52 protein-coding genes, 5 tRNA genes, 2 pseudogenes, 3 riboswitches and 2 other annotated features are annotated in these 52,839 nt (G+C 39.4%); of the genes and pseudogenes, 40 read left to right on the top strand and 19 right to left on the bottom strand.

Annotated features, from left to right (window positions below; all coding sequences use genetic code 11):
- Positions 1-46: 46 nt before the first annotated feature.
- The 6 genes from EEJ45_RS14840 to EEJ45_RS14815 all read left to right on the top strand — a co-directional run bounded on the left by EEJ45_RS14840 (position 47) and on the right by EEJ45_RS14815 (position 1,799).
- Positions 47-119: transfer RNA gene (locus EEJ45_RS14840), tRNA-Thr, on the top strand.
- A 6-nt stretch (positions 120-125) separates the two neighbouring features.
- Positions 126-199: transfer RNA gene (locus tag EEJ45_RS14835), tRNA-Trp, on the top strand.
- Between the two features lie 6 nt (positions 200-205).
- A tRNA-Ile gene (locus EEJ45_RS14830) sits at positions 206-279 on the top strand.
- A gap of 9 nt (positions 280-288) precedes the next feature.
- Positions 289-363, top strand: a tRNA-Asn gene (locus tag EEJ45_RS14825).
- A 4-nt stretch (positions 364-367) separates the two neighbouring features.
- Positions 368-439, top strand: a tRNA-Glu gene (locus EEJ45_RS14820).
- Between the two features lie 238 nt (positions 440-677).
- Positions 678-1,799, top strand: coding sequence for a DUF3965 domain-containing protein (locus tag EEJ45_RS14815; RefSeq protein WP_124565585.1), 1,122 nt, complete (start codon positions 678-680; stop codon positions 1,797-1,799).
- 36 nt (positions 1,800-1,835) lie between these two features.
- Here EEJ45_RS14815 and EEJ45_RS14810 read toward each other — a convergent pair whose 3' ends face one another.
- Together EEJ45_RS14810 and EEJ45_RS14805 are read right to left on the bottom strand one after the other, a co-directional pair.
- The gene (locus tag EEJ45_RS14810) at positions 1,836-2,171 is read right to left on the bottom strand and encodes a hypothetical protein (protein WP_124565584.1); all 336 of its coding nucleotides are present in this window, start codon (positions 2,169-2,171) and stop codon (positions 1,836-1,838) included.
- An 18-nt stretch (positions 2,172-2,189) separates the two neighbouring features.
- Entirely contained in the window at positions 2,190-3,323 is a 1,134-nt protein-coding gene (locus tag EEJ45_RS14805; RefSeq protein ID WP_124565583.1) for an SH3 domain-containing protein, read from the bottom strand.
- A gap of 358 nt (positions 3,324-3,681) precedes the next feature.
- Positions 3,682-3,789, top strand: a riboswitch (TPP riboswitch).
- 50 nt (positions 3,790-3,839) lie between these two features.
- Positions 3,840-3,941, top strand: a riboswitch (TPP riboswitch).
- A gap of 61 nt (positions 3,942-4,002) precedes the next feature.
- Here EEJ45_RS14805 and tenA point away from each other — a divergent pair.
- The 10 genes from tenA to EEJ45_RS14755 all read left to right on the top strand — a co-directional run bounded on the left by tenA (position 4,003) and on the right by EEJ45_RS14755 (position 11,752).
- On the top strand, positions 4,003-4,689 hold the full coding sequence (tenA, locus tag EEJ45_RS14800; protein ID WP_124565582.1) for a thiaminase II: 687 nt from the start codon (positions 4,003-4,005) through the stop codon (positions 4,687-4,689).
- The gene (locus EEJ45_RS14795; protein ID WP_380018310.1) at positions 4,646-5,401 is read left to right on the top strand and encodes an ABC transporter ATP-binding protein; all 756 of its coding nucleotides are present in this window, start codon (positions 4,646-4,648) and stop codon (positions 5,399-5,401) included. Before tenA ends, EEJ45_RS14795 begins: the two co-directional genes overlap by 44 nt.
- On the top strand, positions 5,398-6,141 hold the full coding sequence (locus EEJ45_RS14790) for an ABC transporter permease (RefSeq protein WP_124565580.1): 744 nt from the start codon (positions 5,398-5,400) through the stop codon (positions 6,139-6,141). The genes EEJ45_RS14795 and EEJ45_RS14790 overlap by 4 nt, the downstream gene beginning before the upstream one ends.
- Positions 6,142-6,158: 17 nt before the next feature.
- Positions 6,159-7,118 carry an ABC transporter substrate-binding protein gene (locus tag EEJ45_RS14785; RefSeq protein ID WP_124565591.1) on the top strand — a complete coding sequence of 320 codons (960 nt, stop codon included), beginning with the start codon at positions 6,159-6,161 and terminating at the stop codon, positions 7,116-7,118.
- Between the two features lie 3 nt (positions 7,119-7,121).
- Positions 7,122-7,730, top strand: a complete 609-nt coding sequence (tenI, locus tag EEJ45_RS14780) for a thiazole tautomerase TenI (protein WP_124565579.1) — start codon at positions 7,122-7,124, stop codon at positions 7,728-7,730.
- Positions 7,727-8,812: a glycine oxidase ThiO gene (thiO, locus tag EEJ45_RS14775; protein ID WP_124565578.1), complete on the top strand. Its 1,086-nt coding sequence runs from the start codon at positions 7,727-7,729 to the stop codon at positions 8,810-8,812. The genes tenI and thiO overlap by 4 nt, the downstream gene beginning before the upstream one ends.
- Complete coding sequence (gene thiS, locus EEJ45_RS14770; RefSeq protein WP_124565577.1) at positions 8,803-9,006, top strand: sulfur carrier protein ThiS; 204 nt, start codon at positions 8,803-8,805, stop codon at positions 9,004-9,006. The genes thiO and thiS overlap by 10 nt, the downstream gene beginning before the upstream one ends.
- 2 nt (positions 9,007-9,008) lie before the next feature.
- Positions 9,009-9,779: a thiazole synthase gene (locus tag EEJ45_RS14765; protein ID WP_124565576.1), complete on the top strand. Its 771-nt coding sequence runs from the start codon at positions 9,009-9,011 to the stop codon at positions 9,777-9,779.
- Complete coding sequence (locus EEJ45_RS14760) at positions 9,772-10,776, top strand: ThiF family adenylyltransferase (RefSeq protein ID WP_124565575.1); 1,005 nt, start codon at positions 9,772-9,774, stop codon at positions 10,774-10,776. Before EEJ45_RS14765 ends, EEJ45_RS14760 begins: the two co-directional genes overlap by 8 nt.
- A gap of 121 nt (positions 10,777-10,897) precedes the next feature.
- Positions 10,898-11,752 carry a patatin-like phospholipase family protein gene (locus tag EEJ45_RS14755; RefSeq protein WP_124565574.1) on the top strand — a complete coding sequence of 285 codons (855 nt, stop codon included), beginning with the start codon at positions 10,898-10,900 and terminating at the stop codon, positions 11,750-11,752.
- Positions 11,753-11,913: 161 nt separating this feature from the next.
- On the opposite strand, the gene EEJ45_RS14750 is transcribed toward EEJ45_RS14755, so the two are convergent.
- The 4 genes from EEJ45_RS14750 to EEJ45_RS14735 all read right to left on the bottom strand — a co-directional run bounded on the left by EEJ45_RS14750 (position 11,914) and on the right by EEJ45_RS14735 (position 17,107).
- Complete coding sequence (locus tag EEJ45_RS14750) at positions 11,914-12,891, bottom strand: ABC transporter permease (protein ID WP_380018309.1); 978 nt, start codon at positions 12,889-12,891, stop codon at positions 11,914-11,916.
- Positions 12,872-14,338, bottom strand: coding sequence for an ATP-binding cassette domain-containing protein (locus EEJ45_RS14745; protein WP_124565589.1), 1,467 nt, complete (start codon positions 14,336-14,338; stop codon positions 12,872-12,874). Before EEJ45_RS14745 ends, EEJ45_RS14750 begins: the two co-directional genes overlap by 20 nt.
- Positions 14,335-15,444, bottom strand: a complete 1,110-nt coding sequence (locus tag EEJ45_RS14740) for a sugar ABC transporter substrate-binding protein (RefSeq protein WP_124565573.1) — start codon at positions 15,442-15,444, stop codon at positions 14,335-14,337. The genes EEJ45_RS14745 and EEJ45_RS14740 overlap by 4 nt, the downstream gene beginning before the upstream one ends.
- Positions 15,445-15,535: 91 nt before the next feature.
- A riboswitch (SAM riboswitch) is annotated at positions 15,536-15,642 on the bottom strand.
- Positions 15,643-15,805: 163 nt separating this feature from the next.
- The gene (locus tag EEJ45_RS14735) at positions 15,806-17,107 is read right to left on the bottom strand and encodes an NCS2 family permease (protein ID WP_124565572.1); all 1,302 of its coding nucleotides are present in this window, start codon (positions 17,105-17,107) and stop codon (positions 15,806-15,808) included.
- 283 nt (positions 17,108-17,390) lie between these two features.
- On the opposite strand from EEJ45_RS14735, the gene EEJ45_RS14730 reads away from it, so the two are divergent.
- Both EEJ45_RS14730 and EEJ45_RS14725 read left to right on the top strand, forming a co-directional pair.
- Positions 17,391-18,245: an SDR family oxidoreductase gene (locus tag EEJ45_RS14730; RefSeq protein ID WP_124565571.1), complete on the top strand. Its 855-nt coding sequence runs from the start codon at positions 17,391-17,393 to the stop codon at positions 18,243-18,245.
- Between the two features lie 7 nt (positions 18,246-18,252).
- A complete protein-coding gene (locus EEJ45_RS14725; RefSeq protein WP_124565588.1) occupies positions 18,253-19,023 on the top strand; it encodes a L,D-transpeptidase in 771 nt (256 codons plus the stop codon).
- A 41-nt stretch (positions 19,024-19,064) separates the two neighbouring features.
- Here EEJ45_RS14725 and EEJ45_RS14720 read toward each other — a convergent pair whose 3' ends face one another.
- Together EEJ45_RS14720 and EEJ45_RS14715 are read right to left on the bottom strand one after the other, a co-directional pair.
- Complete coding sequence (locus tag EEJ45_RS14720; protein ID WP_124565570.1) at positions 19,065-19,478, bottom strand: thioredoxin family protein; 414 nt, start codon at positions 19,476-19,478, stop codon at positions 19,065-19,067.
- On the bottom strand, positions 19,475-19,906 hold the full coding sequence (locus tag EEJ45_RS14715; protein WP_124565569.1) for a disulfide formation protein C: 432 nt from the start codon (positions 19,904-19,906) through the stop codon (positions 19,475-19,477). Before EEJ45_RS14715 ends, EEJ45_RS14720 begins: the two co-directional genes overlap by 4 nt.
- A 266-nt stretch (positions 19,907-20,172) precedes the next feature.
- Between EEJ45_RS14715 and EEJ45_RS14710 the strand changes: the two genes are divergently transcribed.
- Positions 20,173-21,897: a phospho-sugar mutase gene (locus EEJ45_RS14710; RefSeq protein ID WP_124565568.1), complete on the top strand. Its 1,725-nt coding sequence runs from the start codon at positions 20,173-20,175 to the stop codon at positions 21,895-21,897.
- Between the two features lie 26 nt (positions 21,898-21,923).
- Here the strand turns inward: EEJ45_RS14710 and EEJ45_RS14705 are convergent, their stop codons facing one another.
- Both EEJ45_RS14705 and EEJ45_RS14700 read right to left on the bottom strand, forming a co-directional pair.
- On the bottom strand, positions 21,924-22,847 hold the full coding sequence (locus tag EEJ45_RS14705) for an LCP family protein (RefSeq protein WP_245999946.1): 924 nt from the start codon (positions 22,845-22,847) through the stop codon (positions 21,924-21,926).
- A 90-nt stretch (positions 22,848-22,937) separates the two neighbouring features.
- Positions 22,938-23,204 (bottom strand): YhdB family protein, encoded by a 267-nt coding sequence (locus EEJ45_RS14700; RefSeq protein ID WP_124565567.1) that lies wholly within the window; start codon positions 23,202-23,204, stop codon positions 22,938-22,940.
- A 133-nt stretch (positions 23,205-23,337) separates the two neighbouring features.
- Between EEJ45_RS14700 and EEJ45_RS14695 the strand changes: the two genes are divergently transcribed.
- The 3 genes from EEJ45_RS14695 to EEJ45_RS14685 all read left to right on the top strand — a co-directional run bounded on the left by EEJ45_RS14695 (position 23,338) and on the right by EEJ45_RS14685 (position 26,834).
- Positions 23,338-23,835 carry a PH domain-containing protein gene (locus EEJ45_RS14695; protein WP_124565566.1) on the top strand — a complete coding sequence of 166 codons (498 nt, stop codon included), beginning with the start codon at positions 23,338-23,340 and terminating at the stop codon, positions 23,833-23,835.
- Complete coding sequence (locus EEJ45_RS14690) at positions 23,828-25,249, top strand: PH domain-containing protein (protein ID WP_124565565.1); 1,422 nt, start codon at positions 23,828-23,830, stop codon at positions 25,247-25,249. The genes EEJ45_RS14695 and EEJ45_RS14690 overlap by 8 nt, the downstream gene beginning before the upstream one ends.
- Before the next feature lie 169 nt (positions 25,250-25,418).
- Complete coding sequence (locus tag EEJ45_RS14685; RefSeq protein WP_124565564.1) at positions 25,419-26,834, top strand: SpoVR family protein; 1,416 nt, start codon at positions 25,419-25,421, stop codon at positions 26,832-26,834.
- A 59-nt stretch (positions 26,835-26,893) separates the two neighbouring features.
- Here EEJ45_RS14685 and EEJ45_RS14680 read toward each other — a convergent pair whose 3' ends face one another.
- The gene (locus EEJ45_RS14680) at positions 26,894-27,334 is read right to left on the bottom strand and encodes an NUDIX domain-containing protein (RefSeq protein WP_342769375.1); all 441 of its coding nucleotides are present in this window, start codon (positions 27,332-27,334) and stop codon (positions 26,894-26,896) included.
- Between the two features lie 136 nt (positions 27,335-27,470).
- Positions 27,471-28,295: an alpha/beta fold hydrolase gene (locus EEJ45_RS14675; protein ID WP_124565562.1), complete on the bottom strand. Its 825-nt coding sequence runs from the start codon at positions 28,293-28,295 to the stop codon at positions 27,471-27,473.
- 107 nt (positions 28,296-28,402) lie between these two features.
- On the opposite strand from EEJ45_RS14675, the pseudogene EEJ45_RS14670 reads away from it, so the two are divergent.
- A pseudogene (locus EEJ45_RS14670) lies at positions 28,403-29,053 on the top strand (SpoVR family protein); the annotation flags it as partial.
- 189 nt (positions 29,054-29,242) lie between these two features.
- Here the strand turns inward: EEJ45_RS14670 and EEJ45_RS14665 are convergent.
- The 4 genes from EEJ45_RS14665 to EEJ45_RS14650 all read right to left on the bottom strand — a co-directional run bounded on the left by EEJ45_RS14665 (position 29,243) and on the right by EEJ45_RS14650 (position 31,617).
- Positions 29,243-29,884 (bottom strand): glycosyltransferase, encoded by a 642-nt coding sequence (locus EEJ45_RS14665; protein ID WP_124565561.1) that lies wholly within the window; start codon positions 29,882-29,884, stop codon positions 29,243-29,245.
- A gap of 538 nt (positions 29,885-30,422) precedes the next feature.
- Positions 30,423-30,566, bottom strand: a complete 144-nt coding sequence (locus EEJ45_RS14660; protein WP_124565560.1) for a DUF2292 domain-containing protein — start codon at positions 30,564-30,566, stop codon at positions 30,423-30,425.
- Positions 30,567-30,604: 38 nt separating this feature from the next.
- Complete coding sequence (locus tag EEJ45_RS14655) at positions 30,605-30,781, bottom strand: Fur-regulated basic protein FbpA (RefSeq protein ID WP_380018307.1); 177 nt, start codon at positions 30,779-30,781, stop codon at positions 30,605-30,607.
- Between the two features lie 65 nt (positions 30,782-30,846).
- On the bottom strand, positions 30,847-31,617 hold the full coding sequence (locus EEJ45_RS14650) for an alpha/beta hydrolase (protein ID WP_124565559.1): 771 nt from the start codon (positions 31,615-31,617) through the stop codon (positions 30,847-30,849).
- Between the two features lie 428 nt (positions 31,618-32,045).
- Between EEJ45_RS14650 and EEJ45_RS14645 the strand changes: the two genes are divergently transcribed.
- The 6 genes from EEJ45_RS14645 (at position 32,046) to EEJ45_RS14620 (ending at position 37,019) form a co-directional block, all read left to right on the top strand.
- Positions 32,046-32,813 (top strand): ABC transporter ATP-binding protein, encoded by a 768-nt coding sequence (locus EEJ45_RS14645; protein ID WP_124565558.1) that lies wholly within the window; start codon positions 32,046-32,048, stop codon positions 32,811-32,813.
- A gap of 6 nt (positions 32,814-32,819) precedes the next feature.
- Positions 32,820-33,842 (top strand): aliphatic sulfonate ABC transporter substrate-binding protein, encoded by a 1,023-nt coding sequence (locus EEJ45_RS14640; protein WP_380018306.1) that lies wholly within the window; start codon positions 32,820-32,822, stop codon positions 33,840-33,842.
- An 11-nt stretch (positions 33,843-33,853) separates the two neighbouring features.
- Entirely contained in the window at positions 33,854-34,708 is an 855-nt protein-coding gene (locus tag EEJ45_RS14635; protein WP_124565556.1) for an ABC transporter permease, read from the top strand.
- A 32-nt stretch (positions 34,709-34,740) separates the two neighbouring features.
- Positions 34,741-35,862, top strand: a complete 1,122-nt coding sequence (ssuD, locus tag EEJ45_RS14630) for an FMNH2-dependent alkanesulfonate monooxygenase (RefSeq protein ID WP_124565555.1) — start codon at positions 34,741-34,743, stop codon at positions 35,860-35,862.
- A gap of 213 nt (positions 35,863-36,075) precedes the next feature.
- Positions 36,076-36,363: a DUF2325 domain-containing protein gene (locus EEJ45_RS14625; RefSeq protein ID WP_380018308.1), complete on the top strand. Its 288-nt coding sequence runs from the start codon at positions 36,076-36,078 to the stop codon at positions 36,361-36,363.
- Positions 36,364-36,395: 32 nt separating this feature from the next.
- Entirely contained in the window at positions 36,396-37,019 is a 624-nt protein-coding gene (locus tag EEJ45_RS14620) for a nitroreductase family protein (protein ID WP_124565553.1), read from the top strand.
- Between the two features lie 121 nt (positions 37,020-37,140).
- Here EEJ45_RS14620 and EEJ45_RS19095 read toward each other — a convergent pair whose 3' ends face one another.
- From EEJ45_RS19095 to EEJ45_RS14605, 3 genes are read right to left on the bottom strand one after another with little or no spacing between them, the layout of a single operon-like run.
- On the bottom strand, positions 37,141-37,275 hold the full coding sequence (locus EEJ45_RS19095) for a hypothetical protein (RefSeq protein WP_164464298.1): 135 nt from the start codon (positions 37,273-37,275) through the stop codon (positions 37,141-37,143).
- Entirely contained in the window at positions 37,263-37,427 is a 165-nt protein-coding gene (locus EEJ45_RS14610; protein WP_124565551.1) for a hypothetical protein, read from the bottom strand. Before EEJ45_RS14610 ends, EEJ45_RS19095 begins: the two co-directional genes overlap by 13 nt.
- Before the next feature lie 32 nt (positions 37,428-37,459).
- Positions 37,460-37,675, bottom strand: coding sequence for a sigma factor (locus EEJ45_RS14605; protein ID WP_124565550.1), 216 nt, complete (start codon positions 37,673-37,675; stop codon positions 37,460-37,462).
- 347 nt (positions 37,676-38,022) lie between these two features.
- Between EEJ45_RS14605 and EEJ45_RS14600 the strand changes: the two genes are divergently transcribed.
- From EEJ45_RS14600 to EEJ45_RS14550, 11 genes and pseudogenes are all read left to right on the top strand, one after another.
- Positions 38,023-38,907, top strand: a complete 885-nt coding sequence (locus tag EEJ45_RS14600) for a metal-dependent hydrolase (protein WP_124565549.1) — start codon at positions 38,023-38,025, stop codon at positions 38,905-38,907.
- 460 nt (positions 38,908-39,367) lie between these two features.
- Positions 39,368-39,591 (top strand) — a binding site (T-box leader).
- 49 nt (positions 39,592-39,640) lie between these two features.
- Positions 39,641-39,864 (top strand) — a binding site (T-box leader).
- A 186-nt stretch (positions 39,865-40,050) separates the two neighbouring features.
- Complete coding sequence (locus EEJ45_RS14595) at positions 40,051-41,415, top strand: amino acid permease (protein ID WP_124565548.1); 1,365 nt, start codon at positions 40,051-40,053, stop codon at positions 41,413-41,415.
- A 574-nt stretch (positions 41,416-41,989) separates the two neighbouring features.
- Positions 41,990-42,262, top strand: coding sequence for a YkvA family protein (locus EEJ45_RS14590; RefSeq protein WP_124565547.1), 273 nt, complete (start codon positions 41,990-41,992; stop codon positions 42,260-42,262).
- Positions 42,263-42,275: 13 nt separating this feature from the next.
- Positions 42,276-42,878: a DedA family protein gene (locus EEJ45_RS14585; protein ID WP_124565546.1), complete on the top strand. Its 603-nt coding sequence runs from the start codon at positions 42,276-42,278 to the stop codon at positions 42,876-42,878.
- Positions 42,879-42,967: 89 nt separating this feature from the next.
- Positions 42,968-43,669, top strand: coding sequence for a TerC family protein (locus EEJ45_RS14580; protein ID WP_124565545.1), 702 nt, complete (start codon positions 42,968-42,970; stop codon positions 43,667-43,669).
- A 333-nt stretch (positions 43,670-44,002) separates the two neighbouring features.
- Positions 44,003-44,860 (top strand): MurR/RpiR family transcriptional regulator, encoded by an 858-nt coding sequence (locus tag EEJ45_RS14575; RefSeq protein WP_124565544.1) that lies wholly within the window; start codon positions 44,003-44,005, stop codon positions 44,858-44,860.
- Positions 44,861-45,378: 518 nt separating this feature from the next.
- Positions 45,379-45,717, top strand: a pseudogene (murQ, locus tag EEJ45_RS14570) (N-acetylmuramic acid 6-phosphate etherase); the annotation flags it as partial.
- A 71-nt stretch (positions 45,718-45,788) separates the two neighbouring features.
- On the top strand, positions 45,789-47,129 hold the full coding sequence (locus EEJ45_RS14565) for a PTS transporter subunit EIIC (protein ID WP_124565543.1): 1,341 nt from the start codon (positions 45,789-45,791) through the stop codon (positions 47,127-47,129).
- A gap of 273 nt (positions 47,130-47,402) precedes the next feature.
- Positions 47,403-48,254: a DegV family protein gene (locus tag EEJ45_RS14560; protein ID WP_124565542.1), complete on the top strand. Its 852-nt coding sequence runs from the start codon at positions 47,403-47,405 to the stop codon at positions 48,252-48,254.
- Positions 48,255-48,701: 447 nt separating this feature from the next.
- Positions 48,702-50,459 (top strand): ABC transporter ATP-binding protein, encoded by a 1,758-nt coding sequence (locus EEJ45_RS14555; protein WP_124565541.1) that lies wholly within the window; start codon positions 48,702-48,704, stop codon positions 50,457-50,459.
- Complete coding sequence (locus EEJ45_RS14550) at positions 50,456-52,453, top strand: ABC transporter ATP-binding protein (RefSeq protein ID WP_124565540.1); 1,998 nt, start codon at positions 50,456-50,458, stop codon at positions 52,451-52,453. Before EEJ45_RS14555 ends, EEJ45_RS14550 begins: the two co-directional genes overlap by 4 nt.
- The last annotated feature ends 386 nt before the right edge of the window (positions 52,454-52,839 follow it).

The following is a 52,839-nucleotide window of genomic DNA, read 5'->3' as shown; positions in this document are numbered from 1 at the left end:
CGTCCCGAGCCACTTTTAAAAATGATAAATAAATGTCTTTTCATATGCCGGCTTAGCTCAATTGGCAGAGCAACTGACTTGTAATCAGTAGGTTGGGGGTTCAAGTCCTCTAGCCGGCATCGATTAGGGGTATAGTTTAAAGGTAGAACAGAGGTCTCCAAAACCTCCGGTGTGGGTTCGATTCCTACTACCCCTGCCAAAATGTGGGCCTATAGCTCAGCTGGTTAGAGCGCACGCCTGATAAGCGTGAGGTCGATGGTTCGAGTCCATTTAGGCCCATTTATATATTCCGCAATAGCTCAGCGGTAGAGCAATCGGCTGTTAACCGATAGGTCGTAGGTTCGAATCCTACTTGCGGAGCCATTAAGGCCCGTTGGTCAAGTGGTTAAGACACCGCCCTTTCACGGCGGTAACACGGGTTCGAATCCCGTACGGGTCATACCAAAAGCCAGTGCATTCGCACTGGCTTTTTTTCGTATACTTTTTATTTCCAATCTATCTTGTGTAAAGGAAAAGTTCAAGTGATACGAGATGGGTGTACCGTATATTAAAGCAAATAGTTTACAAGACTTATATATGGCTCAGGGATACATTGTTATAAGCTGTTTTGTGCTATTTTTTATTGTTTATATATATTCAATATATAAAGCTGTTATAATATAATTAAGGGGGGACATATGTTGCCAAATCGGAGTTTGATTAATGAACAACTTGCTCAGCCACAAAATTTTACAGAGCTGCTTTCTCTGCTCATACCACAAGAAGTAGATGAAAATGGAGAGAAAAGTAAAGTTATATTATGGAAGAGAAAAGAATTTTATAAACAAAATCATATAAGGTCATTAATTTTACATGCACTTCAAATGATAGAACGGCTACCAAGGTTTCATAAAGATGAAATTCCAGTGATATTGCGTATTGTATGCTTGTACCAGGAAATTCAAGAATATGAAGCAGGTTATGAGCTAATGAAGAATCAAGGATTAGAACGCTTTGTATATACGGCATTAACTCATAGTTCATGGGATATTATAACAGAATTAACAGCTTGGAATTATATCGTTTTAAAATCAAAAACAGTAGGTTTACAAGATCAGGATTATGATATATGGGAGCGTATAAAATATAAGTTTAATAGTTGGAAAAACTATGAAAGTTTCTTTTCTAGTAAAGAGGTTATTACGTTTGTGTTGCTGTTTGTACCTAAAGAAAAGAGTGCATTAAATGAGCATATTATGGAAGCTGTGCCTATTTGCAATTCTTATATAGATTATATTATTCACTATGACCTCTTGTCTTTTTATGAGACACGTATCGAACAGTGGCAAAGGTGTGGTGTAGATAATAGAGCTGTTATTTGTCACCGTATTATTCTTGCACAACTATCAGATATCTTTTCAATAGCTAACTACGATTCCCCATTTGATTTTATAAGCGAATGTCGTGAACTTATGTTATATGCAGACTATGAATTTTTATGTAGTTATCATGATATAGTGGCTGCTTTTTTATCTTATATTCCTTTCTTTAACTTAATTCAAGTTCCAAGACAAGTTACATACTTTGAACAATTACTTAAAATTTGCAAGGCGGATGAGAAGAAAGAAGAATTTATGAGACGCTTTGTATTTTCACAGTTTGGTCATAACTTTCTTTCGTTTATAGCACCATTCATCAGAAATAAATGTTATGGAACTATTCATGATATGTTGTTCTATTGGTGCACAGAGGAAGAGCGCTTGCGGTTGGAAAAAATTTATAATTTACAAAAGTTGTATGAGATGTATGCGTGTGGTTAATCGTAAAATAAAAAATGCCGAATAATTCGGCATTTTTTATTTTATGTATATTTCTTCCTGATTGTTGTCAAAGGTGTTCTTATACTTAGAGGTAACTACAATAGTCATCCAAAAGAATAAAGGTAAGAAAGAAATAAGTTGTAACCCACTTCCATATATACTTGTAAATAGAAAAGCAAGAAAGAACATAATGTGGTAGCAGATTACGACAGATTTTTTTAATGTTTGATTTGCTAATTCGAGCAATATTTCACATAGAGCGAAAGCAATAAGTGTACCTAAAAACCACATATTAGCATGAAGAACAAATACACAGCAAAGTAACCCAAATAAAGCAAGTGCTTCTGTGATGATAATAAGACTTCGATTCATGATACTATCTCCTGAAAGTTATCGTTGTATGTAAGGTAGAGGATCAATGGCATTCGTTTTAGAAATGTTCCATTCTCCTTTATGTAATTCAAAATGAAGGTGTTGCCCGAATGAATTTCCGGTATTACCCATATAACCTAATATCTGACCGGATTTTACAGTGTCTCCTTCTTTTACAGATCGACTTTTTAAGTGCGCATATACGGTAGTATACAACTGCCCATTAATTGTATGCTTTACAAACACTACATTTCCGTAACTGGAAGAATAATAGGATCGACTTACTTTTCCATCGGCAGCGGCAAAAATTTGTACATTGCCTGAGGCTGCTAAATCTATGCCGTAATGCATGCTGCCCCAACGCATACCAAATTTAGAAGATATATAGCCTGCTGATGCCGGGAAGATAAAAGCACTTGTTTGTGTTGGTGAAGAACCGGCAGGTTGCACATAATCTTTTGACACAAATCCAACCGCGCTGCCATAATTAACTTTATACCAACCATTTACTTCTCCGACAACAGTAATTTTCTCACCTTTTCCTAATACGCTTTGAATCGTATAGGATGTTCCTGGGCCGGTGCGAACTCTTAGTCCTGAAACTGTTACATAGTAAGGTGAAGGAGTAATGGCTTTTACTTGTCCTGGGTCAGTAATCCCTTTTACTTCTGAACCTGATACCAAAGATAGAAACTCTTTTTTGACATAAGCTGTTTGTGTGTTGTACGAGATTTTATACCAACCATTTTCTTCTGATAAAACGTCTACTAATTTTCCGTTTATGAGAGAACCAATAATAGAAGCGCCAGTGCTGGGACCAGTGCGAACATTTAAAGAGGTTGCATTCACTACATATTGATTTGATTTTGAAGGAACAGCTGTATTTTGTAAAGTAATATAAGATTTATGTACGAAGCCGGTTCTGTTTTTATGAATAATTTGATACCAATCACCTTGCTCCCCTGTAATAGAAACAGAACTATTACGAGGTAGTGAAGCTAGGATGGTGGAGCTTGCTGAAGGTTGACTTCTGACGTTTAAAGACGTTGCCTGAACAGTTCCTGTTTTTGTGGTGCTTGCTTCAGCTGAATCCGCAATAAAAGGGATACTTGCTAATGCTACAGCTGAAAAAGCTATTGTTTTTGCATTCATTTTTCTCTGCCCCCTATGTAAGTTCGCATAAACTAAATCATGTATTATATATTATTAAAGTGTAAACTTTGAATATTTTGTTATATAAAAATATGATAACGTATTATTACGTTTTTTCAAGATAAATATGGTAATTTTAAAGAAAAATACAAAAAACAAAATTTTTTTTAAAGAAATTCTCTTAAAAAAGGGTTTTTATATCAAAAAATAAATATTTTTCTTTATAAATAACTATGTGTTCAAATGAATATACAAAGCTATTTTGCTGTAGAGCAGACAATATTATGAAATGTTATATAGAAAGTTTTTAGTTTTATTTGCACATCTCTATAAGCAGTGTTATACTGTTGTTAATTTCATAAGATGCTAGGGGAGCTGGTGATGCCGGCTGAGAGTCCGACCGTAAGTCGATGACCCTTGACCTGATCTGGATAATACCAGCGTAGGAAAGCGAAGGACTTATTATTACAAGCCCAACCTTTGTGCGCGAAGGTTGGGCTTTTCTTATGAATTTATATGTATCACTAGGGGTGCAATTTTGCTGAGAGAGGTATTATACCTTAACCCTTATGACCTGATCCGGATAATGCTGGCGAAGGGAAGTGGCTTACAACGATAACATCGTGTCTTTTTGCCGCTTGTATTAAGCGGCTTTTATTTGTATAGAGGAGGAATAGAGATGAGCTTTTGTAAACATGTATTTCAGCAAGCAGAGGAGATTTGGGAGCAAAGTCATAATCATCCGTTTGTCAGAGGAATCGGTGACGGTACATTGCCGATTGAAACATTTCAATATTATTTAGTGCAAGACTATTTGTATTTATTAGACTATGCCAAAGTGTATGCGTTAGGTGTTGTAAAGGCACATAATCCTCGTATAATGGAACAGTTTGCAAAGCAAATGGATGGTATTTTAAATGGCGAAATGAGTTTACATAAGCAGTATGCAAAACGTTTAGGCGTTTCTATAGAAGAGATGGAGCGAGCTAAGCCTTCAGCTATGAATCTCGCTTATACCAATTATATGTTGTCAGTTTCACAGAGCGGAACCTTAGCTGAGTTAACAGCTTCTCTGTTGCCGTGTATGTGGAGTTATTGGGAGATTGGTAAACGTTTGAATACCATTCCAGGTGCGGCTGATCATGTGTTCTACGGTGAATGGATCCGTAGTTATAGCTCTGTCGAATACGGTGAGATGTGCATGTGGATGATGGAATTGCTAGATAAGCTGGCTGAAGGAAAATCGGATACAGAATTGGCGCGCTTAGAAGAGATCTTTTTAAATACAAGTCGCTTTGAATATCTATTTTGGGATATGGCGTATCGTAAGGAGATGTGGGAGATTGAACGAAGTATTGGTGTTTAATCGTGTTTCCTTTTCATATGAGGAAGATAAGCTCATTTTACAAGATTGTAGCTTTACGGTGAAGAAGGGGGAATTTGTTAGTATTATTGGTCCAAGTGGCTGTGGGAAAAGTACAATTTTTCGTTTGTTAACAGGTCTTGAAAAGCAGTATAGAGGAGCAATTCAGTTAATGGAAAAGGTCGGTTATATGCCACAGCGGGATTTGTTATTTCCTTGGAGGACAGTAGCAGAAAATGCTTCTCTTGCTTTGGAATGTACAGGGGTCAAACCAAAAAAAGCTAAGGAAAATGCGCTTCGGTACTTAGAGCTGTTTGGACTTGCAGATTACTGTAATAAGTATCCAAAGAATTTATCAGGAGGCATGCGGCAACGGGTATCCTTTGTTAGAACCTTTTTAACAGGTGCACCAGTCCTATTACTTGATGAACCGTTCAGCGCCTTAGACGCGATTACTAAGATCAAAATGCAGGAGTGGTTGTATACACAGTGTGTTAATTGGAAGAAAACTATTTTATTTATCACGCATGACGTCGAAGAAGCCTTATTTTTATCGGACAGGATTATGGTTATGACAGAACGAGGAACAGGAATTGCGCATGAGTTTATTGTACCATTGCCGAGGCAAAGAATGCGTGAGGATTTACAAAGGACAGAGGTACTGAGACTTAAATATGAGATATTACAAATGCTTTATCAGAGGGTGGCACTATGAAACAATATCTGCCTTCCATATGGACTGTTCTCTTGCTGTGTATATGTTGGGAAATGGGGGCGCGTGTTGTTGATGCGATGTATATTCTTCCTTCGCCCTCTGCGATTGCTTTTAAAATATGGGAGTTACGAGATATATTGTTTCAGGTTCATTTAATAGCTACCTTCCAAGTTGTTGTAATTGGTTTGGCTATTTCTCTTGCTCTCGGTATACTTACCGCTTCTCTTATGGCCATGTATCCAGTTATAGAGCGTGTGTTTTATCCGCTTTTAATTGCTTCCCAGACAATACCGATTACTGCATTGGCGCCTTTATTTGTGCTGTGGTTCGGTTACTCTATTTGGAGCAAGGTTGTTGTGACAGTATTAATTGCGTTTTTCCCGGTTGCTGTCAATACGTACGATGGATTTCGTGCGGTACAAACAGAATGGAAAGAACTATTGACTACCTTTGGGGCATCCAAACGTCATCTGTTTATAAAGCTATATATCCCGACGGCGCTTCCTTATTTGTTTTCCGGATTGAAGGTAGCCGCTCCGCTTAGTGTCATTGGTGCGGCTATCGGAGAATGGCTCGGAGCGGAAGCAGGACTGGGTTATTTTAGTAAACGAATGATGACGCAGCTAGATGGAGCTGGTGTGTTTGCACCAATTGTCTTGTTATCTATATTGGCAATTGTCATGGTGGTATGTATTGCAATCATTGAAAAGAAATTTGTTAGATGGGGGAAACACTCGTGAGAAAATTTTTGTTATTGATGCTTGGGATCATTTTAATCTTTGTATCAGTTGGGTGTAGCACAGAGAAGAAAAAGCATGTAACTATTATGCTAGATTGGTATCCAAATGCGGTGCACAGCTACTTATACGCAGCAATAGAAAAGGGGTATTTTGCAAAGGAAAACATTGAGGTAGATATTAAATATCCTTCCAATCCTACAGACCCGCTTACATTAGCGGCAGCAGGCAAGGTAACAATTGGACTATATTATCAGCCTGATGTTGTCATTGCAAAAGCAAACGAGGGTATACCAATCACATCAATTGGTGCAGTTGTGCGCTCTCCTCTTAACCATATTGTTTCCTTAGAAAAAGCAGGTATTCGTTCACCAAAAGACCTTGAAGGAAAAACAGTAGGATATTCCGGAACCCCCCTTAGTGAAGCGTATTTAAGAACTATGGTGAAGGAAGATGGCGGTAATCCGGATAAAGTAAAGCTTGTTGATGTCGGGTTTGATTTAGTACCCGCTTTAATTACAAACAAAACGGATGCAGTCACAGGAGCTTATATTAATCATGAAGTACCTGTATTGCGGCATGAAGGGTATAAGCCAACTTATTTAAGCCCCGCTGAATATGGTGTTCCCAATTACTACGAACTGGTAATGGTAACGGGTGATAAGACATTAAAAAAGGATCGTAAATTAGTAGAAGCATTTTTACGTGGTGCAGAGCGTGGCTATCAATTTATGCGAGAGAATCCAAACGAGGCTTTGCAAATTCTTTTGAAAAACCAAGAGAAAGAGAATTTTCCTTTAATTAAAGAAGTAGAGCAAGAAAGCATGCATATCCTACTTGGAAAGATGGAGGCTGAAGGAGAGCCGTTTTTATCGCAAACAGCAGCATCATGGCAGCAACAAAATGAATGGTTAAAAGAAAAAGGCCTGGCCAAGAAAGTATTACCAGCTGAAACGTTTTTTGAAAATGTATTGAAATAGGTTATGAGTATGAGAGAACTACATGTTATTTCAAACGGAATGTCAATGGAAAGGCTAGTCAAACATGCTATGGAGATGCAAGCGTATATTGATTATTTACATATACGAGAGCGTGATAAAGATGCACGGACAATTTATCAAGGTGTGGAGGCACTAAAAAAAGCTGGCTTTCCTGTGTCCAAGATTGTTGTAAATGACAGGATAGATGTGGCTTTGTTAACAGGTGTTACGCGGGTGCAATTAGGTGAAACAGGTCTTCCTGTTCAGCAGATTAAGAAATCTTTTCCGTTCTTACACGTAGGTGCATCTGTTCATTCTCTTGACGGAGCAATCAAAGCTGTAGAGGCAGGAGCAGACTCTCTTATATATGGACACATTTTTCCTACAGCGTCTAAACCTGCTATACCGGCACGTGGCATGAAAGCATTGCAGAAGGTTGCAGAAGCGATATCCATTCCAGTTGTAGCGATTGGCGGTATTCAACCTGCTCACGTTCCCGATATTCTCCAGGCAGGTGCTTCTGGTGTCGCAGTTTTATCGGGAATCTTATCAAATGAAACCCCTGTGAAACGAGCAATTTCTTATCGAAAGATGGTGAAGAGGGAAACATGAATTACGATGTAATTATTATTGGCGGTGGAGTAATAGGTTGTTCTATTGCGCATTATTTATCAGAAAGAGGAGCAAGTGTTGCAGTCGTGGAAAGACATACATTGGGTGCAGAAGCTTCTGGTGCAGCTGCCGGTTTGCTCGGTGTGCAAGCAGAGTGGACTATGTATGATTCTTTATTTCAAGCGGCAAGAAAGAGCCGCAGTATGTTTCCTGCTTTATCTGTTAAGCTTCGTGACAAAACAGGTATTGATATTGGATATCAATCAAGTGGTATTTATCGTATTGCCTGCAACGAGGAGACAGCGCAGCAATTACGAGAATCTGTCTCATGGCAGCAAAACCTTGGAGAACAGGCTGTTATTATGACCGGAGAACAGCTTCGCGACAAAGAACCTGCAATATCTCCTTTTGTACATGAAGCGGTTTATTATCCGGAAGATGGTCATGTGATTGCGCATGAACTGACACGTGCCTTTGCCTATTCGGCAGCGGCTTCTGGTGCAACTATATATGAAGAAACAGAAGTGTTAGAAATTGAAAGGAGCGGAAATACAATAACAGGTGTAGTTACATCAAGAGGACGTATATCTTGTGCACAGGTTGTCGTTGCAGCTGGTTCATGGAGCACACCGTTTCTTCACATGCAACATGTTGGCACGTATCCCGTAAAAGGCGAAGTTTTATCTGTTACGTCCTATAAATCTATTTTAAGCGTGCCTATATTTGAAGAAGGCTTTTACATTGTTCCTAAGCGAGGCGGACGCTATATTATTGGGGCCACAGTAACAGAAGGTGTATACGACAAGACTGTAACAATGGGAAGCATCCAGTCTTTGATGCAAAAAGCAGTTGCCATTCTTCCTGCCTTACAAGAGGCGAAATGGGAGCGGGCTTGGGCTGGTCTTAGACCTCAATCAAAGGCAGGAGCACCTTATATGGGAAGGCATCCTGAGATAGAAGGTTTATATATGTGTACTGGTCATTATCGAAATGGGATTTTGTTAAGTCCATTGGCCGGTAGGTATATGGCTGATTTATTGGAAGGAAAGTCTGTACGTGAGGAGGGGTTTGTGTGTTATTGAAAATTAATGGGCAGAATGTAATGATACCTGAGCATATTCGTACGGTTGAGCAATTGCTTGAACATTTAAATATTGCTCATAAGTTGCTTGTTGTCGAGAGGAATAAAAGTATATTGTCAAAGAATTCTTATTTAGAAACTGTATTGTTTGATGGAGATCAAATTGAGATTGTTACATTTGTGGGAGGCGGTTGAAGATGTTAAAAATAGGAGAGTTTTCTTTTCAGTCCAGACTTTTATTAGGAACAGGGAAGTTTCATGATTACGATGTACAAAAGCAGGCTGTTGCAGTATCGGAAGCAGAGATTTTAACGTTTGCGGTAAGACGCATGAATATTTTTGAGGCACATCAGCCTGATCTATTAGATAAGCTTGATGTTACAAAGTATACATTACTTCCGAATACTGCCGGTGCCAAAACGGCGGAAGAAGCTGTACGAATTGCAAAACTGGCAAAAGCCTCAGGACTCTGTGATATGGTTAAGGTCGAGGTCATTGGCGATGATAAAACACTTCTGCCGGATCCTTTTGAAACATTTGAGGCATGTCGTATATTGTTAGCGGAAGGCTTTACGGTACTTCCATATATTTCTGATGATGTGGTGCTTGCTAAGCGTTTGGAGGAACTAGGGGTTCATGCAGTTATGCCAGCGGCAGCTCCTATCGGCTCAGGACGTGGTATAGTTAATCCGTTGAATCTACGCTTCATTATCGAGCAAGCAAAGGTTCCTGTTATTGTGGATGCCGGAATTGGTAGTCCGGCAGATGCGGCTTTTGCAATGGAACTTGGTGCAGATGGTGTATTGCTTAATACAGCAGTATCCGGTGCTAATGACCCAATCATGATGGCGCATGCAATGAAGCTTGCAGTAGAGGCGGGACGTATGGGATATGAAGCAGGTCGTATCCCGAAAAAGCGTTACGCTGCGGCAAGCAGTCCTCTTGAAGGGATGATTACCGGTGAATGATCGGTATGCAAGACAAGTTTCGTTTCAGTCAATTGGAAAAAACGGACAAAAAAAGTTAGCTGACAAACATGTTCTGATTATCGGGGCAGGTGCCCTCGGTAGTATGGGTGCTGAAATGCTAGCACGGGCAGGGGTAGGGTGTTTGACCATTGTGGATCGTGATTATGTGGATTGGAGCAATTTGCAAAGACAGCTGTTGTACGATGAGGAAGATGTCAAAAGACACATACCAAAAGCGATTGCAGCCAAGAACAGGTTGGAGAAAATCAATGGAGACATTCGTATTAAAGCATATGTAGAAGATGTTACACCATCGGTACTAGAGCGATTGTTATATAAGGTAGATGTTATATTAGATGCTACGGATAATTTTGAGACACGTTTTATTATCAATGACGCCGCCCAAAAGCATCGGATACCTTGGGTTTACGGTGCTTGCATCGGCAGTCAAGGTATTACATATACATTTTTGCCAAGAGAGACTCCTTGTTTAACTTGCTTACTAGAAACGGTGCCTCTTGGAATGGGGACATGTGATACGATAGGTGTCATTTCGCCGGCGGTAGCCATGACGGTTTCTTATCAAGTTGCAGAAGTATTGAAACTGTTAACAGACAACGAGGTACGACGTACAATCGTGTCCTTTGATGTATGGAAAAATGAGTATAGTGCAATTGATGTCAGCAAATTACGAAACGAAAATTGCCCCTCTTGCGGAGCAAAAGCACATTATCCATACTTGCATAAAACGTTGTCACAAACAGTTGTGCTATGTGGCAGAGATAGTGTCCAAATTCGCTTACAGCAAGAGTTGCCACTTGAAGAGTATAAGCAACTTCTAGAGCATCGTGTGGACGGGCTAGTTATAAATGATTATTTGCTTTCTTTCATGGCCGAAAGGAAAAAATGTACCGCCTTTCGAGATGGACGCGTATTTATACATGGAACAAAGAACATTGCTGAAGCGAAGAGTATGTATCATAGATATTTCAGTTAATCGGACAAATTACTTTCCTTTCCAGTTAAAGGATTGTTATACTATTCGTAGAACCATTACGATTGCGCCCAAGACAAGGTGCAGTCGTTTTTTCATTAGTTCATGAGGTGAAGGAGTTGGCATTATGGAACAGACAGGTCTAGTATTAGAAGGCGGTGGCATGCGCGGTGTATATACGGCGGGCGTATTAGAGTTTTTTATGGATAAAAATATCTATTTTCCTTATGTAATTGGTGTTTCAGCGGGCGCTTGTAATGCAGCCTCGTATTTAGCGAGGCAAAAAGAACGAAATCGCCGTGTAAATATTGGGTATATCGGACACCCTCAATATTTATCCTATAAAAATCTGTTCCGCAAAGGACAATTATTTGATATGGATTTCATTTTTAATGAAATTCCTACCAAACATGTGCCATTTGATTTTGAAGCGTACCGTACAGGCACTGAACGTTTTGTAATTGGAACAACAGACGTTATGACAGGAAAACCCGCTTATTTCGAAAAGGATGGAACAGAAGAGGAAATTATGCTGATGCTACGCGCATCGAGTTCCCTTCCCTTTATTGCGCCGATTGTAGAGTTGCGTGGAAGAAAGTTGCTTGATGGGGGTATTGCTGACCCAATTCCTATTCGCAAAGCGCAGGCAGACGGCAACACAAAGATTGTTCTAGTGCTAACAAGAAACGAAGGTTATCAAAAGCAAAGGTCCAAGTTTGGCTGGGTTGCGAAGCGTTCGTACAAACGCTATCCTGAGCTTGTACGCGCAATGCTTGAACGCTATCAAGTTTACAATGAAACACTCGCATATATTCATGAAGAAGAAAAGAAGGGGAATATCTTTATCATTCGTCCAACAGAGCCTCTTGAGGTTGATAGAATGGAAAAAGATGCAAAAAAACTAGCTGCACTGTATGACCAAGGCTATAAAGATGCGGATCGCTTATATGAAGATTTACTAGCTTTTCTTGAAAAATAAAGAGGCCGGGACATCACTGCATCATGTAACTCTAAAGCCGAAAGAATAGAAAATAACGAACACTCATAAAGGAAAAATCCGAACTCAATCGAATTCTGTGTAGAGAATTCCGACCAATAGTTCGGATTTTTCTTTGGCTAAAGCCTTTTGTCCCAGACTCTTTATTTTTTGCTTGCGAAAGAAAACGCTAAGGCAGCGACTAAAATACTTCCTTTAATAATATCTTGTGCATAGTAGGGCACATTCATCATGGTCAAGCCATTTAAAATAATACCGATTAAAACAGAGCCAAGTACGGTTCCAATTATATTCGGTTTTTTGGCTCCAAATATGGCGTAGCCAATATAGGCAGCTGCTACCGCATCCATAAGCAACGGTCCTCCAGCTGATACTTGCCCCGTCCCAATTCGACTTGTAAGCACAATCCCTCCGAGAGCTGCGAATAAACCGCTAATGCCATATGCATACAAACGATAGCGATTTGTTGGAATCCCAGCTAATCGTGCAGCTTCTCGGTTGCTTCCCGTCATGTAGAACATGCGACCGTATGTGGTTTTTTCTAAAAATACATAAGCAATTGCAGATACAAGTAACATGATAACGACCGGTACAGGAATACCGAGGACAGAGCCTTGACCAATAAAGAGAAAGGACGGAATAAAGCGTCCGGTGGCGCCTGCCATGCCTTCATATATAGAAGATCCTTTTGTAAGTGTTAATTGTAGTCCGCTGATGATGTACATCACGCTGAGTGTTGCTAATAAATCAGGTAGCTTAATGCGTACAACAAGAAAGGCGTTGAGCAACCCAACGAGAAGCCCGCATAGCAATGGGATGAGAAGTGCTACCAACAGCTCCTGTCGGTACAGTACAAGAGCAGCTGCACTTGTGACAGTAGCCAAGCTGGCAGTCGCACCAACAGACAGATCAAAGCCATCTACCACAAGAGTAAATGTAACACCAATTGCTAACAGTGTTACAATAGAGATAGAACGCAAAATATCGCTTATATTTTGATACGTCAAAAACGATTCATTCATAAGAGCAAAAAAGGCTGTAACAGCAAGAATTATGCCGATTGTTCCAAATTGATAAAGACCTTGTTTAATAGCTGGCTTTTTAGAGAGTTTTGTATGAATGGTTACTGCCAATGATTTCTCCTCCTTCCGCTAACCATAGCAGTTCTGCTGCATCGGTTTCCTGCGGGAATACTTCTGTAATAATCTCACCTTTACACATAATGAGAATACGATCAGCAATTTGTAATGCTTCATCTTGTTCTGCGGTAAAATACAGAACAGCGGCTCCTCTTTGTGTAACGTCTGTAATAAAACGAAATACATCTTGCTTTGCTGCAACATCAATGCCTTTTGTAGGCTCATCCAAAATGAAAACTTTAGATTGGAAGCCAGCCCATTTTGCAATAGAAACTTTTTGTTGATTGCCCCCGCTTAAATTAGCAACCTGTACATGTATGGTTCTTGGTTGGATATGAAATTGTTCACTTATCTCTAGGGCGTGTCTTTCTTCAGTTTTTGTACGCAACAGACCTTTGCGATGAAGTGACAAATGATTGCTTATACTTTCATTTAGAAAAAGGCCTTGTTTGCGCCGTTCTTCAGGTACAAATGCCAAACCCGCACGAATAGCATCAGAGGGGGTACAAAAGCGTTGCTTCGTTCCATTGATGGTAACTTGAACAGGGTCACGGGCGCCAAATAGTGTTTCAGCCAGATTAGATTTACCGCTTCCCAAGAGGCCATAGATGACCAGGACCTCTCCTTCTTTAACGTGAAGTGCACGATGTTCCAATAAATTCTCCGCTGTTGCCAGATTTTTTTCTAAGCGTTTGGCATGATTTATAGGACCAGCTATTGCAGTAACAATATCTTCATCCGTCATAGTGGCGGGAGAAGCAGTACAAACTACATGCCCATTACGCAGGAGTGTCATTTTATCTGCTAGCTGTCTGATTTCGGATAAACGATGCGATACAAGAAGAATACCAACACCCTGTCTCTTCAGTGAATGAATCAACTCTATTAAATGTTGTGCTTCTTTTGGGCCGAGAGCTGAAGTAGGTTCATCCAACAATAAAAATTGGACATCATCAGATAGTGCCCTCGCAATTAAAATGAGTTGCTTTTCATAAAGTGAACATTGTGAGATTGGTTGTTTTACATTAATGTTCAGTCCGACGCGTTTTAGTAAGAGCTTTGCTTCTTGTTCTTTTGCTTTTGTTGAAAAATAAATTCGCTTTTCGCGAACGATTTGATTGAGAAGTACATTTTCAAGTACGGATAGTTCTGACATAAGAGCGTGATCTACTTCTTGTGCGACAAATGCAATACCTTTTTCATGAGCTTGTTTTGGTGATTGTAAGGGAATCGTTTTATTGTCCAGCTGAATAGAGCCAGAGAGGGGAGAGAAATCTCCCGCTAATATTCGTAAAATTGTGCTTTTTCCCGCGCCGTTCATACCAAGTAGAGCATGAACAGTACCCCGCTCAATTGTAAATGTAATATCTGCAATGACAGGCACGTTTGTGTAACTGTGTGTGATGTGCTGCAATGCCAAACTCATTATTTCTGCTCCTTTTCCAGTTTGCTCATCCATGGGGAGTAAGCTGCTTGTGAAGTACCCCAACCTGGAATATACTTTTCTAGACCGTCCATTGTAACAACTTCAGATGGTAACTGATCTTTCTTTACTAGATATGGTTCTAAACTATACACGTCAGGTGTTTTTTCTCCTGCAACCTTTTGATACAAGAAACGTGTTTGAATTCTTCCTACTTCTGCTGGATTGGTTGCTGCTGTAGCTGCCCAAGGAGAATTCTCTTTCTGGATTAGCTGCAAGTCTTCATTGCTTAAATCTATTCCATACACTTTAATATCTGTTCGACCAGCTTGCTCTAGAGCTTTAGTAGCACCTTTTGCAAATTCATCCCATGTAGCAAAGATAGCATCAAGGTCTCCTTTTTTCGGATATTTTTTCAGCAACGCCTCTACTTGCGTTTGTGTATCCAAAGCCGTGTTGTTAGAAGCCGTTCCAAAGCGAGCAACTTCTTTTATATTTGGGTAACGTTTATAAAAGGCATCAATCATTGTGCTACGTCTTTCCATTGGTGCAAAACCGCCTACCCAAAGTACAGCGATTTCACCTGTCCCGTTCAAATCTTCAGCCAATGTTTTTAGTGATTTCCATGCTAAACTGTAGTCATCCTGATCAATAACAGTAACACCTGGCAAGCGCAAATCGTTATCAAATGCAACAACAGGAATGTTTGCGGCCAAAGCTTTTTCCACACCGTTTTTTAGTGCCTCAGAGCGACCATGGTCAATTAAGATACCGTCTACCTTAGCATTGATAGCCGTATCTAAGTTTGTAGCCATTTTGGCTAAATCATTATCGGAGTTATACACCTGTACCGTACCACCGAATGCCTCTACCTGCTTTTTTACACCTTCAATATATTGAGATGAGAAAGTACCAATCGACATTTGCATAATTAAAGCAATTTTTAAAGGCTTTTGTACTTTGTCAGGAATCTCGGTGTTGGTGGATACTGTTGCTTTTTGTTCTTGCTTAGTAGAAGTTTGTTTTTGCGTTGGTGCAGCATCCTGCTCGTTTGTGCACGCTACAAGTGTTAATACGGATGTAAGTAAGATAGCTTTTGCCCATTTTTTCATTTTGTTTTTCCTCCTGATTTATCAAGAACGGTGTAGACGCAAAAAAGCCGCCTTTACACAAGAAAAGGCGGCGTCGCTGATTACTTTTCAGCTCTTATCCCTCAGCGCGTTCGCGCTGCAAGAATTAGCACCGTGCCCATAAATGGGTCGGTTGCCGGGCTTCGTAGGGCTCGTCCCTCCACCTGCTCTTGATAAGAAATTTGATATAGAACTGTTTTAAATTATCGGACTTTTCTTTCTATCTGTCAATATTTTTTGTGATATATTTTGTTACGGTTATATGTGGCTTATCAAAATCCGGATTTTATATGTCTATCTTATAAAAGAAATAGTAAAAAGGCCGCAATATGCGACCTTTCACTTAGTGAGGTAAAAATACAAGTTGATATAGGAACAATACAGCGAACACATACACTAATGGATGTACTGCACGGAATTTTCCTTTCACAATCTTCATCAGCGGATAGGAAATAAAGCCAAGGGCGATACCTGTCGCAATGCTGGATGTTAGTGGCATACTGAGAATAACTAAGAATGCAGGGAACGCTTCATCAAAATCATTCCACTCAATATGACGAACAGCCCCCATCATTAAGCAGCCCACGATAATGAGTGATGGCGATGTAATTGCTGCAACGCCAGATACAGCACCAACTAGCGGACTGAATAAAGCTGCTACTGCAAAAAGAGTAGCAACAACAAGTGCAGTTAAACCTGTACGTCCACCTGCAGCAACGCCAGCAGAGGATTCAATATATGCAGTTGTCGGGCTTGTCCCAAACATGGCACCAACAGTTGTTGAAATAGAGTCAGAAATCATGGCACGTCCGCCATTCGGCAACTTACCATTTTTCACAAGACCAGCTTGCTGTGCTACACCAAGAAGTGTACCTGTTGTATCAAATAATGTAACAAGCAAAAATGAAAACACAACGCCGTATAGACCATATTGAACTACATCGGAAATTGCTGTAATTGGATTTGCAACTATAATACCCTCTGGTAATTGTGGCAATGACATTACGCCTTTTGTAAAGGATAATTGTTTTGTGAAGTACGCGATAATACCTGTAATTAGCATCCCGATAAACAACGCGCCTCGAACGTTAAGGGACATTAACATAATAGTTACTGCAAGCCCCACCAATGCCAAAATAACAGGAGCGGAGTGTAAGTCTCCCAGGCCAACCAGATTGGAAGGATGTTTTGTAATGATACCTGTTAAACGAAGGCCGATAAAAGCGATGAACAAACCAATACCAGCTGTAATTGCATGCTTTAAGTTTTCAGGAATAGCTTCCATTAGTTTTGTACGGAATTTTGTTAAAGATAATACAAGAAAAATCATACCAGTGACAAATACTGCGGAAAATGCAATTGCAAATGTTACATCTTCATTCGCTTTTACAACAGAATAAGCAAAATAGGCATTTAATCCCATGCCGGGTGCAATTGCAATTGGCAGATTAGCAAAAAACGCCATGCATAGTGTACCGATAACTGCTGCAATTACTGTAGCTGTAAAACCTTGCTGAAACGGCACACCTGCATCCGCTAAAATAACGGGGTTTACGATAATGATATATGCCATTGTTAAAAAGGTTGTAAGACCTGCAATAATTTCTGTTTTTACAGATGATTTATGCTCTGATAAATTAAACATACTTGTAACCTTCCTTTTTTACGAATAATAATCACAACAGTTATATATATTATTCGGTAATGTTTGATTTAGCAAGAGTTTTTTTAAAAAAATCGAATGTTTTTTATTGTTCTTACAGGTATCGTTAAGAAATTGATGAGTTTTATCGGCAACATAGTTTCTTTTTGTATGAAGCATTTTTAACTATTATGTACAATCCTTTTATATTTTGACTTCTTATGTACATTCTATATAAATGAGCAAAGCTTGTATTAGTTTATGTAATAGAAAGGAGCAACGAACGATGGCAAATAAGAAGCAGATTCAACCCCCACAACACCAAAAAAAGCAACCAGGGATTGAATCTCTGATGAATCCTCTGCCGCAGTTTGATCAGGGTTATACAGGTTCAGGGAAATTACAGGGGAAATATGCGTTAATTACAGGTGGAGACAGCGGTATCGGTCGAGCTGTGGCCGTAGCGTTTGCCAAAGAAGGAGCGCATGTTGCGATTGCTTATTTAGATGAGCATGAAGATGCAAATGAAACAAAGCGTATTGTGGAGAGTCAAGGTGTGAAATGTTTGTTGCTGGCTGGCGATTTAAGTGAGGAGACACAATGTAAAAATATAGTAGCACAAACAGTATCGCAATTAGGTGGTCTTAATATTCTGGTAAATAACATTGCCCAGCACTATCCGTGTCAAAATTTACTTGAACTTACTGCGGATCAGTGGGAGAAAACATTCAAAATCAACGTTTTTTCCTATTTTTGTACAACCAAAGCGGCTCTGCCGCACATGAAAGCAGGAGACGCTATTATTAATACAACCTCCATTACTGCTTATGAGGGAAACGAACAGCTTCTGGATTATTCTTCTACAAAGGGAGCAATTGTTACGTTTACAAAATCATTGGCAAAATCTCTTATGAAACAAGGAATTCGCGTGAACGGTGTTGCACCTGGTCCGATATGGACCCCACTTATTCCAGCGAGTTTTGATAGCAAAAAGGTATCTGAATTTGGTAGCGATTCACCGATGGGACGACCAGGTCAACCTTATGAGCTGGCTCCAGCTTATGTATATTTGGCATCAGCTGATTCTTCTTATGTGTCGGGACAAATGCTTCATGTCAACGGTGGGACCATTATTGGGTAAGCTAGGGATGAAGAAGTTGAGGGTTTTATTCATATTGATTATGGTACTGTTTTTACCTCTAGAAGTACGAGCAGCACTTCCAGATCATCTGATTTTAATTAACATTGAAACAAACCAACTATGGTATTTTGAAAACGGCAATTATATACGAACGTTTCCTGTTTCAACAGGTAAAAAGGAAACACCTACGCCGGAGGGGAAGTTTTTAATTGCTAATAAGTATAAAAATAAGAGATATCATCGAAAGAAGATTGAAGGCGGTGCTTGGAACAATCCTCTCGGTACAAGGTGGATGGGGCTTAATTATAAAGAATACGGTATTCATGGCACGAATAAAGAATATTCTGTAGGCACATATGAATCAAATGGATGCATTCGCATGAATGATCGTAACATTCAATGGTTGTATGATAGAGTGCCGCTGCATACAAGGGTAGTCATTAAACGATTTTATATTTCGCCGGAAATGATGGCCCATAAGATGGGATATCGTGTAACAAGTTGGGGCGGAAAAAAGGTACAATCTCATCAAGTTGGGAGAATCCGTTTAATGGATCGCACCATGTTATATTGGCGCGATTTAAATGGAGTTTATTATCCGATCAAACAGGTTATGCCAAATGAAACGTATGAGGTTTTCTCCCATGATGGAGCTGGCACATATCATATCGGTAATGGTTTTTATATTATTGATAAGGTACAAGAAGATAGTGTTTATGAGCAAGTTCCAAACCATATTCTTGCTAATCAATATAAAAGAAAACAAGGCGTCCTGTGACACCTTGTTTTTTTGCCAAGCTGAACTAGCAGTTTTTCTTGTTATGGTCGATTTTTTTCAAACCACTGTTTAAATGTATCTTTTTCTTGTTCACCTTGAATACGGTCTACTTCTTGTCCATCTTTGAAATGGATGACAGTTGGTGTTCCGGTAATCTTATAGCTGTCCCAGCCTGCTTGATATTTTTGAAGGTCGATTACTTTCATATCAATACCCATGTCTTTTGTCATCGGTACAATTACTGGTGATACACGTGCGCAATGTACGCAGGATGTTTGATAAAAATAAACAATTAAATCTTTTTTGTCTTTGACCAGCTTATCTAATTCATTTAATGAAACAGAATTTTGATAGTACTCAGCCTTGCTGTCAGATTTTTTCTCTTGTGTAGATACAAAGGCAATGGCACCGAGTAAAGCGACAAGAATCAGTGTAAAGATAACCATTTTTTTCATGCTTTGAAAGCTCCTTTTCTTAATATAAATCCACTGGTAACTGCAACAACGATAAAAGCGATAAGAGCTAGGAAGGGAATCGTGATAAAGCCAAACCAATTAATGTAATCCCCCGTACAAGGAACACGACCGCAGGAGGCACCAGCTTCTGATAAAGCAGGAATTTTTTGCAGCGCATAATGATACATGGAAAAACACGCACCAATGGATGCAAGCGGCAGTGTGTAAACGGCAATTGTATAATCTTTGCGGAGCATAGCTATACCAAGAAGCAAGACGAATGGGTACATTAAAATGCGCTGATACCAGCAGAGTGTACAAGGTTCATATTTCATGAATTCAGAAAAATATAAGCTCCCTAATGTTGCCGTTAAAGAAGTAGCCCAAGCAGTGAACAGTGCATACTCTAATTTTTTTTCAGTCGTCATGCAGGTTTCCCTCTTTTCTACTGTTACTAACTAAATTATAGTACGAGTCATTTCTTATGTAAAATGTATTTGCGGTGAATTTTGATAATAGAAATTATTTCCCTTGACTACTAGCATCGGGTAAAAAATGATATGATAATACACGAATGTTCTTTACATATAGTCAGAACAAATTTTATTTGCAGGATAAGTATGATTCTTGTCGAATTATTGCACAGGAAATAGCATTCTGACTCAATAAGACTTCAAGGTGGGAGAGGATAAACGTGAATTGGAAAACAACTTATGAACGCTGGGCAAACGCTCCGCAACTAGCTGAGGATGTAAAACAGGATTTACTTCGCGTCAGCGAAAATGAAAAGGAATTAGAAGATTGCTTTTATAAAAATCTAGAATTTGGTACGGGCGGTATGCGCGGTGAAATTGGACCGGGAACCAACCGAATGAATATATACACAGTACGTAAAGCTTCAGAAGGATTAGGACGCTTTATTGAGTCTTTTGGAGAAGAGGCAAAGCGTCGCGGCGTAGCAATTGCATATGATTCTCGCCATAAATCACCGGAATTTGCAATGGAAGCCGCAAAAACGTTGGCTTCACGCGGCATTCAAACATATGTGTTTGAGGAGCTTCGCCCAACACCGCAGCTGTCTTTTGCATTACGTACGCTTGGCGCTTTTTCTGGGATTGTCGTAACAGCAAGTCACAATCCGCCTGAGTACAACGGTTATAAAGTATATGGTGAAGACGGAGGCCAATTGCCGCCGAAAGAAGCGGATATGGTGATTGATTATGTAAATGCTGTTGAGAATGAGTTAGATCTTGTTGTAGAAACTGAAGAAGCTTTAAAAGAAAAAGGCCTTATTAAAATGATTGGCGAAGAGATGGATGAAAAGTATGTAGAGATGTTAAAAACAATCTCTGTTAACCCTGAACTTGCGGATGATGAACTGAAAATAGTGTTTTCTCCATTACATGGAACAGCTAACAAGCCGGTACGTAAGGCTTTAGCTGCACTTGGCTATACGAATGTGACTGTAGTGGCAGAGCAGGAATTACCGGATCCGAATTTCTCTACTGTTACATCACCGAACCCAGAAGAGCACGAGGCTTTTACTTTAGCGATTGAATACGGTATAAAAATTGATGCTGATATTCTTGTTGCAACAGATCCAGACGCTGATCGCTTAGGTGTAGCCGTTAAGAATACAAATGGTGAGTATGTTGTGTTAACAGGAAATCAAACAGGTGCTATTTTACTTGAGTACTTGCTTTCTCAGAAAAAAGCAAAGGGAATTTTACCTGCAAACGGTATTGTATTAAAAACCATTGTTACGTCAGAGATTGGACGTGCTATAGCTAGCGCTTATGGTTTACAAACACTTGATACATTAACAGGATTTAAATTTATTGGTGAAAAAATTAAGGAATATGAAACAACAGGTGAATATACATTCCAGTTCGGATATGAGGAAAGCTATGGTTATCTTATCGGAGATTTTGTACGTGATAAAGATGCGGTACAAGCAACCCTTTTTGCAATTGAAGCTGCAGCATACTATAAAAAACGTGGCATGACGTTATATGAAGGACTGCTTGAAATTTTCGAGAAGTATGGTTTTTACCGTGAAGGTTTAAAGTCCTTAACTCTAAAAGGAAAAGACGGTGCAGAGCAAATCGCAAACCTGCTGTCTTCTTTCCGTCAACAGCCGCCTGTTGAGTTTGCAGGGCTTCGCGTTACAAAGGCGGAGGACTATAAAACAAGTGTCAGCACAGATATCAATGGTGATACAGAAGAAATTCAACTGCCAAAATCCAATGTATTAAAATATTTCTTGGAAGACGGTTCATGGGTATGTTTACGTCCTTCTGGAACAGAGCCGAAAGTGAAGTTTTACTTCGGTGTGACGGGTACTAGTCTAGAAAGCAGCGAGGTAAAGCTTGCAGAGATCTCAGAAGCATTTATGGAACAAGTAAATGCGAGACTATAAAAAAACAAGGCCAAAGCCTTGTTTTTTTATTTGGTTGATTCGTTTACAGGCTTTGGTTCATCAATGATAAACTCTTTTAATGCAGCCCGGTTTTTAATAAAATCCAGCTCTAGTACAGCACCTGCATGTTTATAGGTTTTATCCTGATAGCCAGCTTGTACGGGGATACGCATGGTTTGTACTTCTGTAATTGGATTAAGTAACATACTTCCGCCAATGGATAAAATAGTTTGTGTACTCATGTCGGTTTCCACATATTTCATTAACTCTTGTCCCATGCCAGGTAGTTTGAACATGCCGTCCAATGAGCTTGCCTTATTGGAGAATTCATCTTTTAAGGCATTTAAAACTTGTTGTTGTCTTTGTACACGTCCGAAATCACTTTCTGCATCATGACGAAATCTTGCGTACGAGAGGAGTTCACGCCCATGCAAACGCTGGCGACCAGCTGCTAGCTTTAATCCCATATCATCAATAAGGCGCTGTGGTACATCTACCTCAATTCCTTCAGGTGCAACGGCATCTACAATTTTTACAAATCCTTCGAAATCAATTGTCACATAGTGCTGCACGTCAATTCCGAAATTTTCTTTAATGGTTTTACGAAGCAGCTCAGGACCACCTAAGTAATAGGCCGTATTGATTTTATTGTAGCCCTTTGCATAAGAAGGAATTTTAACATAGCTATCCCTCATAATAGACACCAGTTTGGCTTTTTGATGCTTAGGGTCGTATTGCGCGACCATAATGGCATCGGAACGGGAGTGTTTTTCACCCCTAGAGTCGACACCAAGAACCAAGATATTGATGCGGCCGTTCTCATCTTTTACGCCGTAAAAAGGTGCATGTTTAACAGGGGTATCGCCGATTGGTTCTTGTTTTCCAGTATTTCCTTGTGATTGACAACCGGCTATACATATCGCTATAAGGAGAATGAATAATTGCTTCAAATTATCACATCCTAACACATTTATATTTAGTATGAGCCGTAAAAGGGAAAATATACAGACAAGGGATTCGCTATGCGAATCCCTACATGTTTACATTTGTACTTGCTCGTGCTGATATGCTTCATACGACTTTTGTGTTGCATGGTCAATATACTGAAACATAAGCTGCAGCTGCTTATCGACCTCGGCTAAATCTTTTGCATACTTATAAGCGTGCATAAAATGCTCTATTCGTTTTGAAAACACTTCGTCTTTTGTTTGCACCATTAAAATGAGAAGTTGATCCCAATTACAGCAATACGTATAGTATAGCGCTTTGTCGTAATCGGTGTAGCCCTCTGTCAGTTGTATATTCATCACAAGCCCTCCTTGCTTGAGGAGTTGAGATTAGTGTATGACAATCAGACAAAATTAAGCCTGAAAGAATTTGTTAGGAAATTGTTATATAAAATGCCGAAAAAGTATGGTTAGATAGAGGTAAGCAGAAATTATGATTGAGGTGTTTCCTTTGCAGTCAAGGCTAGAGCATTACATAGATGAACGTGCTGTTCAAGTATGGCGTTTGACCGCCATTGTGATAAATGTTGTCATAGTTGCCATTTATGGCGCTGTTTTTCTTATATTTCCTTCATTTCGCGATATGACAATGCTGCATATAGGACTTGGCATGACTTTATTTATACATATATTATTCACAATCTTTATCTTTCCAAGGCTACGTTGGCAAAGATGGCGTTATGCGATTCAAGCGCAAGAGATTGACTTACAGCATGGTGTATTCATAACAAAAAAAACATTAGTGCCGATGATTCGCGTACAGCATGTAGATATACGCCAAGGGCCTTTTTTACGTAAGTATGGACTGGCTGCTGTAGAAATTACAACAGCTGCGACTACACACGAAATCCCGGCCGTAGCGGTGGAAGAGGCAGAACGTCTTCGCAATCAACTATCGGCGCTGGCAAGGGTGGCGACAGAAGATGTATAAAAAAAGATTACATCCTATTGCAATTGCATTTACCATATGTAAATACACATGGAGTTTATTTCCGTTATATACAATTGTTTTAGTCAACTTCAGCAAATCTTTTCCTTTTTCAACGTTTGTGAACACAATGGTACTAATCGGCTTGTTTTTAGTAGGAGTTACAATTTCTTCCTTCCTAAGCTGGAAAACCTTCACGTATACGTTAGACGGGACAAATCTTATTATTGAACATGGTTTACTGTTTCACAGTAAACGCTCTATTCCGATTGATCGTATTCAATCCACGAACGAACAAGAAAACATATTGCATAGATGGTTTGGACTCGTGCAGCTACAAATAGAGACAGCAGGGGGGACAGGTCCTGAGCTTGTTTTAAGAGCAATTTCGAAAGAAGAGGCCCGTCAATTACGAAGTGTTCTTACAAGACATTCTCATGCAACAGGGAAAGATTCGTCTCTTTATATGCGCACTTTATCATCAAGGCACCTATTATTTTATGCGATTACTTCAGGTACGGTAGGTATTGTTCTTTCAGCTGTAGCTGGTTTGTATACAGAATTTGGTGATTACATTATCATTCCGCTCAAATTATCGGACTTATATACACATCAACCGTTATTTTATGTAGGATTTTTACTGTTTTCTGTGTTTATTATGTGGATTATTGGTATTTTAATTGTATATCAGAAGTATTATGATTTTCGACTAATTAGACAAGAAGACAATCTCATTATAACTAGAGGATTATTTCACAAACAGAAAATGATCATCCCGCTGGGGCGCATACAAGCGGTAAAAATTGAAGAGAATATAGTGAGACAATGGTTCGGATTTGCTTCGGTTCGTTTAATCAGCGCTGGTGCAGATGAGGGAGAGGACAGTAAAATCGTCAGCTTTCCGCTTGTAAAAATAAAGGAGCTACCTTTCTTATTCAAGCATTTCTTACCTGATTTTGAGATACAAACTGCATTGCAGCGCCTTCCGCACCGAGCACGTAGAAGATACATGTTTCGTACGATACTTCCCGTTTTACTATTATCTATTACCGCTTATTTTTTTACATTTATAAAGTATGTTTTACCTGTCCTTTACTTACTTGGACTTTGGCTCGGTTATAGAAGATATAAAGATGCAGGCTGGATGATAACTAATCAGCAAATTATATTTCGTACTCGTTTCCTCGGACGTACGACTGTTATAATAAAGCGACATCGTATTCAATCGCTCACTGTTCAAAAAACAATGGTACAAGAACCAACTAGCTTATGCACCATAAAGGTATATGTAAAAGTAGGTGTCGCGTACAATGCTTTTTCATTAGTGGATGTGGATGAAAGTACAGGTACATCTGTACGTAAATGGTATTCGTATGAAAAAGAACCTACTGTATTCCCTTATATGAAAAACGGATGACGGTTCCGCTAAGCGGACCTTTTTTGTTTGACCGAAATAATAGTGAGAATAACCGAAAAGTGGCTGAATTCCTAGATAAAACAACAAATTAATCAGTCATGAACCCTCTTTCTCATGAAATGCTCGTTTGCTTCATACATTGAAGTAACGGAGAAAAGGGGGGAATGGTGTGAAAGCGGAAGATTATAAAGCACTGGAATATGCAATTGATGAAATTACAGAAATTGCAGAAGGGTTTGGCTTGGACTTTTATCCTATGCGCTATGAAATTTGCCCTGCCGATATTATTTATACATTCGGCGCCTACGGCATGCCAACACGCTTTTCACATTGGAGCTTTGGTAAGCAATTTCATAAAATGAAGCTGCATTATGATTTAGGATTAAGTAAAATTTACGAACTTGTAATTAATTCAAATCCGTGCTACGCCTTTTTATTGGAAACAAACTCGCTCATTCAAAACAAACTTATCGTCGCACACGTGTTAGCGCACTGTGATTTCTTTAAAAATAATGTGCGTTTTAGTAACACAAAGCGCGATATGGTTGAGAGTATGGCAGCAACAGCCGACCGCGTCAAGCATTATGAGCATGAACACGGCAAGCAGGAAGTGGAAAAATTTTTAGACGCAGTGCTTGCGATCCAAGAGCACATCGATCCGTCACTCATGCGTTCTAAGCTTGCTTGGACTCTTGAAGAGCTTGAAGAAGAGGAAGAAACAAAATCCTCAAGCCCATATGACGATTTATGGGACTTAGATCAGCGCAATAAAAAGAGAGATGAACCGAAAGTAAAACGAAAAAAGAAATTCCCACCGCAGCCTGAAAAGGATATCTTGCTCTTTATTGAACAATATGCACGAGACTTGGAGGACTGGCAGCGTGATATTCTCACAATGATGCGTGAGGAAATGCTGTATTTCTGGCCGCAGCTGGAGACAAAAATCATGAACGAAGGCTGGGCAAGTTATTGGCACCAGCGTATCCTTCGCGAAATGGACCTGACAAGCGAGGAAGCAGTGGAATTTGCGAAGCTGAATGCAGGTGTTGTTCAGCCGTCGAAAACAAGTATCAATCCGTACTATTTGGGATTGAAAATCTTTGAGGATATCGAAGAACGCTACAACAACCCAAGCGAGAAAATGAAGAAGGATGGAGTCAAACCAGGTTCAGGACGTGAACGGATGTTTGAGGCCAGGGAGATTGAATCTGACATTTCATTTCTGCGCAACTACCTCAACAAAGACCTTGTCATGCGTGAAGATATGTATCTCTTCCAGAAGCAAGGTAAGGATTATAAAATCGTTGATAAGTCGTGGGAGCATGTGCGCGATCAGCTCGTGAGCATGCGTGTAAACGGCGGATTTCCATACATTACTGTGAATGACGGCGATTATTTGAAAAACGGCGAGCTGTATTTGAAGCATTGGTTTGAGGGGATTGAACTGGATGTGAAGTATTTGGAGAAGGTCATTCCGTATGTGCAGCAGCTGTGGGGGCGTACGGTGCATATGGAGACGACGATTGAGAATAAGTCGGTGCTGTTTACGTTTGATGGGAAGATGTCGCATCGGAAGTATTTGTAGGGCTGCTGAGGATTCAGCAGCTTTTTTCATCAGGTTCTTTTCTTAAATATTGTTGTGTATTAAGACTTTGCTATAGGGATATGAGTAATGCTATTAGTGTCAGAAATTATAATATTAAGTATACCATTAGGGTACATCGGTTTCTGATTTAACTGGTCAACAGTACGCCAAACGAGTTTTACTTCTGGCAGTTCTTTATGTATAAAAGCTTCTTTATTTCCTGGTATTTGAACAAGACAATGATGTATTAAAGTATAATGATGGTTCTTTTTACTGTTGTACTCAAAAATACTGTCATCAATACAAACAAGCTCTCCCACGTACACTAACAAATTATATTCTTCTAATAGTTCCCTTACAATGGCTTCAGCAGCTGACTCTCTAAATTCAATACTTCCACCAGGAAGGCGATAAAAACTCTCTTCCAAATCACATTGAACAAGAAACATTGTTCTATCCGCATTTGAAACGATTCCTTCTGCCCTAAGCTTAGGTTTCACTATGTATAGCCTGCTTTCTTCTGAATTTTATTATTTGGAATAACTGATTTTTTTAGAATTTCATCCATGCTGTTTTTTAATATTCGTTTATAAACTAAAGAAATAAATGCTAATAAGGATATAACTTAAGTAGGTTTTATGAGTTGTTTTTTGTATATATGCTTACTTCTTTATATTGCTTAAATTGATTCCCTTCTAAAAAGTCAAGAATCATCTCATTAAAAATATCTTTCTCCATTGTACTTATGGGATCAAAAGCATTTTTAAATAAAGCAAGTGTTGAATTTGGGATATTGTTGAATAAAATTTGAGAACCTTTTCGTTCATCGACCCCCATTACTTTTCTATCGCCACCCATAACTAGAGTTGGGACGTTAATATTTTTTAATTCGTTTGTATGTGTAGGGAATTCGGAGTTTTTGGCTAATAAAAGCATTTCTTTATCAAAGGTAAAAGAATCTCGTAATACTTTCTTTGTAAATTCATCTTTACCGTACACTTTCATCATTAAGTTAATAATTGTATCATAGGGCATCATTTTGAAGATTGCATTGGACAGTTTTAAAACCCAACCTGAAACATTAGTAGGAATTTCACTGTATCCATTTGACAAAACCAGCTTTTCGATATAATTAGGATACTTAGAGGCAAACAGCTGTGCTGTAACAGATCCGTATGACAATCCAACTAAATAGACCTTTCTTATCTCAAGTTTGTCTAAAAACATTTTTATATCTTCAGCCATCACTTTTGCGGTGAATTGATTATTCGGAAAGGTTTTTGTAGATTCACCGTGCCCTCTTAAATCTAGCATTATCATTTTATAATTTGAAGAAAAAGTCTCAATTTGAGGTGTCCACATCTTCCAACTCGCCCCTAAACCGTGTAGGAAAACAATAGGTTGACCTTCCCCTCTGACTTCATAATGTATATGAACATTATCTAATTCTACTTTAGGCATGGTTCCCTCCGCTATTATTTATTTGATAAAGTTTAGCTTTTATTCCGTTCTTATTTTAACATAAATACCCATTTGCTTTTTTATCTATTTTAAGTTTTAAAGCAACTTTACAGAACGAAGGCTGGGCAAGCTACTGGCACCAGCGCATACTCCGTGAAATGGACCTGACAAGCGAGGAAGCAGTGGAATTTGCGAAGCTGAATGCAGGTGTAGTTCAGCCATCGAAAACAAGTATTAATCCGTACTATTTGGGGTTGAAGATCTTTGAAGACATCGAAGAACGCTATAACAATCCGACTGAGGAAATGAAAAAAGATGGCGTGAAGCCAGGATCAGGTCGTGAGAGAATGTTTGAGGTGCGGGAAATTGAGTCGGATATTTCGTTCTTACGGAATTATCTCAACAAAGATCTCGTTATGCGCGAAGATATGTACCTGTTCCAAAAGCAAGGCAAGGATTATAAAATCGTTGATAAGTCGTGGGAGCATGTACGAGATCAGCTTGTGAGCATGCGTGTGAATGGTGGTTTTCCGTACATTACTGTGAATGACGGGGATTATTTGAAAAACGGCGAGCTGTATTTAAAGCATTGGTTTGAGGGAATTGAGCTTGACGTGAAGTATTTGGAGAAGGTCATTCCGTATATGCAGCAGCTGTGGGGGCGTACGGTGCATATGGAGACAGTGATTGAGAATAAATCGGTGCTGTTTACGTTTGACGGGAAGATGTCGCATCGGAAGTATTTGTATAGCTGCTGAGGATTCAGCAGCTTTTTTGTTAGGAACTTTAACTATCGTGTAACGCATATATGGATTGTTTTATAAAATACTTTCTTTGAGAGTAGTTTGTATGACTAACTTTTCATATTGATAACTTATGTAAATCTGATATATACGAATATACAAAATTTTGAAGGGTATCCAGCGTTCTACTTGAGATGCTTAAGATTATTTATTGAACTTCTCCGGAAACTCCTTCACAACTCCTGCAGAGATAGTATCTGCCATTAAGATTATATGTGAGACCCCTTCATCAATCGCAATAATTCTTGCCTTCCAATCTTTTGCTAAGCTTGCAGATAGGTCATTTGTTACCAACTTTAGATGCATATACAGCAATTTTTTTAGATTTTCATTTTTCAAGTAAGGATTGGTACCGCTAAGGAACGCCGCTATATCATCAGCATTTCTATACCACTCTTTGCTTAGCTGATTCACCAAGGGTTTCTTTCCTGTTTTAGCCGCATCTACAATCTTGCCGGCAATAACAATGTGTTCCTTAAGCAAATTGGTCAGTTTGTTTCCAGCGTTCTCCCCGTATACAGGTTTTATAGCATTACCAATATCCTCTTGATTTTTCAGTAGCCTTGTTAACACCTGCTTTTGGTCTTCTGCTTCTGCTGTTGCACTTGTAATATAATTACTTGTCCATAATACATGATCAATCCAAAGTCTCCTAAATTCATTTTTAAATTTTAACTCAGATTGGCTAATAGAATGCTCTTGTGTTTCAGCGAAGGCACTAATTGACCCAGCCAGCACGTTTAGTGGAAATAACAAAATAACCCCTATTAATAATAGTTTCTTCATAAAAATGGCTCCTTTCAAATTCAACAAATATCGCTCTTATTATTTGTATATGGGATTTGTTTATTCTCTAAATGTTACTTTCTAATGTTCATTAATATTAACTTAATTCTCGTGTCCCATAATGTATCAAATGACAGCTAGTATTCCGTGCTGAAGTCCTATGTGATGGAAGTATGTTTTGAGAAAGAAGCTTTTCAAGAATGCTTTCCGACACAGAAAAGGCCGTCCTGTGTTCCGAACGGTTTCTGTGAGATTAAGGCTATCAATATAATGAAAGAAAGTTGGTAAAACATGCGTATGTGTAGTGATAGTCCGTCTTCCTCTCTATGTTGGGTTAGCGTCTATCATAGGGTGTTAGGAAGCGGACTTTTTTATGCATATTTTCTGCATGAAGATGAGTTTTGCGACACGCTCAAGCAACTTAGAATTTCCACATATAAACTAATCTATGAAGAAGTGGTCAAATGTATAGGTACTGTCGGTAATTATTAAAATGCTTTGCCATTGTGGGACGGAAAATTAACTGACTTATATAGAGCTACTTTTGTATCAAACGAAATTTCTCATTGTGATCGACTTGCGTAATTGTATCATTATGAATGGTAATAGTTACGGAGCCAAAATTAATTTTTTTCAACAGCGAAAAAATATATAGCAATTTTTCTTCATCAAGCTTTGCCACTGTTTATTCCTCCCTTAGTTCAAGTGTCTTCCTAACGCTTAAGGCTTCATTTTCTTAATAAATCTATACTCTTTTTCAAGTTCGCTGATTGTCCACTCAAACAGATGCTTGGAATCTTTTTTATACACACCTGAAGCAATTAATTTTTCAATTAACTGCTGCTTTTTTTGATTAATGGCATCGCGAAGAACATTACCCAGCAGAAACACCTCCATTATTTAATTAATCATATAGGTATAATGTGAATTAAAAGCATGAAAGCAATAAAAACAAGAATACGTTACAATATTTTTATTTCTCGCTCATTCATCTGGAATTTTTTGATAAATGTGCAGCACTTTTCTGCAACAAATTCTTTGTCAAAATCCATAGATGCAACATGATAGGAGTTATATAATGTTACAGTCTCTTTTAGCGGAGATTGAACTTGATTCATAATATAATCGCTGTTAGCAGGAGGAACTACATGATCTTCTTTTGATTTAAAAACTAACAGCGGACATGTGATATTTGCGAGCCGTGCACGGGTGTCTTCCATGAGCCCTAACACCTGGTGTATTGCTTTGATCGGTGCTTTTGCATAAGTGATTTCAAACACACTCTTATCTTTGATATCAGGTGCTCCTTCTTCAATAAAGCGCGGTTTGTGTATAGAGTTAAACGCGTCCATTCCAGGAATGCTCGTCATCGCGGCATTGATTAAAATGACGCCTGCAATGGATGGATGTTTACTAGTGAGGTGAAGAGCCAGCGTGCCGCCCATAGATTGGCCAATTATAAAAATCTTATTGCAATGCTTACGTAAAAGCTGATAGCCGTCTTCAAGACCGTTGAGCCAATCATGATATGTGTATGCTTCCATATCTTTATAATGAGTCCCATGTCCCTTTAGTCTTGGAGCATACACCGTATAGCCTTGTGCTGCAATACATTTCCCTAAAAATGCAACGCTTTGTGGCGTCCCAACAAAACCATGTGAAATTAATACACCGATATGATTTCCTTTAAAGAAGAATGGGTGAGCACCTTGTAGGACTGAATATGCCCTCATAGTCAGACTCCTTTCGTTAAAATGAAATAAGGCACCTATCTTAGAAAGATTAGGTGCCTTTGGTTGACCAATCGGCTTTACTATTAAATTAATATCATCTTAAACAAATTATTCCAATAAGTAAAGTGCGAATTTGTGGTTTTTTTAAAATTTCAATTTAAAAACCTAGTTGACAGATGGGTAAAGTGTGTTTATGATGAACCGTAATAGAATTTTATTTTCAAGATGAAGGCTGATCAGACAGACTGAAAGCCCCGGTTCTCTAAAAAAGAGCTGGGGCTTTTTTATTTAAACAGAATAGGCAAATGACCGATTGGGCATACCGAAGGTCCTCAACTATTACAGTTAAGGGCCTTTTTGCGTACCTATAGGATGTGCTTTTTCTGAACATGCAGTCTTACAAAGCTAGTTTGAGGAGGGAAAGGGGAATGAGTGTTTTTATTCAATCACTGCATAAGACTTTTGTAAAGTCACAACAAAGAACGCAGGTTTTAGAAAATATCAACCTGCATGTAAAGCAAGGGGAATTTGTGACTGTTATTGGTCCAAGCGGATGTGGAAAAAGTACTTTATTGAAGTTAATTGCCGGTTTGGATCGAGAATATGAGGGAGAAATTGCTATTCATAATGAGCAGGTTACAGGGCCGAGTATCAAACAAGGCTTCATTTTTCAAGAGCATCGACTGTTTCCCTGGCTTACAGTAGAAAAAAATATTGCAGCGGATTTATCGCTTAAGGATGCGAAGGTACGTCGTAGGGTTGATGAACTAATTGAAATTGTGAGGTTAAAAGGCTTTGAGAGAGCATATCCGAAAGAATTGTCAGGAGGGATGTCCCAGCGGGTTGCAATTGCAAGAGCGTTACTGCGAGATCCAGAGGTCTTATTGCTAGATGAGCCGTTTGGTGCGCTAGATGCCTTCACAAGGACACATTTACAAGATGTATTGTTAGATATTTGGAAGCAGAAGCAAACGACGATGATTCTTGTTACACATGATTTAGATGAGTCTATTTATCTGGCAAATCGCGTCTTTATTATGAGTGCAAGGCCAGGACAAGTGAGTAATATGATTTCTATAGATTTGCCATATCCTCGTAAAAAAGCAAGTGCAGCGTTTCAGGAGTTTAGGAAAAAGGTACTAAATGAATTTGAAAAAACAGAAGAACTTCAATTCATTGAAGGCTCAGGCATTTAAGGGAGGATGGAGAAAATGAAAAGAAAATCGTGGAGCTTTATCATTGCATTGGCAACTAGTGTGATGGTGGGGATAGGAGGATGCGATTCGAAAGTGACAACAGTGGATGAAAAGCAAGAGAAGAAAGAAGCTGTGACGGTTCATATAGGCATTCAACAAAGTTTAGGTCCCTTGTTAATTGCCAAAGAAAAGGGATGGTTCGAGGAAGAGTTTGAAAAGGTAGGTGCCAAGGTACAGTGGACTGTATTTCAAAGTGGTCCACCGCACTTTGAAGCACTAGCAGCAGATCGTCTGGACTTTGGAGTAGTAGGAAATTCTCCTGTTGTTGCAGGGCAGGCTGCCGGTATTTCGTTTAAAGAAATTGCCGTAGCTAGCGATGGATTAAAAGGAAATGCAATTCTGGTTGCAAAAGACAGCCCCATCCAAAAGCTGGAGGACTTAAAGGGCAAAAAAGTTGCAGTAGCAAAAGGAAGCAGTGGCTTTAATTTACTATATCGTGCCATTGATAAGGCTGGTTTGAAGCCGGAGGATGTGAAGATTATCCAACTGCAGCCTGATGAAGCACAGCCCGCATTCGAATCAGGAGCAGTAGATGCTTGGGCGATCTGGGAGCCGTTTGTTTCTGTGCAAACCTTAAAAAAAGAGGCGAGAGTCTTGGCTAACGGTCAATCACTGAATGTCTATTCGCCAAATTTTATTATCACTCGTACAAAATTCTCCGAAAAGCATCCGGAACTAGTTGTACATTTTCTGAAGGTGTATGAAAAAGCACGTCTATTCGAAAAAGAAAATCGTGAAGAAGCGATTACGCTGTACGCGAATGTAAAAAAAATTGATAAGGACATTGTGAGTCGGGTGCTTGAAAACAACCAATCTTTCAATCTGCCGATTACACAAGAAATCATAAAAGCCCAGCAAGACACAGCTAACTTTCAATATGAACTGAAGGCAATCAATAAAAAAATAGATACAGAAAAGGTAGTCGACAATTCGTATATTACAAAAGCGCTGCAAGCAGAAAAAAAGTGAGGTGATAGGAGATGAGCAAGGTTGCTGTTCCTTCTGTTAATCATGATAGACACTTTCCCAAAAAGATAGCTATTAGAAACTTAAAAGTGAGGACATCTATTTTAGTAGCTACACGAGGTTTAATTTTACCTTTGCTACTTATCCTTGTATGGCAACTGGCTGGCACATTTGCTGGTATATCCAACACGGTTCTGCCGACACCAATAGATATCGTAAAATCTTTTCAAGCTTTGTTGCTGTCCGGAGAGCTATGGATTCATCTGAAAATCAGTGTTACCCGTGCATTAAGTGGCTTTCTCCTTGGAGCCAGCTTAGGCCTACTGCTCGGGACATTAACAGGGCTCTCCCGTACGACAGAGCAGGTTGCTGATCCCTCGTTACAAATGTTGAGAACAGTTCCGCATTTGGCGTTGGCTCCCTTATTTATTTTATGGTTTGGGTTGGGAGAACTCTCAAAGGTGCTTCTTATTGCGCTGGGAGCCTTTTTTCCTCTATATGTTAATACACTGCTCGGTATTCGGGGCGTGGATAAAAAGCTTTTTGAGGTAACGCGCATTCTCGAGTTCAGCCGCTTGAAGCAGGTGACGAAGCTCATTTTGCCCGCATCTCTTCCCAATATTCTGCTTGGGGTAAGGCTTTCGCTTGGTTCAGCTTGGCTCGGTCTCGTCGTTTCTGAGCTCATGGGGGCAAGTGAAGGGATTGGATATCTAATCATGGATGCACGGCAATTTACTCGTACAGATGTTGTGTTTGTGGGGATTATCATCTTTGCTCTTGGCGGAAAGCTTGCAGATTCCTTTGTTCGCATATTGGAGTCAAAGCTGCTCAAATGGCGTGACAGCTATCAAGGGAAGAGCATCGACTAAATAAAAATATATGTAAAGTGAGGAGTGGGAAAATGGAAATATTATGGTTTATTCCGACTCATGGAGATAACCGCTATTTAGGAACAACAAAGGGAGGACGACTGGCTGACTTCTCGTATTTCCGTCAAGTTGCACAAGCAGCAGATCGTCTTGGTTATACAGGTGTATTGATTCCGACAGGAAGATCGTGTGAAGATCCTTGGACACTGGCTTCTTCACTTGCTGCTGTTACAGAGCGGTTAAAGTTTTTAATTGCTGTCCGTCCTGGCATTATGTCGCCATCTGTTGCAGCGAGGATGGCATCCACAGTGGACCGCGTTTCTAATGGCCGTCTGTTAATTAATGTAGTAGCAGGAGGAGACCCGGTCGAGTTAGCAGGAGATGGGTTGTTTCTTACACATGATGAGCGTTATGAAATCACAGATGAATTCTTAACAATTTGGCGCAAATTGCTGGAAGGTAAAGAGGTCGACTTTACCGGAAAGCATGTAAATATAAAAGGAGGCAAGTTGTTGTTTCCTTCTGTACAGCAGCCCTATCCACCTATTTATTTTGGTGGCTCCTCCCCAGCAGGGCAGGCTGTGGCTGCAAAGCATACGGATGTATATTTAACATGGGGAGAGCCCCCGGCTCAGGTGGAAGAGAAGCTGAACGAAGTGCGCCGTCTTGCGAAACAGGAGGGAAGATCGGTGCGATTTGGAATTCGCTTGCATGTCATTGTACGCGAGACTGAGGAAGAAGCATGGCAGGCAGCTGACCGCTTAATTCAATATTTGGATGATGATACAATTGCTGCTGCGCAGCGTACGTTGGCGCGACAGGATTCTGTTGGGCAACAAAGGATGCTTGGTCTGCATAAAGGAGGCAGGGAAGCTCTGACCATTAGTCCAAATCTTTGGGCTGGGGTGGGACTCGTTCGTGGCGGCGCTGGAACGGCACTTGTTGGAAATCCTCAACAAGTCGCAGAACGAATAAAGGAATATAGAGATTTGGGTATTGATACATTTGTCTTATCCGGTTATCCGCATCTGGAAGAAGCCTATCAATTTGCAGAGCTCGTATTTCCGCTTTTACCGCTGAAGCATACAGCCAATGGTAATCACCCTGTCGGCGAAATGATTGCCAATCAATATGCACCCGAAGTTGCAAAATAGTGTATCAAACTAGAGATGCATGGAGCACGTGAAGATGAAAATAGCCATTTCTTCATAAAAAGGACCTATCCATCGAGAATGCTTCTAATGAGGAGAAACGAATAAAAAAGTGTTTAGGAAAGAGGCTTTTCATTTAATGTATATGAAAAGCTTCTTTATCCTTTAAGGTTTACTTGGATTTTAGATTTTTAAGGAGGGTTAGATGTGAAATCCATGCTGATTGTAGGTGGAGATAACCTAGGTGGAATCACTAAGAAACTACAGCAACAAGGATTTGAGGAAGTCATTCATGTTGACGGACGAAAAGCAAAAATGGTTCAAGTGGATATACCTAAAAAAGTCGATATTATATTGGTTCTTACTGATTACATTAACCACAATCTTTCGAGTGTGATTAAGAAAAAGGCAAGAGAGCAATCAATTCCCATCTGTTTCGCAAGACGTTCTTGGTGTTCCATGATGAAGGAAGTAGAAAAACAAGGTCTTATTTGTTGCAAATAAAGAGTAATAACATCTTATGGAGGATGATCGGTATGAATTCAATAATAAATCCCACTAAACAAGTGCAACCGGAGGTACAGAATTTACGTAAAGAAGAACACCCTGTTAGCCCAGTTTTCTTAAATCGATGGTCTCCGCGCTCTTATTCGGATAAAGCTGTTTCTGATGAAGCGCTATATAGCATATTAGAGGCAGCACGCTGGGCTCCCTCTGCGTTCAATGATCAACCGTGGAGGTTTATTATTGCAAAAACAGAAAAGCAATTAAAGATTTTTCATGAATTCTTACACCCGTTCAATCGTGCATGGGCGGAAAGCGCACCGATATTGCTCCTTATTGCATCAAGTAAAACAACGGATACGGGCGACTTAAACTCAGCGCATGCATTTGATACAGGAACATCCTGGGGGTATTTAGCAATTCAGGCTACGATATTAGGATTAAGCACACATGCAATTGGAGGGTTTGATAAAGAAAAGGCTCGTCGTTTGTTGGGCATTTCTGATGAATATGAGCTTCATGTGGTCGTCACAGTTGGCTATCGTGGAGAGAAAGATACACTTGTACAAAGTCTGCAAGAGCGTGAACACCCAAGCATACGAAGGCCGCTGCATGAAAGTATTTTGAATTGCAGCAGTGAAGGATATACAGAATAAGAGAGTATGAAGTGACAAAAGAGCTAGCTCACAGTGAGTTAGCTCTTTTTTTATGGTAAAAGTTTAAAGTAGAATTAAGTGCACCAAACAGTATGTGTCACCCTAGAACATTTTCACATGTTTATTGCTTTGAGGTTGAAACGAGATATCGACGCCGGCAGACACTTAGTACGATACCGAATAGAAAGGCATTGAACATAGCAGGTAGAAAACCATAGCTGACAAACGGTAATGTAATACCGATTAACGGAAGCATTCCCATATCATGCCGATATTATATAGATATTGAACGGCAAACAGTGCAAGAACGCCAACTAGTAGCTGTTTGCCGAAGTTTTCTTTTATTTGCCGCAGTATTGTAAGCATTCGTAGTAACAGTAGGATAAGAACGATAATTAGAAATCCCATTACGATCCAGCCATAATAATGAGCGATATTAACTAAAATGAACTCTCCAACTTGGCCTTTCCATTATATTGATGCAGCTTTTGATAGCATTTGATAAAGATCTCCTGTGTTAAATCCTCTGCAAGATCCCGATTTGGTGTGTATGAATACACCAATTCCAGTAAGGCTTGTCCATATAAATCCATTGCCTGACTAATAATAGTTTCATAGTTATCGGACATGTGTATATCTATTATAATTTCCTCCATTTTTAAGCCCCTTTCTATATACTTAGACGATTCACAAGGGTAATTGGTTTCTTTGAGGCGACAGAAATTTCCTATCTTTTGGCTTTGTTAAAGTTCGTTGTACGGGCGTTTGCTGTTCACGAGTGGTCAGGTAGTAAGCCTGCACGCCCTTTTTACTCCCATCAACAAGTGCAAATGATCAACATTATGCTTTAACACAGCCTATCTTTTACATGAGATGTATCTTATTTTCCAAGCAATATCAAATTTTGAACGCAGTATCATATTATCATCAAAGCTTTTCCATATACTATTCAGTTCATCTATGATACTTTACAAGTAGAAAAACAATGCAGAAGGAGACTTGTATGGATACAATTACGCACACATTATTTGGTCTCGGTCTGTATGGGACGATCCGTAAGGACCATATGACTAAACACGAGAAACGCGCCTATTTGTTTACTGCAATTGGCGCAAGTCAGATTCCAGACATTGATGTCATTTCTCAGCTTTGGGATACACAGGGGCTGTATCAAATGTGGCATCGCGGCATTACGCACTCCATTTTTCTGATGCCGCTTTGGGCACTGCTGTTTTATGCGCTTAGCAGTCTTTTATTTCGTGTCAAAAGTCAGCGTCTCTTTTGGTTAGCTTTACTCGCTGTATTCATTCATAGCACCAGCGATTTATTTAATGCTTGGGGCACTGGCTATTTTGAACCGTTTTCTCAGATGCGTGTGACGTTTGGGACAATTCCGATTGTGGACGTTGTGTTCTGGGGAATTTTGCTGGTTGCCTATCTCATTGCGAGAAAAAGAAAGAATGCCGCACCTGTTATTTACCGCTGGGCGTTTGCTGGTATAGCTCTTCATGTGCTTGTACAGTCTGCACAAGGATATATCTTGTATGAAAAGTATACAGAACGGTATGAGCAGGTAGCTTTGTCGGCTAGCTTTATACCTTGGCACTATACAGTGATTGGAAAGAATGGAGTGAACGTAGATCTCATTGATGACAGCTTACTAAGTGCGTCACATGTGCAAGCTACGCTCATTTCTAAAGAAGATGCAGATTTAAACAGGCTGTTCCGCACTGTACCAGAAGCGAAAACATTATACGAATGGGCGCCGTTCGTTGTTATTGTTGATGACGAACGTCAGTTGGGTATTTATGATCCGCGTTTTTACAGGAATGGTCAATCGTTTTTGTTTGAGTACATGGAGAAGAACGGAAAAGTTAAGAATGAATGAAGTACTATAAAACTAAGTTTGCTGTAAGATAACGTATCACTAGCTGCGCTGCTAGTGATACGTTTTTGTTTAATTATGATGAAACATCATGGAGCAAGTGATTTATACCTATTAAGTCAAGAAGTGAATAATCTTTCCTAAGTATTAACTGCTTACATGAATAAAAGATAATTGTTGCTTAACGAAGAAGATATCACAGCACTAAATTTACTACAAATGGCTGGAAGCTAGTAAATTCAGGTTTGTTAGCAGAATGTAATGTCAATACAGCATATACCGGAGGAAGTGTTGTATTGTATCAAGTTGTTTAATACAAAGCGAAATGATGGACGAAGGGTTGCCTGGGCAGGCGATCATGTGGGGGAGAATATGATTCATGTAAGAGCAAAAAAACTTGACTTTTATATGTGTCTACTTTAATATTGGTAAATAATTAATATAAGCATTAATATAAGCATTAATATAAGCAATGAATGGAATACAGTAGTGTACGTTCTCACTGTTACAGAGAGCTGACGGATGGTGCAAGTCAGTACATAGAACCGCATGAATTACGATCCAGGAGCTTCTTCTTCAAGCCTAGGCAAGGGGAAGACGGTGAAGAGCCGTTATGACCAATGAAGTGATCGACATACTAATTGTGTCGATAATTAGGGTGGTACCGCGTATAAATTCGTCCCTACTGATTAACATCAGTAGGGACTTTTTGTGTTTTTCAATGAAACTATATTGATGATAGGCAATGAATGGAATACAGTAGTGTATGTTCTCACTGTTACAGAGAGCTGACGGATGGTGCAAGTCAGTACATAGAACTGCATGAATTACAATCCAGGAGCTTCTTCTTCAAGCTTAGGCAAGGGGAAGACGGTGAAGAGCCGTTATGACCAATGAAGTGATCGACATACTAATTGTGTCGATAATTAGGGTGGTACCGCGTATAAATTCGTCCCTACTGATTAACATCAGTGGGGACTTTTTATTTTCGTTCATATTGATGCTTAATGTTTGACTCACTTCATTAGGTACACAGCGATGCTTAGGTGGCATGAAAGGAGGGATGGTCATGGAAGATGGCTATTATTATAGAAATATATTTACAGATCTTATGAAAAAAACTAGAAATGAAAAGAGGAAACTAGAATGAATCAAAATGGATTGAAGAAAGAACTATTGCCTAGACACGTTCAATTCTTGGCATTGGCCGGCATGATCGGTACCGGTATTTTCAAAGGAAGCGGAGATACGCTGGCGGTGGCCGGTCCTGGTGTCATCATCTCATACTTGTTGGGCGGGGTCTTATTGATGATCGTTATGGTGGCTTTAGCGGAGATGGCTGTCGTGTACCCGCAGCATAATGTACAGCATCTGGTTCACAAAGCGTTCGGATTTCGTGTGTCGTTTGTTGTCGGCTGGTTATACTGGGTGAACTGGACGCTTGTCACGATTGTGGAAATATTGGCTGCTGGATCCTTTTTACAATTTTGGTTTCCCGCTGTTCCACTTTGGTTATTAAGTGCCCTTTGTGCTCTTTTAATTATAGGAATCAATAGTTTCCAAGTGAAATTCTACGGAGAGATGGAATTTTGGTTTGCGAGCATCAAGATTATCGCGCTTGTATTGTTCATTTTTTTGGGCGGGGCTGTATTACTGGGCTTCACAAGCTTCGCGCCAGCGACACCTACTGAACATTTGCTTGGACATGGCGGCTTTTTCCCGAATGGTCTACATGGTGTGTTCAGCGCTTGTTTCATTGTAATGTTTTCGTTTGGGGGATCTGAGCTGATCGGGGTAGCAATATCCGAGACGAAAGATGTTGAAAAAGTGCTGCCAAAAGTAATTAAAGGAGTAGTTGTACGTGTTATTTTGTTTTACATTCTACCGATCACGATCATCGCTGGATTAATACCATGGAATCAAGTTGCGGGGAATGAAAGCCCGTTCATACAAGTAATGGATGCGATTGGTATTCCCGGCGTCGCTCATATCATGAATTTCATTTTACTGACGGCGGTGCTTTCGGCTGCCAACTCAGGGATTTTCGCGACTTCAAGAACGATGTTCGCCTTGGCTGAAAAAGGAGAAGCGCCTATACTGTTCAAGAAAGTAAGCGGAACAGGTACGCCAATCGCAGCTATAGGTGTGAATGGTATGTTATTATTAATCGGTGCGGGACTAGCATACTTTGCTCCAGAGAGCATTATCGGAACCATGATGACAATTCCTGGATTCACTATGCTGTTGCTTTGGTTGAGCATTTGTGCGGCGCAATTGAAGCTGCGTCCGACTTACACAAATATCCCAGCTTTCAAAATGCGATTATTTCCGGCCACAACGATTATCGGCATTGTTGGACTGGTGATCATTTTTCTTGGCTCCACGTTCAGTAATGGGGTTTCGATTGGAACTGTTGTTTGTTTTACAACATTGGGAGTGCTAATCATATGTGCTTTTATTAAAAGCAAACATCAACAGGGCGACAAATCAAATCCACGAAAAACGGCTTAGAAATCACTTATCGAATTCATACCTGCAAAATCCCCCTTGTCTATGGGCAAGGGGGATTTTGCAGAAAAATGTGTTTTATAAAAACCATTTATGCGCCCCTAAGTGAGAGCATTTCACCCTTCTCGTCACCCATTGGTCATCGGAACCTATCTTTTTGCAGATTTTGATATAGTTTTTTCAATTGTATATTATCTACCGTATTTCTAAATCTTTGTAGAAAGTTAATACATATTGCGGATATACAAGTAGACCGTGTGCAGATGGAAAGAAAAAATCGAAAAAATAAAGTAGTACATGCAGTAATTAAGAAAAGTCAGATTATACAAAATAATTGACGTTGCCATAAAAACTCATTATGATAGTAACATATGAGTTAAATACCCTTAAAGGGGAGTAGCTTTAACAGCAAAGTCGTCATTTCAGAGATGCAACATCTCTCGGCTTTGTTGGCGACTTTCGAGTTGTTAGCGAGACCTTTACCATCTAATAAGGCGGTAAAGGTCTGTATATTTTAGGACCTGCGCCTGTGGCCAGGTCCTTTTTGTTATTTTCGTGTGTGTCAGGAGGAATAATAATGAGAAAGCTATGGAAAAGGTTTCGCTTTATTTTCAACATTCGCAAATTTATTCCATTTTTAAAAGAGTTCTTTATTTCTAAAGAAGTTCCGATGTCAAAAAAGCTAATTTCTGCCGGTTTGTTTGGCTTGTATATGGTGTTGCCGCTGGATTTGATTCCTGATTTTCTTGTATTTTTCGGCATTCTCGACGATGTGACGGTGTTTATGTTTGTAATGCAATATGTTGTCAAAATGGCACCGCCGGCGATGCGTGAAAGATATGATATGTAATTGAGGTGAGGTAGTGGAGCAATTAATATTGTCTTTTATTGAGTTTTTTAAACAATTTTCTTATGCAGGTATTGTGCTTGCGTTAACATTTGAATTTGTACCAGCAGAGCTTGTATTGCCGCTTGTCGGTTATTGGGTCTATCAAGGCGATATGAATCTTATTGGCGCTGTTATTGCAGGTACGATTGGTGGAACCACCGGGCCACTCACACTGTATGCACTTGGGTATTATGGTGGTCGTCCACTCATTAAAAAATACGGTAAGTATTTTTTCGTTAAAGAAAAAGAATTAGAAAAAGCAGAAGCTTTCTTCGAAAAGCATGGCCCAGCTGTCGCATTTTTAGGTCGCTTTGTACCTGGTATTCGCACATTGATATCAATTCCTTGCGGCGTCGCCAAAATGAATGTATGGCAATTTTCTATTTATACATTTTTAGCCATGCTGCCGGTTACAGCATTGTATATCTACTTAGGTATGAAGCTTGGTGAACATTGGCAGATGGCTGGGGAAGTAGCAAAAGAGTACTTATTACCGATTGGTATTATTATTATCGGAATTGTACTTATTATGTCAGTAAGTCGCTATATCAAGGCAAAAAAAGCTCAGGAATTTTAATATATTCCTTTTAGATATAACATTGGAAAAAAAGAACGGCGATAATCTACAGCCGATTCGCAAAAATTATGTACAAGGGGGAATTACACATGGAACTGTTTTCTGCGGAATTTTTTACAGCGTTACTGTCAATTATTATCATTGATCTAGTGTTAGCGGGAGATAATGCCATTGTAATCGGTCTTGCGGCAAGAAACTTGCCAAAGGATCAGCAAAAGAAAGTTATTATTTGGGGTACTGTCGGTGCGATTGTCATCCGTGCGGTTGCCACACTAGCGGTAGTTTGGTTATTAAAAATTCCAGGCTTATTGCTTGTCGGCGGTATCTTGCTTGTTTGGATTGCATATAAGTTGCTTGTGGATGAAAAGGAACACAATGTACAATCTGGCAATAGTATGTGGGCAGCCATTCGTACCATCATTATTGCAGACGCCTTGATGGGGCTGGATAACGTATTGGCGGTTGCGGGTGCGGCACACGGAAGTTTCTTGCTTGTTGTGCTGGGTTTACTTATCTCTATTCCAATCGTTGTATGGGGCAGTACAATTATTTTAAAGTTTGTTGATAGATACCCAATCATTATTACGTTTGGTGCTGCTGTATTAGCATGGACAGCTACAAAAATGATCGTGAAAGAGCCATTCGTTGCAACATACTTTGCAAATCCTGTTATCAAATATGGATTTGAAATTATTGTGGTTGCTGCAGTAGTAATTCTTGGGACGATGAAAAAGAAGAAACAAATTAATCATCATGAAGAGCAGCCAATTCAAAAGCAACATTCCAGCTAAAAGCCGCGTAACGCGGCTTTTTCTTATAAGTATAATGTTGAAATTATGCTATCTATAAGATACATATTTTCCCATAAGTAAAGTTCATTATAAATTGCAAGAGAAGTGAAGGCGCATAATATTTCGTTAGAATAATATGATCTTGACTAGTATGTGAGCGTCCCTTAAACACTAACTGCAACCGCATATCATTTATCTTGCCCTCTTATCAAAAAAAGAATATTGTTTTGTATTTGTACTTATATAGTTTTTGTTCGTTTCTTATATAAACAGATTTGTATGTAATACGTTATGTAGTACAATGCAAGGAGAGGATATATAAGGAGGATCAACTTGAAACATTTAACAATTTTATCTAAGATTGAAAATTACATGGATCGTTTTTCACCAGCCGAAAAAAAGATTGCTGTTTATATATTAGAAAATGCAGAAATTGTACCTAATTTAACGACAAAGGATATTTCGGCAAATACAGGTTCTAGTGAGGCGAGTGTGGTTCGCTTTTGTAAAACAATTGGGATTGGAAGTTTTAAGTCCTTTAAATTAGCACTTGTTCGAGATTTGACAGTAGCTGAATTTAATATTAATGATTTTTCTGTTACGGAAACAAAGGATGAGCCGTTTGAGCTATTTAATAAGGTAACATATGTGAACAAGGCAGCTGTTGAAGCAACGTTAACAACGGTTGATAAGAAGGAGTTAGATAAAGCGGTAGCTACGCTTTTACAAGCAGAAAAGTTACTATTTTATGCTGTTGGCGGTTCTGCTGTCTCCGCCATAGATGCGGCTTACAAATTTACCAAGCTTGGTTATACCTCGTTAACTTCTTTAGACTTTCATACGATGTTGCCCCTAGCGGCTAACTTAAAATCAGGAGACATTTTAGTTGTTATCTCTACTTCAGGTAGAACAAAGGATATTTTAGAAGTAGCCAGGTTTGCCAAAAAAAGAGGTGCTACGATTTTAGCGATTACAAAATTAGATCCTTCTTCACCGCTTTATAAAGAAGCGGACATTAAGTTATGTACACCGGATGTAGAGCAGGATCACCGTATTGGCAGTATTGCCTCGCGGATGACACAGCTTAACATTATTGATACCTTATACTTAGCGATGTTTCACCGCATTGGTAAAAACGTGTTAGATAAGTTTACAGAAACAAGAGAAGAAGTGGTTCGGCTCCGTCGATAGGAAAAGTCAGATGATTTGGTGATATCTGCTCCATGCTCACCATGCCCGTCAAGCTAACAGTGGCAATGGAAGAATCTAAATTAGATAATGTTAAAATGCAGCTCCATTCTCGTTGTCCGCCTTCAGGTTTTCTAAAAATGTTTATGACAAAAAAGCCCACCGCGTTGGGCTTTTAAAAATGACTACATAAGTACAACTAGAAAACCTAACGTTGTTTTTTTAGATGGCAGAGAAGAACGAGCGATGTGTAGCTACCTATGGTCGGGTTCTCAGAGATACATGTGCATAATCAGATCCATATACACATAGTGAGGTGTTTTTGAGCTGGTATGTTCTTTGTAATGCACGGCGTTCTTTTTTCACTAAAAGGAGATTATTTTGTATAAATATATTGAAATTAAATTTCATATAAATTTAGATTTTTAATAGGATTAAATTCCAAAAAAGATGGTGAAATCATGCTAGAACATTTATCTACAGAAAAAAGGAATGAAAAGACAGCGCATTTAGACCAGATGACAACAATGGAAATTTTAACGGGTTCTACAAGACTAAAGGCTGGTACAGCGCAAAAGCTCGTGCTAAACATGATTTCTACTGCATCCATGATTGGAATTGGCAAGGTGTATAAAAATCTGATGGTGGACGTACAATCTACGAACATTAAGCTTGTTGAGCGTTCTAAACGCATTATTATGGAAGCGACAGGTGTGGACTATGAAACAGCAGCTCAGCATTATGAAGAAGCTCATCACAATGTAAAGGCAGCAATTGTCATGATCTTATTGCAATGCTCGTACGAAGAAGCAACTGTAAAATTGCAGCAAGCAGAAGGGTTTGTAAGAAACACCCTGTGATGAGATGGTTTAAACAGATGGATGATGCAACAGGGGAATATAGCTTGTAGAGAAAAAGAGGGGGGATAGCTATGAAGAAAGAGCAAAGAATGGCCGAGGATATTGCAAAGCAGCTTGGAGGGATTAATAATATTCGCAGCATTGCGCATTGTATGACTCGGTTACGTATCAATGTTAAAGATGAAGCTGCTGTTCACCTATCGGCTTTAAGGCAGGTTGAAGGCGTGATGGGTGTTATTGAAGATGACACACTTCAAATTGTGATAGGACCAGGAACGGTTAACAAAGTTGCAGCAGAGCTATCGAAAATGGTGGGGCTTGTTATTGGTGAAGTAGATGAGGACCGCGTGGAAGCAAAGAAACAAAAAAATAGTACGCCATTGAAAAATTTGTTGCGTAAGGTTGGTAATATTTTTATTCCTTTAATTCCAGGTCTTGTTGCATCTGGTATTATTAACGGTATTGCTAATTTTGCTAAAAATGCTGGGGCGGATCCAAATGCAACCTGGCTACAGATTTTGCTTTTAATTGGCGGTGGGCTCTTTGCTTTTTTAGGCATATTAGTTGGGATGAACACAGCGAAAGAATTTGGCGGTACACCGGTACTAGGTGCTATTGCAGGTATTCTTGTCTTTAATCCAGCACTTGCGACCGTAAAATTATTTGATGAACCGCTTGTGCCGGGAAGAGGTGGCTTGTTTGCTGTTATTTTTGCTGCGTGGTTAATGACAGTAATTGAAAGACAAGTACGAAAAGCGGTGTCGAGTGCTGTAGATATTATTTTCACGCCGTTACTTACGGTGCTAGTGGTAGGACTATTAACGATTTTAGCGATTCAACCTGCTGCACGTATTTTATCTGATGGTATTACAGAAGGTACTAAAGCAGTTCTTGATATTGGGGGTGCATTTGCAGGTGCTGTTCTTGCTGGTACATTCTTGCCACTGGTTATGGTCGGCTTGCATCACGGTTTAATGCCGATTCATATGGAGTTTATCAATAAAATTCAAGTAACACCAATTCTGCCAATTCTTGCGATGGCAGGTGCAGGGCAAGTGGGGGCAGCCATTGCGATTTTCGTAAAAACAAAGAACAAAAAGTTACGTAATATTATTAAAGGTGCTCTACCAGTTGGATTTTTAGGGATTGGTGAACCTTTGTTGTACGGGGTAACACTTCCTCTTGGAAAACCGTTCATTACCGCTTGTCTTGGTGCTGCTTGTGGTGGTGCGTTTCAAGCGATTATGAAAACAGCATCTTTAGGAATCGGTGTATCTGGATTATCACTGTTGCCGCTAATCACGGATAATAAATATGTATTTTATATCGCTGGTATTGTAATTGCTTATACGTTCGGTTTTATCTTTACGTACTTGTTTGGATTCAAGGAAGAAATGGCTGACAATCTTTGATAGAGAAGGAGTCTCTTTCTCCTTCTCTTATAGGTTTTGTATCGAGGGGCTGTGCTTGCTTTATCCTGACTGCCCGGGAAAAATGAACACTCGTAACAGAAATCAGCAACGAACTTTAACAGAGCTTTCTTTTGAACATCTCATAACTTTGCTTAACAAGACTTTGTTATAGAAATAGAACTGTGCTTCTCTAAAAAGTAATTCTCATATTATATACTTTGTAGTAACATATACATAGATATTAGCACCTGGTTTTAATAGGAGGGTTTATAAATGAGGAAAATTGCATGGGTTACTGACAGTACAACGTATATGACACAAGCCTTAAAAGAGCATCCGGATGTTTATGTTGTACCGCTTAGTGTTATCTTCGGGGAAGAAATATATGAGGACGGTATTACTATCACACAAGAAGAGATTTATGAACAAATGCGAAGTGGCAAAGCTGCGACAACGTCACAGCCTCCTGTTGGTGTTTTTGCAGCACTATTTGAAAATCTGAAGGCGCAATATGAAGAAGTGGTTTTACTGCATGTTTCAGATAAGTTAAGTGGCACTTTATCATCAAGCGTGCAAGCTGCGGATATGACAGGCATTACTTATCATGTAATCGATAGTAAAGTGTTAACAATGGGTATTACATTTTTATTAGAAGAAGGTCTACACTTACAGCAACAAGGAAAAAGCATAGAGGAAATTATTGCAAGGCTACATGCCATTATTCCAACACTTGAGAATTATATTTTAATTGGCAACTTACAGCAACTTCATCGGGGTGGCCGGCTTACAAATGCACAATTTGTACTAGGAACACTTTTAAACATCAAACCGATTCTGCAAATTAAAGAGGGAATCATACAAGTATATGAAAAGGTTCGCTCGGAGAAAAAAGCTGTGAAGCTGGTTATGGAGCAATGTAAAGCTGCTATAACAGCACATGATGTGCGCAAATTGGCCATTATTCATGGTAATCGTCCGGAAGATGCGATTGCGTGGAAAGAGGAGTTATTGCGCGTAAAACCTGACTTGCGTGTAGAAATTGTTCCGCTAACATCTGTTTTAAGTGTACATGCGGGAGAGGGAACAATCGCAGCAATGTGGTATAACACAGCATTAGAAGGATGAAAAGCTAAAAGCGAAAAATGTGAAAAAAACAATTGACAGAAAAGTCCGTTTAATAATACAATTAACTATGTGAAAAAATGGAAAAGGAGGTTACGTGTTATGATTGCAAAAGTAAGCATGAACAACAACAGTATTGAAAATCAGATAGTACACGTAACCGTGAATAGCTAAATCACTTTACTTTTATTTCTATATTTGTAAGTGATAGCGCGTGTTTCGTGTATCGAAACGTGCGCTTTTATGCTTTTTAGGCATATCGTCAAAGCGGCGATATGCCTTTTTCTATTTTTTGTTTTTCTTGGATTGCAATCGTTTTTGCGATTTCAATATACACAAAATGTAAAAGGAGAGATGTGTGATGGTATTGCAACAAAAATTAGTATTAAGTGGAGATTCTCTGGATAGCGGTTAGTTTTATCAACACTGAGATGAAAGGAGAGGATAGTTATGTTTTCAGTCTTACAAAAATTAATGTGGTTTTTTCAAGAAAATTGGAGGCGTTATAGTATCGCCATAGCTTTGTTGTTTGTAGTCAATATTGTAGAGATGGTGCCTCCCAAACTGATTGGTATGGTCATTGATCAAATTAAGGTAGGCTCTTTGACAAGCAAGGATATTTGGTGGTATGTCGGTATTTTCGGCGTAGTTACCGTGTCGTCATACATCATGTCCTACTTTTGGCAGTATAATTTATTTGGAGGCGCATTTTTACTTGAAAAAATTATGCGTGGAAAACTGATGAGACACCTGTTAAAAATGACCCCAACGTTTTACCAAAAAAATCGCACGGGTGATTTGATGGCGCGAGCAACAAATGATTTAAAAGCTATCTCTATGACCGCGGGATTTGGTATTTTAACCTTGGTGGACTCTAGTATGTTCATGCTTACAATTTTATTTATGATGGGTGTGACGATTAGCTGGGAGTTGACTGTGGCTGCTATTTTGCCGCTTCCCATTATGGCACTTGCTATGAACATATATGGAAAGCAACTGCATGAACGATTCACCGTTGCACAAGACGCATTCGGCGATATGAATGATAAGGTATTGGAATCGATTGGTGGAGTAAGGACGATTCGCGCGTATGTACAGGAGAAGGAAGATCAAAGACGTTTTCGTACATTGGCTGATGATGTATTTGCGAAGAATATGCGCGTTGCTAAAATTGATGCACTGTTTGATCCTACCATTAAGTTGTTAGTTGGAATGAGTTATTTAATCGGTCTTGTATACGGGGCATATCTTGTATTTCAAAACCGTGTGACTCTGGGAGAGCTTGTATCATTCAACGTATATTTAGGAATGTTAATCTGGCCGATGTTCGCGATTGGGGAACTTATTAATATCATGCAGCGTGGCAATGCTTCATTAGACCGTGTGAATGAAACGCTTTCTTATGAGCAAGATGTGCAGGACGTAGAGCATCCCGTCGATGTAGAGAAGCCAGAATCTATTACATTTCAGAATGTATCCTTCATGTATCCTACTGCCGATACACAAAGCTTAAAACAAGTGTCATTTTCTTTAAAACGTGGGCAAACATTAGGGATTGTAGGAAAAACAGGAAGCGGTAAAACGACTGTGGTGCGCCAATTACTGCGCCAATATCCGATTGGAGAGGGTCAAATCTTCATTTCAGGTGTACCCATTCAAAGCATACCGGTTGATCGCGTGTTGAGCTGGATTGGATATGTGCCGCAGGAGCATGTATTATTTTCAAAAACAGTAGCAGAAAATATTTTGTTTGGTGCACATGGAAGTACACAGGAAGATATGCATCATGCGATTAGCCGAGCAGCCTTTAAAAAAGATATTACTTTTTTACCGCAAGGGCTTGAAACATTGGTGGGAGAAAAAGGCGTTTCCCTTTCCGGTGGCCAAAAACAGCGCATTTCAATTGCAAGAGCAATGATAAAAGATCCTGAGATTTTAATTTTAGACGATTCTTTATCAGCTGTGGATGCTAAAACAGAAGCGAAAATTATTGAAGGAATTCGTGCAGAGCGTCAAAACAAAACAACGATTATTACAACGCACAGACTGTCTGCTGTGCAACATGCGGACTTGATTATTGTAATGGATGAGGGAAGCATTGCGGAAGCCGGTACGCATGAAACATTGCTTGCACAAGAGGGTTGGTATAAAGAACAATATGAGAGACAACAGCTTGTGGAAGGTGAAGAAAGAGGGGTGAGCGTATGAGCACAGGAAAACGTTTGGTGCAATACGCTTTGACGGTTAAAGGAACTATTATTGCGGCACTTCTTATGCTGAGTGTCGCTGTGGCAGCGGAGCTTACAGGGCCGTTTGTCGCAAAGCAAATGATTGACAAACATATTGTCGGTATTGAAGTGCCGTGGTATGAAACGGTAAAGGACAATGAGGCAGTCTTTTATAAGGGCTCCTGGTATAAAAGGGGAGATCGTTTTACTGAAGAAGACAAGGGAAAAGAAGTGCGCATCATGCAAGTTGGTCGCGACTATTACTTTGTTAACAGTGCAATTACAATCGACGGAAAGAGGACGGTCAACGGAAATGAAATTAGCATCCAAAATGACAGTGCGGTTCAAGTATATAAAGCTCAAAAGCTAACAAGACAAGAACTTTTTGATTTTTACCAACCTGAAATTCCGTACTTACTTCGTCTAAGTATTGCATATTTCGCTTTGCTTGTCGTTGCATCGTTTTTTTCTTACGGACAAAAGTTTTTCCTGCAAAAGGCATCAAATCGTATTATTCAGCGGATGCGTGAAGATGTGTTTGCACATATTCAAGAAATACCAATCCGCTACTTCGATAAATTACCAGCCGGAAAAATTGTATCGCGTGTAACAAATGATACAGAAGCAATTCGTGAATTATATGTGACAGTATTAGCGACGTTTTTCTCAAGCTCTATTTATATTGTCGGTATTTTTATTGCATTGTTTTTGCTAGACGCAAAACTGGCAGTCATTTGCGTGTTTATCGTTCCCATTTTAGTGGTATGGATAATGTTGTATCGCAAGGCGGCATCTGGTTATAATCACGCAATCCGTTCACGCCTTTCGGACATTAATGGAACTATTAATGAGTCCATCAACGGTATGACGATTATTCAAGCATTTCGACAAGAAAAACAGACACAAAAGGACTTTGAGCAGCTTAATAAAGAGTATTATGATTATCAAAATAAACTATTGAGCTTAAACGCTGCAACCTCACACAATTTGGTGGGGGTGCTCCGAAACATTGCATTTGTTCTTGTTATTTGGTATTTCGGTGGTGCTTCTCTAACCGCTGGAAGTATGCTGTCACTTGGTGTTATTTATGCGTTTGTGGATTACCTGACACGCTTATTCTCGCCAATTACGGGGATCGTAAATCAACTCGGTAACCTAGAGCAAGCTCGTGTCGCTTCTGAACGTGTGTTTGAATTATTAGATGAGCCGGGAGAAGCAGTCAGCAACGAGAAAGTGTCGCGTTTTAAAGGCGACATTACGTTTGAAAATGTTTCGTTCGCGTATGATGAGGAGAACGTGGTATTGAAAGATATTTCATTTACAGCAAAATCGGGAGAAACAGTCGCACTTGTCGGCCATACGGGCTCAGGCAAGAGTTCCATTATGAACGTGCTGTTTCGTTTTTATGACTTTCAAAAGGGGAAGGTATGTATCGATGGACAGGACGTCACGCAATTGCCAAAGCAAACGATTCGTTCTCATATGGGAATTGTACTTCAAGATCCATTCTTATTTACGGGAACACTCGCAACAAATGTTAGCTTAGAAAATAAGTCCATTTCTAGAGAAAAAATCGAGCAGGCGCTTCGTGATGTTGGTGCCGAACGTTTTATCAAAAATTTACCGAAGGGCTTAGATGAGCCTGTAATTGAAAAAGGAAGCACACTCTCTAGCGGAGAGCGACAACTGATTTCGTTTGCAAGGGCGTTAGCATTTGACCCTGCCATTCTTATTTTGGATGAAGCAACCTCTAGTATAGACACAGAAACAGAAGCAATCATTCAAAATGCTTTAGATGTTTTGAAAAAAGGCAGAACAACTTTTATTATTGCGCATCGTTTATCGACTATTAAAAATGCAGATCAAATCTTAGTATTGGATCGTGGCCACATCGTGGAAAAGGGAACACATGACGAATTAATGGCAAAGCAAGGGCGTTACTATCGCATGTATCAAACGCAAGCGGCAGGATGATGTTCACATAAAGTTTTAAAAGCTGTCATGGAATGTTTACACCTAATCTCTTCCATATTTAAGTCTACATGATATGATTAAGGTAGAATATGGTAAGGGAGAGATAGAGATGGAAGAACTTTCAATAACGATGAACATCGCGTTTTTTCTAATGCTATTTGGATTTATAGGAGTATGTATACTGGATTCATAAGAGGCTGCGCAAGCAGGCTCTTTTTTTAACTTCCCTCCGAAAGAAGTCTCCTACTTCTAAACGTGAAGGTGCGTCAGCACCAGTGAAAGTGGGAGATGAATTTCGGTTAGGCGTAGCCTAAAGTTGTCTCTTTTTTTGTACTATGATATAATCAGTCTTAGATAAAATAAAGGTTGTTATATCAATGGAATTA

This window comes from Ectobacillus antri, from assembly GCF_003852715.1.
GTDB lineage: Bacteria > Bacillota > Bacilli > Bacillales > Bacillaceae_G > Ectobacillus > Ectobacillus antri.
This window is presented reverse-complemented; position numbering and strand designations above follow the sequence as displayed.

What these genes read in the sequence shown, in the direction of transcription:
- ssuD (WP_124565555.1), top strand. Translation starts at nt 34,741, where the DNA reads ATGGAAATATTATGGTTTATTCCGACTCATGGAGATAACCGCTATTTA.
- EEJ45_RS14735 (WP_124565572.1), bottom strand. Translation starts at nt 17,107, where the DNA reads ATGTTTAATTTATCAGAGCATAAATCATCTGTAAAAACAGAAATTATT.
- tenI (WP_124565579.1), top strand. Translation starts at nt 7,122, where the DNA reads ATGAGTATGAGAGAACTACATGTTATTTCAAACGGAATGTCAATGGAA.
- EEJ45_RS14605 (WP_124565550.1), bottom strand. Translation starts at nt 37,675, where the DNA reads ATGGAGGAAATTATAATAGATATACACATGTCCGATAACTATGAAACT.
- EEJ45_RS19095 (WP_164464298.1), bottom strand. Translation starts at nt 37,275, where the DNA reads ATGCTTCCGTTAATCGGTATTACATTACCGTTTGTCAGCTATGGTTTT.
- EEJ45_RS14730 (WP_124565571.1), top strand. Translation starts at nt 17,391, where the DNA reads ATGGCAAATAAGAAGCAGATTCAACCCCCACAACACCAAAAAAAGCAA.
- EEJ45_RS14740 (WP_124565573.1), bottom strand. Translation starts at nt 15,444, where the DNA reads ATGAAAAAATGGGCAAAAGCTATCTTACTTACATCCGTATTAACACTT.
- EEJ45_RS14580 (WP_124565545.1), top strand. Translation starts at nt 42,968, where the DNA reads ATGGAACTGTTTTCTGCGGAATTTTTTACAGCGTTACTGTCAATTATT.
- EEJ45_RS14560 (WP_124565542.1), top strand. Translation starts at nt 47,403, where the DNA reads ATGAGGAAAATTGCATGGGTTACTGACAGTACAACGTATATGACACAA.
- tenA (WP_124565582.1), top strand. Translation starts at nt 4,003, where the DNA reads ATGAGCTTTTGTAAACATGTATTTCAGCAAGCAGAGGAGATTTGGGAG.
- EEJ45_RS14690 (WP_124565565.1), top strand. Translation starts at nt 23,828, where the DNA reads ATGTATAAAAAAAGATTACATCCTATTGCAATTGCATTTACCATATGT.
- EEJ45_RS14610 (WP_124565551.1), bottom strand. Translation starts at nt 37,427, where the DNA reads ATGGGATTTCTAATTATCGTTCTTATCCTACTGTTACTACGAATGCTT.
- EEJ45_RS14595 (WP_124565548.1), top strand. Translation starts at nt 40,051, where the DNA reads ATGAATCAAAATGGATTGAAGAAAGAACTATTGCCTAGACACGTTCAA.
- EEJ45_RS14805 (WP_124565583.1), bottom strand. Translation starts at nt 3,323, where the DNA reads ATGAATGCAAAAACAATAGCTTTTTCAGCTGTAGCATTAGCAAGTATC.
- EEJ45_RS14725 (WP_124565588.1), top strand. Translation starts at nt 18,253, where the DNA reads ATGAAGAAGTTGAGGGTTTTATTCATATTGATTATGGTACTGTTTTTA.
- EEJ45_RS14550 (WP_124565540.1), top strand. Translation starts at nt 50,456, where the DNA reads ATGAGCACAGGAAAACGTTTGGTGCAATACGCTTTGACGGTTAAAGGA.
- EEJ45_RS14720 (WP_124565570.1), bottom strand. Translation starts at nt 19,478, where the DNA reads ATGAAAAAAATGGTTATCTTTACACTGATTCTTGTCGCTTTACTCGGT.
- EEJ45_RS14665 (WP_124565561.1), bottom strand. Translation starts at nt 29,884, where the DNA reads ATGAAGAAACTATTATTAATAGGGGTTATTTTGTTATTTCCACTAAAC.
- EEJ45_RS14815 (WP_124565585.1), top strand. Translation starts at nt 678, where the DNA reads ATGTTGCCAAATCGGAGTTTGATTAATGAACAACTTGCTCAGCCACAA.
- EEJ45_RS14810 (WP_124565584.1), bottom strand. Translation starts at nt 2,171, where the DNA reads ATGAATCGAAGTCTTATTATCATCACAGAAGCACTTGCTTTATTTGGG.
- EEJ45_RS14715 (WP_124565569.1), bottom strand. Translation starts at nt 19,906, where the DNA reads ATGACGACTGAAAAAAAATTAGAGTATGCACTGTTCACTGCTTGGGCT.
- thiO (WP_124565578.1), top strand. Translation starts at nt 7,727, where the DNA reads ATGAATTACGATGTAATTATTATTGGCGGTGGAGTAATAGGTTGTTCT.
- EEJ45_RS14650 (WP_124565559.1), bottom strand. Translation starts at nt 31,617, where the DNA reads ATGAGGGCATATTCAGTCCTACAAGGTGCTCACCCATTCTTCTTTAAA.
- EEJ45_RS14640 (WP_380018306.1), top strand. Translation starts at nt 32,820, where the DNA reads ATGGAGAAAATGAAAAGAAAATCGTGGAGCTTTATCATTGCATTGGCA.
- EEJ45_RS14645 (WP_124565558.1), top strand. Translation starts at nt 32,046, where the DNA reads ATGAGTGTTTTTATTCAATCACTGCATAAGACTTTTGTAAAGTCACAA.
- EEJ45_RS14625 (WP_380018308.1), top strand. Translation starts at nt 36,076, where the DNA reads ATGCTGATTGTAGGTGGAGATAACCTAGGTGGAATCACTAAGAAACTA.
- EEJ45_RS14565 (WP_124565543.1), top strand. Translation starts at nt 45,789, where the DNA reads ATGAAGAAAGAGCAAAGAATGGCCGAGGATATTGCAAAGCAGCTTGGA.
- EEJ45_RS14590 (WP_124565547.1), top strand. Translation starts at nt 41,990, where the DNA reads ATGAGAAAGCTATGGAAAAGGTTTCGCTTTATTTTCAACATTCGCAAA.
- EEJ45_RS14785 (WP_124565591.1), top strand. Translation starts at nt 6,159, where the DNA reads ATGCTTGGGATCATTTTAATCTTTGTATCAGTTGGGTGTAGCACAGAG.
- EEJ45_RS14695 (WP_124565566.1), top strand. Translation starts at nt 23,338, where the DNA reads ATGATTGAGGTGTTTCCTTTGCAGTCAAGGCTAGAGCATTACATAGAT.
- EEJ45_RS14790 (WP_124565580.1), top strand. Translation starts at nt 5,398, where the DNA reads ATGAAACAATATCTGCCTTCCATATGGACTGTTCTCTTGCTGTGTATA.
- EEJ45_RS14600 (WP_124565549.1), top strand. Translation starts at nt 38,023, where the DNA reads ATGGATACAATTACGCACACATTATTTGGTCTCGGTCTGTATGGGACG.
- EEJ45_RS14620 (WP_124565553.1), top strand. Translation starts at nt 36,396, where the DNA reads ATGAATTCAATAATAAATCCCACTAAACAAGTGCAACCGGAGGTACAG.
- EEJ45_RS14765 (WP_124565576.1), top strand. Translation starts at nt 9,009, where the DNA reads ATGTTAAAAATAGGAGAGTTTTCTTTTCAGTCCAGACTTTTATTAGGA.
- EEJ45_RS14635 (WP_124565556.1), top strand. Translation starts at nt 33,854, where the DNA reads ATGAGCAAGGTTGCTGTTCCTTCTGTTAATCATGATAGACACTTTCCC.
- EEJ45_RS14675 (WP_124565562.1), bottom strand. Translation starts at nt 28,295, where the DNA reads ATGCCTAAAGTAGAATTAGATAATGTTCATATACATTATGAAGTCAGA.
- EEJ45_RS14655 (WP_380018307.1), bottom strand. Translation starts at nt 30,781, where the DNA reads ATGGAGGTGTTTCTGCTGGGTAATGTTCTTCGCGATGCCATTAATCAA.
- EEJ45_RS14700 (WP_124565567.1), bottom strand. Translation starts at nt 23,204, where the DNA reads ATGAATATACAACTGACAGAGGGCTACACCGATTACGACAAAGCGCTA.
- EEJ45_RS14555 (WP_124565541.1), top strand. Translation starts at nt 48,702, where the DNA reads ATGTTTTCAGTCTTACAAAAATTAATGTGGTTTTTTCAAGAAAATTGG.